The organism is Dactylosporangium maewongense (assembly GCF_039531485.1).
In the GTDB taxonomy this organism is placed as follows: domain Bacteria; phylum Actinomycetota; class Actinomycetes; order Mycobacteriales; family Micromonosporaceae; genus Dactylosporangium; species Dactylosporangium maewongense.
This window is the reverse complement of record NZ_BAAAQD010000037.1, coordinates 55,910-97,657: the sequence shown is the minus strand read 5'-3', so window position 1 is coordinate 97,657 and position 41,748 is coordinate 55,910. Positions and strand designations below refer to the sequence as shown.

The following is a 41,748-nucleotide window of genomic DNA, read 5'->3' as shown; positions in this document are numbered from 1 at the left end:
ATAGAGTTACGGCGGCCATAGCGGAGGGGAAACGCCCGGTCCCATTCCGAACCCGGAAGCTAAGCCCTCCAGCGCCGATGGTACTGCACCCGAGAGAGTGTGGGAGAGTAGGACGCCGCCGGACAAATTTTCGATTAAGGGCCGCCCTTTCCTGGGGCGGCCCTTAATTCGTTTACCGGGTCGAGCGCATGCGGTGCACCCCGGTCGGGAAGGATGAAGTCGTGACTGCAGGACCCCACGACCGCGACAACAGCGGGCAGGACCGGGGCGAGCGCCCCGCTTCCGGCGACCGCAAACCACGTTGGACCGGCGCCGACCGCGACCGCGGGTCGGCCTCGAGCTCCCGTACGCCCCGCGACGGCGGACCCCGCGCAGGTCAGGACCGCTCCGGCGGCTTCCGCGACCGTGACGGCGGGCCGCGTGGCGGTGGCTTCCGCGACCGCGACGGTGGCTCCGGTGGCGGCGGATACCGCTCCGGTGACCGTACCGGCGGATCCCGTGACGGCAATCGCGCCGGCTCCGGCGGATCGGGTGGTTACCGCTCCGGTGACCGTCCGGCCGGCGGCGAGCGCTCCGGCGGCGGCTACCGTTCCGGCGGCGAGGGCGGCTCCGGCGGCTCCGGCGGCTTCCGCGGCGGTGACCGGCCCGGGTACCGCGACGGTGAGCGCTCCGGTGGCTTCCGGCCGCGCGAGGGCGGCGACCGCTCCGGCGGGTTCCGCGACCGGGAAGGCGGCGGTGGGCCCCGTGGCGACCGGCAGGGCGGGTTCCGCTCGGGTGGTCCCGGCGGCTATCGCTCCGGTGGTGACCGGCCGGGATTCCGTGACGGTGAGCGTTCCGGTGGGTTCCGCGACCGCGACGGTGGACAGGGCGGCTTCCGCGACGGTGGTCCCCGTGGCGACCGTGCCGGCGGGTCCGGCGGCTTCCGGGACCGTGACGGCGGACCGCGCGGCGACCGGCCGGGCGGGTTCCGCGACCGTGACGGCGGACCGCGCGGTGACCGTGGTGACCGGCCGGGGTTCCGCGACGGTGCGTCGCGTGGGGACAGGCCCGGTGGGTTCCGTGACCGTGACGGCGGACCGCGGGGCGACCGCGGTGACCGGCCGGGCGGCTTCCGCGACGGTGGTCCTCGTGGCGACCGTGCCGGCGGGTCCGGCGGCTTCCGGGACCGTGACGGCGGGCCGCGCGGCGACCGGCCGGGCGGGTTCCGTGACCGTGACGGTGGTCCTCGTGGCGACCGTGCTGGCGGGTCCGGCGGCTTCCGGGACCGTGACGGCGGGCCGCGCGGCGACCGGCCGGGCGGGTTCCGTGACCGTGACGGTGGTCCTCGTGGCGATCGCGCCGGTGGCTTCCGCGACCGTGACGGTGGTCCTCGTGGCGATCGCGCCGGTGGCTTCCGTGACCGTGATGGTGGTCCTCGTGGCGACCGGCCCGGGTTCCGTGACGGCGACCGGCAGGGTGGCTTCCGCGACCGGGACGGTTCGCGTGACGGCGGGCCGCGTGGCGGTGGGTTCCGTGACCGTGACGGTGGTCCTCGTGGCGACCGGCCGGGCGGGTTCCGTGACCGCGAGGGTGGACCCCGCGGCGACCGGCCGCCGTTCCGGGACAACGCCGCGCGAGGGGACCGTCCGTCGTTCCGCGACGGTGGACCGCGTGACGGTGGTCCTCGTGGTGGGTTCAGGGATCGTGACGGCGACCGGCCGGCGTACCGCGACCGCGGTGACCGCCCCGGTGGGTTCCGCGACCGGGACGACCGCGGTGAGCGGCCCGGTGGCTTCCGTGACCGCGACGGTGGTGCCCCCCGCGGCGACCGGCCCGGCGGGTTCCGCGACCGCGACGGTGCTCCCCGCGGTGACCGGCCGAGTGGGTTCCGCGATCGGGACGGTGGGCCGCGTGGCGACCGTGCCGGCGGGTTCCGTGACCGCGACGGTGGTCCTCGTGGCGGTGGGTCCCGGGACGACCGTGGCACCGGTGGGTTCCGCGACCGGGGTGACCGCCCTGCGGGTTCCGGTGGGTTCCGGGACCGTGACGGGCAGCGTTCCGGTGGCCACGGCGACCGGCCCGGGAACTTCCGGGACGACCGGGGCGGCCCGCGGCGCGAGGGTGGCCCCCGCGGCGACCGGCCCGGGCAGCGCGACGGTGGTCCGCGTGGCGGTGGGTTCCGCGACCGGGACTCCGGCGGGCGTGGTGCCGGCTTCCAGCGGCCCGAGGGGCTGCGGCGCGACGACGCAGGCGGCTACCGGCCGCGGCAGAGCGACCCGGGCTTCGTCGCCGAGGAGATCGAGGGCGAGGAGACCGTCAGCCGCGTCGCGGACCCGGTGCTCGCCGACGACATCGACCCGGCGGAGCTGGACCGTGAGGTGCGCAGCGAGCTGAGCTCGCTGGCCCGGCCCGTCGCGGAGGAGGTGGCCCGCCGGCTCATCGCGACGGGGCAGCTGCTCGACGACGACCCGGAGCTGGCGCTCGCCCACGCGCTCGTCGCACGGCGGAAGGCGTCGCGCATCGCCGTGGTACGTGAGGCCGCCGGTCTCGCCGCGTACCACGCCGGGGAGTGGCAGACGGCGCTCGGTGAGTTGCGGACGTACCACCGGATGACCGGCCGGCAGACCCACATCGCGGTCATCGCCGACTGCGAGCGGGCGCTGGGGCGGCCGGAGAAGGCGATCGACCTGTTCCGGACCGCGGACCGGGAGAAGCTCACCGCCGAGGAGATCGTCGAGCTGCTGATCGTCGCCGCCGGTGCGCGCGGCGACATGGGGCAGCATGACGCCGCCGTGGCGATGCTGCAGGTGCGTGAGCTGACGTCGGCACCCGAGGCGGTGTGGGCGGCTCGGCTGCGGTACGCGTACGCCGACGCCCTCCTGCGTGCCGGTCGCCGGGAAGAGGCCCGCGAGTGGTTCGCGCGCGCCGCCGACCTCGACGAGGACCTCGCCACCGACGCGGCCGAGCGGCTCCTGGAGCTCGACGGCATCGTCCTGGACGGCGACGAGGACGACGACGAGGACGACGAGCGCGCCCTCGCCGACGACAGCGCCGAGGACGAGGACGACGCGGACGACCGCGACGAGGACGACGACCGCGACGACGAAGACGACCGCGACGAAGACGACTACGACGACGAAGACGAAGACGACGAAGACGACTACGACGACGACGATGACGACGAGGACGACGACGAAGACGCGGACCGCGACGACGAAGACGACCGCGACGACCGCGACGACGAAGACGACTACGACGATGACGACGACGAGGACGACGACCGCGACGGCGACTACGAGGACGAGGACGACGTAGACGCCGAGGACCAGGACCCGGACGACGTGGACGACGACGTCGACGGCGACGGGGAGCCGGACGACGAGGACGACCGCGACACCGACGGACCCACGGTCGACGACCGCGGGACCGAGACGGGCGCCGGCCGTACCGACGCCGACAACGACGACAGTGGGACGACTCGTGGCTGAGCAGGCGAGCGAAGACCTCGTCAGCCACTACGACCTGGTCATCTTCGACCTCGACGGCGTCCTGTACCTCGTCGACCAGGTCATCCCGGGCGCCGCGGAGGCGTGTGCGAGGCTGCGTGAGCGGGGGATTCCCAGCGCGTACGCCACGAACAACGCCTCGCGGCTGCCCGGCGACGTCGCGGCGTTGCTGACGCGCATCGGCATCCCCGCCGACGTGCGGGAGGTCGTCACGTCCGCGCACGCGACGGCGCTGCTGCTCGCCGAGCGGTTCGCGGCCGGGACACCGGTGCTGATCCTCGGGGCGCCGGCGCTGCAGGAGGAGGTCAGGGCCGTCGGGCTCCGGCCGGTCACCGACCCTTACGAGGCCAAGGTGGTCGTGCAGGGGTACGGGCCGGACGTCGCCATGCGGGACCTCGCCGACGCGTCGGTCGCCATCCGGGCCGGCGCGACGTGGATCGCGACGAACGCCGACAAGACGCTGCCGTCGCCGCGCGGGCCGCTGCCCGGGAACGGCTCGCTGGTCGTGGCGCTCGCCACGGCGCTCGGGCGGCAGCCGGACACGATCGTCGGCAAGCCCGACCCGACGCTGTTCCTGGAGGCGGCGCGGGAGCGGGCGGCGGCACACCCGATCGTCGTCGGCGACCGGCTCGACACCGACATCGAGGGCGCGTACCGGGCGGGCATGGACAGCCTGCTCGTCCTCACCGGGGTCAGCGACGCCGCCGAGCTGCTCGCGGCGCCGGTCGAGCGGCGGCCCACGTTCGTCGCGGAGGACCTGGCGGGGCTGTTCGAGACGCCGCCGGAGGCCGGGACGAACCAGTGGCGCGTCGACGACCTCGGCGACCGCTGGGTGCTGGCCGGCGACGGGCGGCGGGTGGACGCGCTGATGGCGCTGTGCGCGGTCGCGTGGGCGGCTGGTGAGGTCCGGCCCGTCACGGCGAAGGGCGAGGCCGCCTCGGCGGCGCTGGAGTGGATGAGGCTCTGACCGCGAGCGGATGAGGCTCTGGCGGGTGGATGACGCTCCGGCCGCGCGCTAGAGCAGCTTCCGCAGCTTCAGCAGGTCGAACACGCCCGCGTCGATCTTGATGCGGCCGCTGGTCCAGGCCTGCATGACGTTGAGCTCACCGTTGACGAGGGCGACCAGGTCGTCGCTCGTCGCGGTGAGCTTGATCTTCGCGCGGGGGTCGTCGCCGTCGGTCAGGCCGGTGATCTGCCCGTCCTTCAGCTGTCCGTGAAACGCCACGTTCAGGTCCGTGACACGGCAGGCGAGGGAGCGGTCGAAGTCCAGCTTCTCGCGGGCCTCGGCGGCGTTCGCGGCGAGCTTCGCCCCGAGCTTCTGCAACGCGGCGCGGCATTCCTCGACCGTGGCCATGTTTCCCCCCGTTTCCGTGCATCTAAATGTCCAATGCGGACACTTGGATTGTGACCGTACCGTACGGCGTCACGGACCGCCCGGTAGCGTGAACAGCGGTACACCACTTGGAGGAGAGGCGCAACCATGGCTCAGGAAGCCTGGCGGGCATATCTGGAACTGGCCTACGGCATGACCGAGGCGACGACCAAGAAGGCGACCAAGACGGTCCGCAGGCTGGTCGGCAGGAGCGGCGCGACCGCGGAGCAGCTGCAGGTGATGGCGGAGGACCTGCTGAAGGCCGGCACGGCCAACCGTGAGGCGATGACCAAGCTCGTCCGGTACGAGCTGGACCGCGCCCTGGGCGCCGTCGGCCTCGCCACGGCGGAAGAGGTCTCGGCGCTGACGAACCGCGTGCACGAGCTGGAGGCGAAGCTGAAGGCGGCCGCCGTGAAGCCGGCACCCGCGGCGCCTGCCGCGCCGGCCACCACCTCGCCGATCGAGCTGTCGCCGGTCGAGCCGGAGCCGGCGCTGCCGGTCGGTGCCGAGGCCGTCGAGCCGGAGGCCGCCGCACCGGCGGCGAAGAAGACGGTCGCGAAGCGGGTCGTCGCCAAGAAGACGGCCGCCGCGCCGGCCAAGACCGCGCCGGCCAAGACCGCGCCGGCGAAGACCGCCCCGGCGAAGACGGCCCCGGCGCGCAGGACGGCGGCCACGAAGGCCGCTCCCGCGCAGGCTGAGGCGCCGGCGGCGCCCGTCAAGAAGTCGGCCCCGGCGAAGAAGGCGGCGGCGAAGGCCGCGGTCGAGAAGATCGCCGAAGCGTCGGATGTGGCGCCTGTGAAGAAGACCTCTCCCCGGAAGCGGGCGTCGTCCTCGTGAGCATCACTCCTGGTCCAGCCCCCGTTCCCGGTCCAGGCCCGATGCCGGGTCCGCCCGGTGCCGCGGCGCTCGGGCGGGTCGAGGCGGCGGTCGAGGCACTCAACGGGGTAGCGTCGCTGCCGTTGCAGCGTCAGGTCGCGGTGTACGCCGACGCCCACCGCACGCTGCAGGAGACGTTGGGCACGATCGAGGAACGGTGATGGCGCGGCGGACACGACTCGATGCCGAGCTGGTGCGCCGCGGCCTGGCCCGGTCGAGGGAGCAGGCGGCCGCGTTGATCGCCGAGGGGCGCGTCGAGGTGCGCGGCGTCGTGGCCGGCAAGGCGGCCGCCCAGGTCGACCCGGCCGACCCCGTCAACGTCCTCGCCTCGCCCGTCGGCGACGAGTACGTGTCGCGGGGCGGCCACAAGCTGGCCGGGGCGCTCACGGCGTTCGAGGCACTCCCGGTACAAGGGCGGCGGTGTCTTGACGCCGGAGCGTCCACCGGTGGCTTCACCGACGTGCTGCTGCGCCGGGGCGCGGCCTCCGTCGCGGCCGTGGACGTCGGATACGGCCAGATCGCCTGGTCCCTGCGCACCGACGAGCGGGTGACGGTGATCGAACGCACGAACGTGCGCACCCTCACACCGGACGTCATCGGCGGGCCCGTCGACCTGACCGTGGCCGACCTGTCGTTCATCTCGCTGCGGCTCGTCCTCGCCGCCCTCGCCGCCTGCACGTCGGCCGACGGGGATCTGGTACCGATGGTGAAACCGCAGTTCGAGGTCGGCAAGGAACGGGTCGGGGAGGGCGGCGTCGTGCGGGACCCTGCGCTGCGCGCGGAGGCGGTGCTGGACGTGGCCGCCGTCGCCGCGGAGCTCGGCCTCGGCGTCGCGGGGGTGACGGTCAGCCCGCTGCCCGGACCGTCCGGCAATGTCGAGTTCTTTCTCTGGCTGCGCCGCGACGCTCCCGCCGTGTCCCGTGCCGCGGTGTACGAGGCGGCCTCCGCCTCCCTGGAAGGATTGGTTCCGTGAGCGGTCCGGAGCGTAGCGGAGGGCTGCGAACCAGAGGCGCAGTGGTTTGGCTCAGGCTGGTGCCGGAGCGCAGCGGAGGCGGTGGCCTGAGCGGTCTGGAGCGCAGGCACGGTGTCGGCCCAGGCCGGCACCGCGGCGCCGCAGGGGTGGCGGCGTGACGCCACGGGAGGCGCTGCTCGTCACCCACACGGGGAAACGCAGCAACAACGAGCACGCCCGGACGGTGGCCGCGGACCTGCTCGACAACGGGTTCACGGTCCGTGTCCTCGCCGAGGAGGCCGGCGAGCTCGACATCCCGCGCGCCGTCCCGGTCAGCGGCGAGGCCGCCGCGCAGGGCGTGGAGATCGTGTTCGCGCTCGGCGGCGACGGCACCCTGCTCCGCGCCGCCGAGCTGGCCCGGCCGGCGAAGGCGCCCCTGCTCGGCATCAACCTGGGCAAGGTCGGGTTCCTCGCCGAGGCCGAGATCGGTGACGTCGACAAGGCTGTCCGGGAGGTCGTCGAGCGGACGTACACCGTCGACGAACGCCTCACGATCGACGTCTTCGCCGAGCACGACGGGCGGCCGGTCGGCTCCTCGTGGGCGCTCAACGAGGTGACGGTCGAGAAGGGCGCGCGCGAGAAGATGCTGGAGCTGCTCGTCGAGGTCGACGGCCGGCCCCTGTCCCGCTACGGCTGCGACGGCGTGGTGTGCGCCACGCCGACGGGCTCGACGGCGTACGCGTTCTCCGCCGGCGGCCCGGTCGTGTGGCCGGAGCTGGAGGCGCTGCTGCTGGTGCCGATCAGCGCGCACGCCCTCTTCAGCCGGCCGCTCGTCATCGCGCCGACCTCGACGATCACCGTGAACGTCGAACCGTTCACCAGCTTCGCCCTTCTGTCCTGCGACGGCCGGCGGGTCATGGACCTCGCGCCGGGATCGACGGTCACCGTGCGGCGCGGCGCGCTCCCCGTCCGGGTGGTCCGGCTGCGTGAGCGACCGTTCACCGACCGCCTCGTGGCGAAGTTCGCCCTGCCGGTCGACGGTTGGAGACACAACAAACGGCACGGCTGAGTGGAGAAGTGTCGTACCCCGCGGCTAGTGTCTCTGCTTGTGCTGGAGGAACTCCGCATTACCGGACTCGGCGTTATCGAAGACGCCACACTGCCCCTTGGCCCGGGCCTGACCGTCATCACCGGCGAGACAGGCGCGGGAAAGACCATGGTCGTGACGAGCCTCGGCCTGCTGTTCGGCGGACGCGCCGACGCGGGCCGGGTCCGCGCCGACCCTGGCCGTGCCACCGTCGACGGCCGGCTCACGCTGCCCGTGCACCTGCGCGCGGCGGTCGAGAGCCGCATCGTCGACGCCGGCGCCGAGGTTGACGACGACGGCACCCTGCTGATGAGCCGCACCCTGACGGCCGAGGGCCGCTCGCGTGCGCACGTCGGCGGGCGCACCGTGCCCGTCGCGGTCCTCGGCGAGGTGGGCGAGCGCGTGTTCGCCCTGCACGGCCAGTCCGACCAGCTGCGCCTGCTGCGACCGTCCGAGCAGCGCGCCGCCCTGGACCGCTACGCGGGGGCTGAGCACGAGAAGCTGCTGGGGCGCTTCGCCGAGCTGTACACGCGCTGGCGCGCGGTCGAGGACGACCTCGCCGACCGCCGGGCCAACGCGAGGCAGCGCAGCCAGGAAGCGGACCTGCTCCGGCTCGGCCTCGACGAGATCAGCCGGGTCGACCCGCAGCCCGGCGAGGACGAGCTGCTGCGCGAGGAGGCCCAGCGGCTCGAGCACGTCGAGGGCCTGCGCAGCGCCGCCCAGCTCGCCCACGTCTCCCTGACCGGCACCGGCGACGGTGACGACGTCGTCGACGTGCTGAGCCTGCTGTCCACGGCCCGGCGCACCCTCGAGGCGCAGACCGGCGTCGACCGGGTCCTCGGCGAGCTCGCCGCCCGCCTCGACGAGGTCGCCACCCTCGCGGGTGACGTGACGACGGAGCTCGGCAGCTATCTCGCCTCCCTGGACGCCGACCCCGGCCGCCTCCAGGAGGTCTACGAGCGCCGCGCGGCGCTGCGCGCCCTCACCCGCAAGTACGCGGAGGACGTCGACGGCGTCGTCGCCTGGGCCGACCGCGCCCGCACCAAGCTCGGCGAGCTCGATACGTCCGACGAGCTGCTCGAGGAGCTCGACCGGGAGCGCCGCCGGCTGCACGGTGAGGTCGCCGACCTCGCCGCGACCCTGTCCGCGGCCCGCCAGGAGGCGGCCGGCAGGTTCGCCGCCGACGTCACCGTCGAGCTGGCCGGCCTCGCCATGCCGCACGCCCGCATCCACGTCGTCGTCGCCCCCAAGCCCGCTGGCGGCGGGGCGACCGTCCCCACCGCCGACGGCACCGAGGCCGGCGTCGGCCCCGACGGCGCCGACGACATCGAGCTGCGTCTCCTGCCGCACCCCGGCGCCCCCGCCCAGCCGCTGCAGAAGGGCGCCTCCGGCGGCGAGCTCTCCCGCGTCATGCTGGCCATCGAGGTCGTCTTCGCCGGCGTCGGCGGCCCGCCCACCCTGGTCTTCGACGAGGTCGACGCGGGCGTCGGCGGCACCGCGGCGGTCGAGATCGGCAAGCGCCTCGCCCGCCTCGCCCGCGACCACCAGGTCCTCGTCGTGACCCACCTGCCGCAGGTGGCCGCGTTCGCCGACCGGCACCTCGTCGTCGCCAAGGACACCGGCGGCGCCGTCACCACCAGCGGCGTCCGCGTCGTCGAGCACACCGACCGGGCTCGGGAGCTCGCCCGCATGCTGGCCGGCCTGCCCGACTCCGACCTGGGCATCGCACACGCGGAGGAGCTCCTGTCGGTCGCCGACCGCGAGAAGTCCAACCCCTGACCGCACCCCGACCCTGCCGTCACCGCCCGCCGGCCACCCAGCCCGCGGGCGGTGACGCTGCCCCACCGCTCGGCCTCCGGCCCGGCTCCGATCCGGAGGTCCGGTCGCAGCTCAGCGTCAGGCCGCCTCCCGTGATCCGGAAGACTTGTGGTCGCCCTGGCGACATTTTCTCTTCCGGATCATGTGGTTGGTGCCGGTGTCCGCCGGTCTGAGGAGTGCCTCGGGCGCCGCTGTCTGCGGGTGGTGTGGCTGTCCCTGGTTGTGGTTCGGCGGTCGGGCTGGTTTCCGTGATCCGGAAGACTTGTCGTCGCTCTGGCGACAGTTTCTCTTCCGGATCATGTGGCTGGTTCGGGTGCTGGCCGATCCGGTCTGCGGCCGTTGGGGTGCGCGTGCTGTGGCGCGTTGGCTCGCTGTTCGGCGGGTTGTGGTTCGGTGGTTGGGCGGGTTTCTGTGATCCGGAAGAGTTGTGGTTGCTCTGGCGACATTTTCTCTTCCGGATCATGTGGTTGGTGCCGGTGTCTGCCGGTCTGAGGAGTGCCTCGGGCGCCGCTGTCTGCGGGTGGTGTGGCTGTCGCTGGTTGTGGTTCGGTGGTCGGGCTGGTTTCTGTGATCCGGAAGACTTGTGGTTGCTCTGGCGACATTTTCTCTTCCGGATCATGTGGTTGGTGCCGGTGTCTGCCGGTCTGAGGAGTGCCTCGGGCGCCGCTGTCTGCGGGTGGTGAGGTTGTCCCTGGTTGTGGTTCGGTGGTCGGGCGGGTTTCTGTGATCCGGAAGAGTTGTGGTTGCTCTGGCGGCAAATTCTTTACCGGATCATGAGGGTTCGCCTGGCGATCGTTGGATTGGCGGCGGGGTGTGGCTCGTGATCCTGTGTGGTTCGGTGGTCAGGGAGCCTGTTGTGAACTGGCGGCGGATGGGCGGCTGCGGATAGATATTGCGCGATCTGCCTACCAAACAGAGATCATTTTGGGGGTGGATCGCGCAGCGTCGATGGCGCAAAAGGTGCATAGGGGGGCATTGACCAATGTCTGTGCGCGGGGAGCCGGGAGTCGTCTGGATTGACGGGGAGGGTGGGGTCGGATGGGTGGGGTTCGGGTGGTGGAGGTTTGGCGGTACGCGATGAAGTCGGCGGGAGGGGAGCGGGTCGGCGCGGTTGAGGTTGGGGCTCACGGAATGGTCGGGGATCGGCGGTGGGCTTGCGTTGACCGGGACGGGGTGGTGGTCAGTGCGAAGCAGCCCCGGCTCTGGGGGCGGCTGTTGCAGGTCCGGGCCGCGGGCGGCCGGGTGTATCTGCCCGGCGGGGAGTCGGTGGTGCTGAACGAGGCAGCCGGTGGGCTGCTGTCGGCGTGGCTGGGGCGGGCGGTGACGGTGACCGATGTGGTGCCCGAGGGGGCGGTGCTTCGGCGGTACTGGCCGCAGGAGCGGGACATGATCCCGTCCTGGGCGGCGGCCGGCGGGGCGACGGGCGGCACCGAGGTGCTCAGCGGGATCGGCAGCGGGAGGTTTCACGACTTCGGGGCGGTGCACGCCGTGACGACGGGGGCGCTGCGCCGGCTCGCGGAGGTGCACGGTTCGGTGGTCGACCATCGGCGGTTCCGGCCGAACCTGGTGCTGGACCTGCCGGAGGACCCCGCGCCAGGAGAACTGGTGACGATCGGGGGCGTGCGGCTGCGGGTACAGCTGCCGACGCCGCGATGCGTGGTGCCCGCGCTCGATCCGGAGGCGCCGGGGAGCCTGGACCGCGGGGTGTTGCGGACCCTTGCGGGGCACTACCGGACGGCGGTCGGGCAGCTCGGCACGGCGGCGTGTTTCGGCTGGTACGCGACGGTGGAGCAGACGGGACGTATCGAAACCGACGGGTGATGGTCGTCCGCGCGACGGTCGATGTTCGGCGCGTCAGGGGACAGTCGGGCGATGCGGGACCTCGTTGAGTCGTTCGCGGCGACGCCGTGGGTGGTGCTGGTCGTGTTCGTGGTGGCCGCGCTGGACGCCGTGGTGCCGTTGTCGCCGAGCGAGTCGACGCTGATCGCGGTCGCGGTGCTGTCCGCGCAGACGGGGCGGCCGGCGATCTGGCTGGTCATCGTCGCGGCGGCGGCCGGCGCGTTCGCGGGGGACGTGGTGTCGTTCCGGATCGGGGTCAGGGCGGGGGCCGGGGTGCTGCGGCGGCTGCGGACGAAGCGTCGCGGGCTGCAGGTGTACGGATGGGCGCACCGCACCCTGACCGAGCGGGGCGGCCAGGTGCTCGTGTTCGCCAGGTACCTGCCGGGTGGCCGGTCCGCGTCGGCCCTCGCCGCCGGGGTGGTCGGCTACCCGGCGGGGCGGTTCCAGGCGTGGACGGCCGCCGGGGTGAGCGTGTGGGCCGCGATGGCCGGCTCCATCGGGTACATGTCCGGGCGGTTCCTCGACGGGCGGCCCTGGCAGGCGCTGCTGCTCGCCTACGCCGGCGCCGCCGCGCTCCTGCTGGTCGCCGAGGCGCTCCGGCGGGCCACCCCACCGGCCGCGACCGGCCAGGGCGCCGATGAGCGGGACGCCGGGCAACGGGACGGGGACGCGGGCGACGAGGGTCTACGGGAGGCCGACGAGCAGGTTGACCCGGGTGCCGCGCGGGGCGACGGTGAGCGGCAGGGTCGACTGCTCCAGGACGATCATGGTGCCGCTGGGGCCGACCTCGCGGATCACACCCAGCTCGAGGCCGGCGGCCCGCAGCTCGGTGGCGGCCTCGGTGGGTGACTTTCCGGTGAGGTTGGGGACCAGGGTGAGGCTGATCGACGAGAGGTTCACTGCGGCTCCTTCCGATGCTTCACGGACTAGAGGAGCCCAGAGGGGTCGTGAATACGCGGAAAATGTGTCGCCTGGCTGACAGTCGGGAAGAGTGATGGGCATCACCCCACGCGCGAAAGGCCCCCTTCCACCTGGTAGTGGACATGTCGCGCGCGGCTTTTGTCAGAGGTCCATGCCAGGATGGTTGAGATGCGACTTCCAACCTTGCGCCGCACCCGGCCCGCCGAGCCGGGTGTCATCGGTGGCGTCGTGCGGCTGGATCGGCGGACCAAACGCTTGGTGGGCCGGCTGCGCCCCGGTGAGATCGCGGTCATCGACCACGTCGACCTCGACCGTGTCGCCGCCGACTCGCTCGTCGCGGCAGGGGTCGCGGCGGTGCTCAACGCGAAGCCGTCGGTGTCGGGCCGCTATCCCAACCTGGGCCCAGAGGGGCTGATCAAGGCCGGGATCCCGCTCGTCGACGACCTCGGCGAGGAGCTGTTCGAGCGGCTGCGGGAGGGCGGGACCGTCCGCATCGACGGCGACACCGTGTATGTCGGTGAGGACGCGGTCGCGAAGGGGCAGCGGCAGGACGCGGAGACGGTCGCGCTGTCGATGGCCGACGCCCGCGAGGGCCTGTCGGTGCAGCTGGAGGCGTTCGCCGCCAACACGATGGAGTATCTGAAGCAGGAGCGCGCGCTGCTGCTCGACGGCGTCGGCGTGCCCGAGATCCAGACGGAGATCGCCGGGCGGCACTGCCTGATCGTGGTCCGCGGCTATGACTACAAGGCCGACATCGACGTGCTGCGGCCGTACATCCGCGAATACAAGCCCGTGCTGATCGGGGTCGACGGCGGCGCCGACGCGCTCGTCGAGGCCGGCTACACGCCGGACATGATCATCGGGGACATGGACTCGGTCTCCGACGACGTGCTGCGCTGCGGCGCCGAGGTCGTCGTGCATGCCTACCCCGACGGGCGGGCGCCCGGGCTGGCGCGCGTGCAGCGGCTGGGTGTGGAGGCGATCACGTTCCCGGCGGCGGCGACGAGCGAGGACATCGCCATGCTGCTCGCCGACGAGAAGGGCGCCTCGCTGCTCGTGGCGGTCGGCACCCACAACACCCTGATCGAGTTCCTCGACAAGGGTCGCGGCGGCATGGCCTCCACCTTCCTCACCCGGCTGAAGCTCGGTGGCAAACTGGTCGACGCCAAGGGCGTCAGCAGGCTCTACCGGCAGAGCCTGTCGGGCTCGTCGCTGATCCTGCTGCTGGCCTCGGCGATCGCCGCGATGGCGGCGGCGCTCGCGGTCACCACGATCGGCCGGGCGTATCTGAGCGTCATCGCCGAGTGGTGGGACAACCTGATCTTCACGCTGTTCTCCTAGCGCCGCTCGACCGGGCGCTGCTTCTTTCTGGACGGGACCGTTTCCTGTGATCAACTTCCGGTACCACGTGGTGTCGCTGGCCGCCGTGTTCCTGGCGCTCGCCATCGGCCTCGTCGTCGGGACCGCGGCGGCGAACGGGCCGCTCGCCGACCAGCTCAACGACCAGGTGAACAAGATCACCGACGAGAAGCAGCAGCTGCGCGACGATCTGGACCAGTCCCGGGCGGAGCTGAAGAAGAACGCGGACTTCGCGACCGAGGTCGCCCCGATGCTGCTCAACGGCAAGCTGCCCGGGCGCAACGTGCTGCTGGTCAAGATCGAGGGCAGTGACAAGGACGTCGACACCGCCGCCGACGGGATCGGCAACATGCTGCACACCGCCGGCGCCAAGGTCACCGGCACCGTCACGATCAAGGAGAAGTTCACCGCCGCGTCCAGCGACTACAACCTGCTCGACCTCGCCGAGACCTCGGCGCCGCCGGCGATCAGCGGCGCGCTGCCCAACAACGGCAAGGGTCAGGAGACGTCGGCCGCGCTGCTCGCCGCGGTCCTCGTCGCCGACAAGCCCGGCGCGCCGCAGATCGACGGCACCCGGAGGGTCCTGTCGGCGTACGAGGCGGGCGGCTGGATCAGTCTCGACGGCGACCTGAAGACCTCGGCGGACGCGGTCATCGTCATCTCCGGCGCGCCCGCCAGCGGCAAGGACGCGAAGGAGCGCAACGCGGTCGCGCTCACCGTCGTGAGCCGCTTCGCCCTCGCGCTGTCCAACGACATGGTGGTCGCCGGCCTGTCCGCCAACGGCCTGGTGTCCGCGGTCCGCGACGACGCGTCGATCGCCAAGAGCGTGTCGACGGTCGACAACGCCGTCACCGCCTACGGCCAGGTCGCCGCGGTGCTCGCCCTCGTCGAGCGGATCGGCGGCAAGACCGGCCACTACGGCATCGGCAGCGGCGCCAACAGCCTGCTGCCCAAGACCGCGGGTGTGGTCAGTGGTTCGTAAGCTGCTCGCCGCCGCCGCGGGGGCGGCCGCCGCCAGGGCCGCGCTGCGTGAGCTGCGTGGCCTTCCGGCCCTCGACCGCACCAACTTCCGCGGCCGCACCGTCTCCCTCGCCGGTGGCCCGGCCCTCGCCCTCGGCGCCGCCGCGGGCGCGGTCCTCGGCGCCGCCGGCCGCAGCACCCCGGGACGCGGCGCCACCGGAGGCGCCACCGGGCGCGGCGCCGGCGGGCACGCGACCGGCCGCGGTGCCGGAAGCGACACCAACCGCGCGACCGGCCGCGACACGGGACGCGCGACCGGCCGCGGTGCCGGGGGCGCTGCCGCACGCACCGCCCGTCACGGAGCCGGAAGCGGCGAGACCGGCCGCGGCGCGGGCAGCGACACCAACGGCGCCGTGGAGCGTGGCCTGAAGCTGGGGGAGCCGGCCGATGTGCGGTCCTCCGGGCGCGGTGCGACACCCCCTCGGCAGCGCCGGGGCGCCGGAGCGCCGCTGACCGGGCGCGGACCGGCCGTCATGGGCGCCGCGGCGGTCGCCGGGCTCGGCGCGGGCGCGGTCGGGCTCTACGACGACCTCGTCGGCGGGCGGCCCGAGCACTCGGCCAAGGGGTTCCGTGGCCACCTCGGGGCGTTGAAGGAAGGCCGGGTGACCAGCGGCCTGGTGAAGATCGCCGGGGTCGGCGCGGCGGGACTGGTGGCGGCGGCGCTGCTGCCCCGACGGCGGGCCGTCGACGTGCTGCTCGGCGCGGGCGTCATCGCCGGCACGGCGAACCTGTTCAACCTGCTCGACCTGCGCCCCGGGCGGGCGATCAAGGCCGGCATGCTGGTCGGCGCGCCGCTCGCGGCCGGCAAGGGCGGCGGCGTCGCGGCCGGGGCGCTCGGGGCCGCCGGGGCGCTGATCGCCGACGACCTCGGCGAGGAGATCATGCTCGGCGACGCCGGGGCCAACGCGCTCGGCGCCGTGCTCGGCACCGCGTACGTGGCCCGCACCGGCACGTTCGGCCGGCTCGCCGCGCTCGCGGGGCTGGTCGCGCTGACGGCGGCGAGCGAGAAGGTCAGCTTCACGCAGGTCATCGAGAGGACCCCGGCGCTGCGCGCGCTCGACCACCTCGGCCGGCTGAAGCCCACCGTCCCGCCCGCCATGGCCACCCCACCCGCCGCGCCCGACGTCGAGGAGCCCGAGGGGGGCGAAGGGGCCGAGGAAGCCGCCCGGATGGCCGTACCGGAGAAGCAGCAGAAGCCGAAGCCTTCGCCGAGACCGCGTCGCGACGGGTGACGGGGAAGCGGCTGGTCGGAGCCGCGGCGTTGGTCGCGGGTCTCACCATGCTGAGCCGGATTGCCGGATTTGCACGCATTCTGGTGTTCAACTGGTCCGTCGGGCCGACGTACCTCGGCAACGCGTACACCGCGGCGAACACCATCCCGAACATCATCTTCGAGCTCGTCGCCGGCGGTGCCCTCGCCAGTCTCGTGGTGCCGCTGCTCGCGGGGTCGGTGGCCCGCCAGGACCGGCAGGCGGTGGCCCGGACCGTGTCGGCGCTGCTCGGCTGGGTGCTGCTGCTGCTCGTGCCGATGTCGGTCCTCGTCGCGCTCCTCGCCCGGCCGCTCGTCGGGCTGCTGATGCCCGGGCAGCCGGCCGGGGCCGTCGACGCCGGGACGGACATGCTGCGGGTGTTCGCGCCGCAGCTGCCGCTGTACGGGATCGGCATCGTGCTGACGGGCACCCTGCAGACCTACCGGCGGTTCGCGTGGCCGGTCATCGCGCCGCTGCTGTCCAGCGTGACGGTGATGACGGTGTACGTGACGTTCGGGCGGCTCGCCGGGCGCGGCGCGGATCTCGGCCAGGTGGACACCGGCGACCTGTGGCTGCTGTCCGGCGGCACCACCCTCGCGGTCGCAGTCCTGACGCTCAGCCTGCTCGTCCCGCTGCGCCGGCTCGATCTGAGGCTCCGCCCGACGCTGCGGTTCGACGTCGGCGAGGTGCGCACCCTGAAGCCGCTCGTCGTCGCCGGGATCGTCACCGTCGGCAGCCAGCAGCTGGTGCTCGGGCTCGCGATCGCGCTCAGCGGCTACGCCGGCAAGGGCGCCGTCGTCGTCTACAGCCTCGCCCAGACGATCTACCTGTTGCCGTGGGCGGTGCTCGCCGTGCCGGTGGCGACGACCGCGTACCCGGGGCTGGCGGAGGCCGGCGAGGCGAAGGACCGGCGCGGGTTCGCGGAGGCGCTCGCGCCGGCCCTGCGGACCGTGGTCGTCGTCACGTTCCTCGGCGCGGCCGCGCTGGTCGTGCTCGCCGAGCCGGTCGCGGTCGTGCTCGCCGAGCTGTCGTCGAAGCCGCCGGACATCGGCCAGCTCGCCGGCGGCATCACCTGGTTCGCCCCCGGGCTGGTCGGCTACGGGCTGTTCGCGCTGCTGTCGAGGGCCCTGTACGCGGGCGGGAACGCGTACCCCGCCGCCTGGGCGACCGGCGTCGGCTGGGCCGTCGTCGCCGCCACCGCCGTGCCGCTCGCGGTGGCGCTGCCGCTCGACCGGCGCGTCGCCGCCCTCGCGGCGGCCAACTCGATCGGCATGCTCGTGCTCGCGGCCGCGCTCTGGCTGGCCGTCCGCGCCCGGGCCGGCGCCGGAGCGGTCGCGGGCGCCGGCCGCACGGCCGCCGCCGCAGCCACGTCGGCGGCCGCCGCCGCGACCGTGGCATTGATGCTCAGAAATGCCGTCTGGGGTGGCGAGACCCCAGGTGTGCCCGCCGCCGTCGCACAGGGCATGCTGTGCGGAGTCGCGGTGGCGGTGGTGTTCCTCGCCGGGGTGGCGGTCATGGACCGGCGGACCCTGCAGCGACTCAGACACAGAAGGGGCTGAGGGTGGGAGCCGCCCGCATCGCGTTGGTCCTGGCGTCGAGCACCGGTGGCGTCGGGCGACACGTCGGCATGCTCGTCGACGGGCTCGCCGGGCGCGGCGCCGACGTCAGCGTGCACGGCCCGGCCGCCACCGACGAGCAGTTCGGGTTCGCCGGGCGCGGCGCGCGGTTCGTGCCCGTCGAGATCCCCGCCAGCCCCCAGCCGGGCGACGTCCTCGCCGTCCGGGCGCTGCGCCGGGCGCTGAAGAACGTCGACGTCATCCACGCGCACGGGCTGCGTGCCGGGTTCGTCGCCGCGCTCGCCAGGCCGGCCGGCACCCCGCTCGTCGTCACCTGGCACAACCTCGTCCTCGCCCGCGGCCTCCGGGCGAGGCTCTACGGCCCCCTCGAGCGGCGGGTCGCCCGCAGCGCCGACGTCGGCCTCGGCGTCTCCACCGACCTCGTCGAGCGGATCCGGGAGCTCGGCGGCCGCGACGTCCGGCTCGCGCTCGTGCCCGCGCCCGTCCTGCCGCCGCCCGCGCGCACCCGCGACGAGGTCCGCGAGGAGCTCGGCGTCGAGGAGGGCCGGCCGCTCGTCCTCGCCGTCGGCCGCCTGCACCCGCAGAAGGGCTTCGAGAACCTGGTCGCCGCGCGCTGGTCGGAGCCGCAGCCGTACGTGGCGATCGCCGGCAGCGGCCCGTCCTACATGACGCTCGCGCAGCGGATCTCCGCCGAGCACGCGCCCGTGCACCTGCTCGGCTACCGCGAGGACGTCCCGGACCTGCTCGCCGCCGCCGACCTGGTCGTGGTCACCAGCGTGTGGGAGGGGCAGCCGCTGTTCGTCCAGGAGACCCTCGCCGCCGGTGTGCCGCTGCTCGCGACCTCCGTCGGCGGCATCCCGGAGGTCGTCGGCGACGGCGCCCGGCTGGTCGAGCCGCACGACGTCGAAGGCTTCACCGCCGCCGCCGAGGCGCTGCTCGCCGACCCGCAGGAGCTGGCGGCGCTCGGCAAGCGCGGCCAGGCCCGCGCCGCCACCTGGCCGACCGAGCGCGACACCCTGGACCAGGTCGAGGCGGTGTACGCACAGGTACGCGCCAGCGGGGACCGTTGATGCGGCACCGGCTGCACCGTTTCACCCCGGCGCTGCTGTCGCTGCTCGTCGGGTTCGTCGCGCTGCTCGCCCTCATCCCGCGGCCCGCCGCCGAGGCCGTCCCGCCGTCCGCCGACTACGTGATCATCGTCGGGGTCGCCGGGCTGCGCTGGGACGACGTCAACCCGACCGACACCCCCACCATGTGGCAGCTGGCCGAGAACGGCGCCATCGGCGCGCTGTCCGTGCGCTCCGCGCGGCGGGTCACCTGCGCCGGCGACGGCTGGCTCACGCTCGGCGCCGGCAACTACGCCACGTTCACCACCGGCCCCATCACGTCCACGTGCCCGCCGCTGCAGGTGTCGATCTCCGCCGACCAGACCAGGACCGGCGCGTCGCTGCCCGACCTCGGCGGGGTCGTCGCCAAGAACCGCGCCCTGCACTGGGGTGCCCAGCCGGGCGCGCTCGCCGAAGGCGTCCGCTGCACCACCGCCGTCGGCCCGGGCGCCGCCGTCGCCGCCGCCAGGCCGTACGGGCGGGTCGACCGCTACGCCGACGCCGTCGACGAGAACCTCCTGTCCGCGTGCGCGCTGTCCATCGTCGACCTCGGCCAGATCGCCGGCACCGACGCCGCCTCCCGCGCCTCCGACGCCCGCCGCGCCGACGCCGGGCTCGCCGCCGTCATCGCCAACCGCCCCGACCGTGCCGTCGTCGTGCTCGCCGGCCTCTCCGACCTCGACGCCAGCAGCCGCCTGCACGTCGCGATCGCGCAGGGCCCCGGCTACACCGGCGGCTGGCTCACCTCGCCGTCCACGTCCCGGCCCGGGTACGTGCAGGTCGTCGACCTCGCCCCGACCGCCCTCTCGGCGCTGGACCGGCCGATCCCCGGCAAGCTCTTCGCCGGCGGCGCCGCCACCAGGAGCGACGGCCGGCCCGCGTCCGTCGATCGGGCCGTCGAACGCCTCGCCGACGCCGACCGTGAAGCCAGCGTCCAGCAACGGGTCGGCTCCAACTTCTTCCTGCTCCTCGTCATCGCCGAGCTGGCCCTGTTCCTGCTCGTCGTGCCGCTGCTGCGGTGGGCCCGCCGGCCGGCCGGGCCGGTCGCCCACCCGCCCGCCCCGCGGGTCGTCGTGCGCGCCGCCGAGGTGTTGCTCATCGCCGCGTCGCTCGCCGTGCCCGCCGCGCTCGTCGCCGACCTGCTGCCCTGGTGGCGGTGGTCGTCGCCCGGCCTCGGGTTCGGCGGCGTGACCCTCGCCGCGCTCGCCGTCGCCACCGCCGTCATCGCGCTCACCTCCTCGCGCAGCCGCGCCAACGCCCCGCTCGGCGGGGTCGCCGCCGTCGGCGCGCTCGCCGTCGCCCTCGACGTGCTCACCGGGGCGCGGCTGCAGCTCAACGGTGTCGCCGGCTACTCCGCCGCGGCCGGCGGGCGCTACGCGGGCGTCGGCGTCATCGGCCTCGGGCTGCTCGTCACCGGCGTGCTGCTCGGCGGCGCCAGCCTCGCGCAGCGGTTCGAGCGGCGGTGGCGCCCGTTCGTCATGGCCGTCGTCGGCGGTGCCGGGCTGGTCGTCATCGGCAGCCCGTACCTCGGCGCCGACGCCTCGGGAGCGGTCGCGCTGACCGCCGGGGTGTGCGCGGCCGCCGCCCTCGCCGTCGGCGGCTGGCTCACGATGACCCGCCTGGTCTGGGCGGCCGTCGCCGCGCTCACCGTCACCGCCGGCATCGGCGTCCTCGACCTCTTCCGCCCCGAGGCGCAGCGCAGCAGCGTCGGGCGGCTCCTCCTGCGCACCCAGGACGGCACCGTCGGTTACATCGCCCGGCGCATCGGCGAGGCCAACGTGGTGACAACCGTCACCAGCCCGCTCACCATCCTCGTCATCGGCACCGTTCTCTATGTGACGTTCGTGCTGCTGCGCGACTGGGGCGGGTTCCGCCGGCTGCTCGGCGTGTTCCCGCCGGTCCGGGGCGCTCTGGCCGGGTTGGTGCTGGCCAGCCTGCTCGCCGGGGTCATCGAAGGGGTGTCGCTCAACGTCCTCGGGGCCGCCCTCGCCACCGCCGCGCCATTGACCGTCCTCGCGTGCCTGCGCGTCCTCGACCACGCCGACGACCGCACCCGATGATTTTCCCGCAGGCTGGGCGGCCCGGAGTGTCCGAAGCGGCCCCGTTCACCTGCTGTTAGGCTGAACTCCCGTGGATCGCTCTTCGACACGGACCGGTGCGAGCCGGCAGGCTAAGCACATCTTCGTCACCGGGGGCGTCGCCTCCTCACTCGGCAAGGGTCTGACCGGCTCCAGCCTCGGCAGTCTCCTCAGCGCCCGCGGTCTGCGGGTCGTCATGCAGAAGCTGGACCCCTACCTCAACGTCGACCCCGGCACCATGAACCCGTTCCAGCACGGTGAGGTGTTCGTCACCGAGGACGGCGCCGAGACCGACCTCGACATCGGTCACTACGAGCGGTTCCTGGACCAGGACCTGTCCCGCAACGCCAACGTCACGACCGGCCAGATCTACTCGGCGGTCATCGCCAAGGAGCGGCGCGGCGAGTACCTCGGCGACACCGTCCAGGTCATCCCGCACGTCACCAACGAGATCAAGGCCCGCATCCGGGCGATGTCGGCGCCCGACGCCGACGGCGTCGCCCCCGACGTCGTCATCACCGAGGTCGGCGGCACCGTCGGCGACATCGAGTCGCTGCCGTTCCTCGAGGCGATCCGCCAGGTCCGCCACGACATCGGCCGCGACAACTGCTTCTTCCTGCACGTGTCGCTGGTGCCGTACCTCGCGCCGAGCGGCGAGCTGAAGACCAAGCCGACCCAGCACTCCGTCGCCGCGCTGCGCAGCATCGGCATCCAGCCCGACGCGCTCGTCTGCCGCTCCGACCGGCAGATCCCGGAGAAGACGAAGAACAAGCTCGCCCTGTACTGCGACGTCGACGCCGAGGCGGTCGTGTCCGCGCCCGACGCGCCGAGCATCTACGACATCCCCCGGGTCCTGCACGAGGAGGGCCTCGACGCGTACGTCGTGCGCCGCCTCGGCCTGTCCTTCCGCGACGTGGCGTGGAAGAAGTGGGACGACCTCCTCGAGCGGGTCCACCACCCGCGGCAGACCGTCACCGTCGCGATCGTCGGCAAGTACGTCGACCTGCCCGACGCGTACCTGTCGGTCACCGAGGCCGTCCGCGCCGCCGGCTTCGCGCACCGCGCCCGGGTCGAGATCCGCTGGGTGCCCAGCGACACCTGCACCACCCCGGCCGGTGCCGCCCAGGCCCTCGCCGGCGTCGACGGCGTCGTCATCCCCGGCGGCTTCGGCGTCCGCGGCATCGAGGGCAAGATCGGCGCCGCGCAGTACACCCGCGAGCACGGCATCCCGACCCTCGGCCTGTGCCTCGGCCTGCAGTGCATGACGATCGAGGTCCTGCGCAACGTCGGCGGCATCGCCGGCGCCAACTCCGTCGAGTTCGACGGCGACGCCGCCGACCCGGTCATCTCGACCATGGCGGACCAGGCGGACATCGTCGCCGGCAAGGGCGACCTGGGTGGCACGATGCGCCTCGGCGCCTACCCGGCGGTCCTCACCCCCGGCACGCTCACCGCCGACGCGTACAGCGCGTCCGAGGTGTCGGAGCGGCACCGCCACCGGTACGAGGTGAACAACGCCTACCGCGACGCCATGACCTCCGCCGGGCTGCGCATCTCCGGCACGTCGCCGGACGGCCGGCTGGTCGAGTTCGTCGAGCTGGACCGGGAGCGGCACCCGTTCTTCGTCGCCACCCAGGCCCACCCGGAGCTCAAGAGCCGCCCGACCCGCGCGCACCCGCTGTTCGCCGCGTTCGTCGGCGCGGCGGTCACGTACAACGCCGCCGACCGCCTTCCCGTCGAGCTGGAAACGGTCGACGCATGACCTATGAGGTGCTGTCGCACACGGAGCGGCTGCGCAACAAGGTCTTCGCGATCTTCACCGACGACGTGGCCATGCCCGGCGGCGGCTCGGCGCTGCGCGACTACATGGTCCACGTCGGCGCCGTAGGGGTCGTCGCCGTGGACACCGACGGGCGGGTGGCGCTGGTCCGGCAGTACCGGCCGGCCGTGCGGCAGGTCCTGTGGGAGCTGCCCGCAGGCCTCGTCGACGTGGAGGGCGAGCCCCTCGTGGACGCGGCGGCCCGGGAGCTCGCCGAGGAGGTCGACCTCGCCGCCGCGACGTGGGACCTCCTCGCCGAGGTGCACCCGTCACCCGGCTGCTCCAACGAGAAGATCAGGCTCTTCCTCGCCCGGGACATCTCGCCGGTACCGGAGACCTCCCGCCACACCCGCACCCACGAGGAGGCCGAGCTGGAGCTGCACTGGGTCGACCTCGACACGGCGGTGGGGATGGCCCTGAGCGGCGAGGTCACCAACGCCGCCTGCATGGTGGGCATCCTCGGCGCCGCCCACGCCCGCGACCGCGACTGGAAGCCGCTGCGCCCGGCCTCGACCGCCACCTGACCCGCTTCTCATGATCCGGAAGAGTTTTCGTCGCCCTGGCGACCAGAAGTCTTCCGGATCATGGGGACGGGCGGTCAGTGCTTCAGGAGGGCGATCGCCAGGGTCAGCAGGGCGCCGGCGGAGGAGACCGTGCGGACCGTGTTCCAGCGGTTCCACGAGGCCTCGAAGGCGGCCCGGGCCGAGGTGGGGTCAGTCAGGCCGGCCGCGTCCAGCTGGTCGTTGAGCGGCACGTTGACCGCCGCCGTGACGATGAAGACCACGGCGTACAGCAGGGTGGCCGCGATCAGCCACGGCAGCATCGGGCGGTGCGGGCCGCCGAGGTGGAGCAGCACGGCGGCGATCGCGGCGAGCAGGGCACCGACGTAGGCGGTCAGGAACCAGCCGTTGAGGATCGCGGTGTTGATCTTCTGCATGACCTCGACGAACGTGCGGTCCTCGACGCGGCCGAGGGCGAGCATGACCGACGTGGAGTAGGCGAAGAAGACGCCCGCGGACAGGCCGACGAGCAGGGTGGCGGTGGCGAGGACGACGCTGCGCAACTGTTCCATGCGGATCAGTCAATCCGGTGTACCCGCAGACGCGCCATGGCCGAGCATCGCCGATGCATGTGTCATCGTCTACGGTGTGGACGCGTTGACGGCACTGCTCGACGGGCCGAGGGCCCGCGGGGCGTTCCTGCTGCGGTCGGTGCTGACGCCGCCGTGGTCGCTGCGGGTCCGGGACGAGGCGCCCCTCGCCCTGGTCGCGATGGTGCGCGGCGAGGCAACGTACATCCCCGACGACGGAACTCCGCGGACGATCGGGCCGGGGGACGTGATGGTCATCCGCGGGCCGGGGCACTACACCGTCGCCGACCCGCCCGGCACCGACCCGCAGATCGTCATCCACCCGGGGCAGCGGTGCACCACCCCCGACGGCCGGGACCTCGCCGACGTCATGCACCTGGGGGTGCGCACCTGGGGTACCGACGCCGACGGCCCGACGCTCGTCATCACCGGCGCCTACGAGCTGGCCGGCGAGGTCGGCCGGCGGCTGCTCGGCGCTCTGCCGGACGCCATCGTGGTGCGCGAGGAGGGGCCGCTCGTCGAGCTGCTGGCGCAGGAGATCGCCAAGGACCGGGCCGGGCAGGAGGCGGTCCTGGACCGGCTGCTGGACCTGATGCTCATCTCGGCGCTGCGCGGCTGGCTGGACCGGGCCGGGGAGGGCGCGCCGGGGTGGTACCGGGCGCAGGCCGACCCGGTCGTCGGGCCCGCCCTGACGCTGCTGCACCACAACCCGGCGCACCCTTGGACCGTCGCGGTCCTCGCGGAGAAGGTGGGCGTGTCGCGGGCGCTGCTCGCGCGGCGGTTCACGGAGGTCGTGGGGGAGCCGCCGATGGCGTACCTGACCGGGTGGCGCCTGGCGCTCGCCGCCGACCTGCTCCTGGAGCCCGGCGCGACCCTCGGCGCCGTGGCGAGGAGGGTGGGCTACGGGGGTGCTTTCGCGTTGAGCGCCGCGTTCAAGCGTGTCCGCGGCGTGAGCCCGCAGCAGCATCGTGGACAATCTTGACATGTCACTCTGTCCGTGTGGGCTCGGCGAGCCTTACGACGACTGCTGCGGCCGCTTCCACCGGGGCACCGACGCACCGCCGAGCGCCGAGCTGCTCATGCGCGCCCGGTACAGCGCGTACGTCGTCGGCGACCGCGACTTCCTGCTGCGCACCTGGCACGAGAAGACCCGGCCGCGGCTGCTGACGGTCGAGGACGGGCAGCACTGGAAGGGCCTGTACATCCTGAACCGCACCGGCGGCGGGCTCTTCGACACCGAGGGCACGGTCGAGTTCAAGGCGCGGTACGAGGCCGACGGCAAGCCCGGCGTGATGCACGACACCAGCCGGTTCGTGAAGACCGCCGACGGGACGTGGGTCTACGTCGACGAGGTCTGACGCTCAGGTCCGGCGGGCCCGCCACTCGCGGTCGAGCATGGCGTAGACGTACTGGTCGCCGAACTCGCCCTTGAACAGCTCGTCCTCGACGAAGTGTGCCTCGCGGCGCATCCCGAGCCGCGAGAGCAGCTGCCACGACGGCACGTTGCGGGTGTCGCACTTGCCGCAGATGCGGTGCAGTCCGAGCTCCTCGAAGCCGAGCCGCAGCATCGCCTCGGACGCCTCACGGGCGTAGCCGCGGCCCTGGTAGTCGGGGTGCAGCACGAAGCCGAGCTCGCCCTGGCGGCTCAGCGCGCTCTCCCACTTGAGCACCACCTGGCCGATCACGCGCCCGTCGAGGTCCATCGCGAGGACCAGCCACTGGCCCTCCTCGGTGAGCGCGTCCTGGGCCATCCGGTTCTTCAGCGAGGCCCGGGTCATCTCCTCGTCGTGGACGTCCCAGTACAGGTACCGCACGACGTCCGGGTCGCCGGTGAGGGCGTGCAGGTCGGCGAAGTCACGTTCGGCGAACGGGCGCAGGGCCAGCCGCTCGGTCCGGATGGGGTAGGAGGGGCGGAGCACGATCAGGATGCTAACCCGCCAGAGCGCTGCGAAGCGTGACAATTGTGCCCGCCGGCGTCGACAGGACCGTGACCTCGTCGACGAGATGCCTGGCCAGCCACAGGCCGCGGCCGCTGATCGCGTTGCTCGGCGGGAGCGTCTGACCGTCCAGCCGCTCCGCGGGGATGCCGGAGCCCTTGTCGGTGACCTCGCACAGCAGGATGCCGTTGAGCGTCCACAGCCGCACCGCGCCGCGGCCGCCGGCGTGGCGCACGGCATTGGTGACGATCTCGTTGACGGCCAGGACGAAGTCCTCCAGGCGCTGCCCGAGCAGGCCGACGGCGGCGGCCGACCGGCTCACGGCGTGCCGCACCGGGGTGATCTGTTCAGCGTCGAACTCCTCGACCAGCAGCGCCGTCTCGACGGCATCAGCCACAGTGTCACCTTTCCGCTGCGTCCCCGCTGCGAGCCGAGAGTACCCCGAGCCGATCCTAAACAACCGCCGAAGTCACCCTGGAGTGCAAGATGCAGTCCGGAACCCGCATTCTTGACGGCGTGGACGACGACTTGCGGGTCACCGACGACATTGCACTGCCGCGCGCCGAGCTGGCGTGGCGGTTCAGCCGCTCCGGCGGGCCGGGCGGGCAGTCGGTGAACACCACCGACTCCCGGGTCGAGCTCAGGTTCGACCTGGCGGGGACCCAGGCGCTGCCCGAGCCGCTGAAGGAGCGCGCACTGCTGCGGCTCGCCGGCCGGCTCGTCGACGGGGTGCTGTCGATCGTCGCCTCGGAGCACCGTTCGCAGCTGCAGAACCGGCGCGCGGCCGAGGAGCGCCTGGTGACGGTGATCGCGCAGGCCATCGCGCCCCCGCCTCGGCCGCGCAAACGGACAAAGCCCTCGAAGGGCGCGATCGAGCGGCGGCTGACCGACAAGCGCTTCACCTCGCTGCGGAAACAGGAGCGGCGCCGCCCTCAGGATTAGAAGATCAGGATGTGGTCCGGGTCAACGCGCTGTTGCTGTGTGTGCTGGCGCTGGCGGCGTGCTCGTCCGGCGACGCCCCTGTGGCATCCGTCTCCGAGACGCCCGGACACCCGCCGCAGACCGGGGCGCTACCCGGAATCTCCGACATGTCGGCTATGCCGACTCTTGCTGCTGGCGCGAGCCCGGTGACCTCGGCGGGCTGGGAGGTCACCGTGTACTACACGGCCGTCGCGACCCTGCACGGCGGCGCGTCGCAGCGGGTCACCGGCTGCCCCACGATCGACTGCCGGAAGGGGCACGACCAGCGGGACCTGGGCACGTTCCCGGCGTCGTTCGTGAAGGCCGTCAAGGACGAGGGGACCGGCCGCACCGCCGACGGGCGGTACCTCAACTGGTCCTACGACACCGGGTACTGGATGGACACCGCCCCGCGGGACACCGCCGGCCGCCCGCTCGTCCCGTGGGTGTCGGCGGGCGCCGACGGTGACGTGCTGCGCGCCGGCGCCCGCTTCAGCGTGCTGCGCTGCGGCACCGCCGAGGTCACCGCCGACGTGTGCGCGAAGCTCAAGTCGCCGACGTGGACGATCGTCGACGAGTTCACGCCCGGCATGGGCGGCTCGAAGCACGTCGACGTCTACATCGGCGAGGAGACCGGCCCGGACTTCACCGACTCCGACCTGTACACCACGCTGAAGGGCGCCACGCTGTCCGTCCTGCGGGCATGAGGGGGATGATGTCGGTATGAAGGTCATCGTCTTCGGCGCCACCGGCATGGTCGGCAAGGGCGTGCTCCGCGAGTGCCTCCTCGCCGACGACGTCACCGAGGTCCTGGTCGTCGGCCGCACCCTGACCGGCCAGCGCCACCCGAAGCTGCGGGAGACCCTGCACACCGACTTCACCGACTTCACCGGCGTCCCCCTCGCCGGCTACGACGCCTGCTTCTTCTGCCTCGGCGTCTCCTCCGTCGGCATGTCCGAGGAGGTGTACCGGCGGATCACCGTCGACTACACCCTCGCCGCCGCCAGGGCGGTGTCACCGGGCTCCACGTTCGTCTACGTGTCCGGCGCCGGCACGGGCGGCGACCGCCGCGCGAAGTGGGCGCAGGTGAAGGGCACCGCCGAGCAGGCGCTGCTCGCCATGGACCTGCGGGCCTACATGTTCCGGCCCGGGTTCATCCGGCCGATGCACGGCGCGGTGTCCAAGGTCCGCCTGTTCCGCGTGATCTACACGGTCCTGACCCCGCTGAGCGCGGCCCTGGTCCGCTTCGCCCCGGGCATCGCCACCAGCACCCAGCAGATCGGCCGGGCGATGCTGCACGTCGCCCGGTCCGGCGCGCCCAAGCAGATCCTGGAGTCCCGCGACATCGCGGCGCTGTAACGGCGTCAGGTCGGCAGCTGCCAGCGCTGGTTGGGGGAGTTGTCGCAGTCCCACTGGCGGACGGCGGCGCCCGGGGCGGGGCTGCCGGAGTCGACGCCGATGCAGCGGCCGCTGTTGAGGCTGACGAACCGGAAGCCGTCGCCGTCGCGCTGCAGGCGCCATTGCTGGTTGGGGCCGCCGTGGCAGTCCCACTGCAGGATCTGCGCGCCGTTGTCCTTGGAGCCGCCGTTGACGTCGAGGCAGCGGTTGTCCTTCGTGTTGACGAACGCGAACACGTCCCGCGTGCCGGCGACCGACTGCGGCATCCAGACCTGCGTCGGGTTGTTGTCGCAGGGCATCTGGGTGGCGACGCCGCCGTTGCCCTCCTGGGCCTGCATGCACAGGCTGGAGTGCGACGCGCGCAGCAGGGTCGGCTTCGCCGGGATCAGCGCCTGCGGCGGGGTCGGCGACGGGGCGGCGCTCGACGGCGGCGGGGGCGGCGCGGAGGCCGGCCCGGCCTGCGACGAAGCCTGCTCGGCGGGCGCGCCGGAGGCCCGCTCGGCGGCGCTCGGCTCACCGCCGCCGCCACCACCGCCCTGGAACGCGAGGACCAGCCCGACGATGACGGCCACGACCAGGAAGCCGAACGCGCCGAACAGCAGCGGGTCCGGCTTGACACGCGGCGGCCCGCCAGAGCCACCGGGCGCCGCGGGCGAGGTCGGGCGGGGCCCGCCGTAGACGGTCATGGCCGCACAGCATAGATCAGCCTCCCGGGTGCGTTTCGGCGGTGGCAGTACCGGAGAAGGCGACACTGTGTCAATCCGTTCGCGGAGGAGTTCACACTGTGCTGCCTTCGCGGACGGTCAGCGCGCCATAGACTGCCGCTGGTACACGCAGCGTCACCGTCGTCGCTGGTGGAGAGGGGTCACGAGACGTGAAGGTCGCAGTCCCACGCGAGGTCAAGAACCACGAGTACCGGGTGGCGATCACCCCGGCAGGAGTCCACGAACTCACCGCGAACGGGCACGAGGTCTTCATCGAGGCCGGTGCCGGCGACGGCTCCTCGATCACCGACCAGGAGTTCCGCGAGGCGGGCGCGCAGATCCTGCCGACCGCGGACGACACCTGGGCCGCCGGCGACCTCGTCCTGAAGGTCAAGGAGCCGATCGCCGAGGAGTACCACCGCATGCGCGAGGGGCAGGTCCTCTTCACCTACCTGCACCTGGCCGCGTCCAAGGCGTGCACGGACGCGCTGGTCGACCGGAAGGTCACCGGCATCGCGTACGAGACCGTCGAGCTCACCGATCGTTCGCTGCCGCTGCTCGCCCCCATGTCGGAGGTCGCCGGGCGGCTGGCGCCGCAGGTCGGGGCGTACCACCTGATGCGCGCCGGCGGCGGGCGCGGCGTGCTGCTCGGCGGGGTGTCCGGCGTGTACGCGGCGAAGGTCGTCGTCATCGGCGCGGGCGTCTCCGGCCTCAACGCGGCCGCGATCGCGCTCGGCATGCAGGCCGAGGTCCTGCTGCTGGACAAGAACATCTCCCGCCTGCGCGGCGCCGACGCGATCTACCAGGGGCACCTGCAGACCGTCGCGTCCAACAGCTACGAGATCGAGCGGGCCGTCCTCGACGCGGACCTCGTCATCGGCGCGGTCCTTGTGCCGGGCGCGAAGGCCCCGAAGCTCATCACCAACGACCTCGTGAAGCGGATGAAGCCCGGCAGCGTCCTCGTCGACATCTCGATCGACCAGGGTGGCTGCTTCGAGGACTCCCGCCCGACCACGCACGCCGAGCCGACCTACCGGGTCCACGACTCGATCTTCTACTGCGTCGCGAACATGCCCGGCGCGGTGCCGCACACCAGCACGTACGCGCTGACGAACGTGACCCTCCCGTACGCGCTGGAGCTGGCGAACCGGGGCTGGCGGGACGCGCTGCGCCGCGACCCGGCCCTGGCGCTCGGGCTGAACACGCACGACGGCCACGTGACCTACGGACCGGTCGCCGACGCGCACGGGATGGACCACCTCGCGCTGGCGGAAGCGCTGGCCTAGACGGTGACGCTCGAGCCGGCGGACGCCGCCGCGACCCATTCCCCGGTCGCGGCGGCCGCCGGCGTGCCCGCGTCCACTTCTCCTGTCGGCGGGCCCGCGTCCACCGACGCGTCCGTGCTGCGCAAGGCCGTCGACGTGTACCTGGACCACCTCACGGTCGAGCGGGCGCTCGCGGAGAACACCCTGGCGTCGTACCGGCGCGACCTCGACCGGTACGTGGACTGGCTCGCCGCGTGCGGGATCGGCGACCTCGCCGACGTCGGGGCGCGGGACATCGCCGGGCACGTCGCGGCGCTGCGGACCGGCGACCTCCAGGAAGGCGGCGAGCACCCGCCGCTGTCGGCGTCGTCGGCGGCGCGGGCCGCGAGCGCGGTGCGGGGGCTGCACCGGTTCCTGCTGCTGGAGGGGCTCGCACCGACCGACCCGTCGCGGGACGTGAAGCCGCCGTCGCTGCCGAAGCGGCTGCCGAAGGCCCTGGACGTCGACCAGGTGTCGCGGCTGCTCGCCACCGCCGCCGACGCCGGGCCGCTCGGGCTGCGCGACCAGGCGCTGCTGGAGTTCCTGTACGGCACCGGCGCCCGCATCTCCGAGGCCGTCGGCATCGCCGTCGACGACCTCGACCTGACCGGCAAGCACGGCCTCGTGACGCTGCGCGGCAAGGGAGGCAAGACCCGCCTCGTGCCGATGGGCAGCTACGCGCGGACCGCCATGGACGTGTACCTGGTCCGCGCCCGGCCGTCGCTCGTCGCCAACGGCACCGGCACGCCCACCGTCTTCCTCAACGCCCGCGGCGGCGCCCTGTCGCGGCAGAGCGCGTGGACGATCCTGCGCAAGGCCGCCGTCCGGGCGGGGCTGCCGGTCGACGGGCCGCACGGGGTGTCGCCGCACACGCTGCGCCACTCGTTCGCCACGCACCTGCTCGACGGCGGCGCCGACATCCGCGTGGTGCAGGAGCTGCTCGGGCACGCCTCGGTGACCACGACGCAGGTGTACACGCTGGTCACCGTCGACAAGCTCCGCGAGGTCTACGCGACCGCCCACCCCCGGGCGCGCTGAACCAGCATCCGCGGGACGCTCCTGCGGAACGTCCTCACCGGCACGGTGCCCGCGAACACCCCGAGGAACTGCTCCGTGCTCGCCTCCCGTCGCGCGATGGCCTTGAGCAGCACCGCGTTGAGACCCCTCGCGGGCCGCAGCGCGGCCAGCCCCGTGGTCAGGCCGAAGATCGGCAACCGCGCCGCGTCGCGCCGGCGCTGGTAGTCCGTCCGGCCCCCGGCGATCGTCTCGGCGAGCAGCTCCGCGTCGGCGAGGGCGTTGCCGATGCCCTGCGCGGTCACCGGGTCCATGACGAGCCCCGCGTCGCCGGCGAGGAACCAGCCGGGGCCCTGCGCCCGGCGCACCACGTTGGGCAGGTCGACGGTGGTCCGCAGGCGCTCGACCCGCCGGCCGGCCCGGACCCGCTCGCCCAGGTCGCCGCATTGGTCCAGCGTCGCCAGGAGGTGCCCCTCGACGTCGGTGCGCCAGGTGCCGAACTCGTCGATCGGCGCGGCGGCGTACACCATGGTGAGGCCGTCGTTGGTCGGGAACGCGGCGACCGCCCGGCCGGGGCGGTGGTAGAGCTCGCCGTGCCGCTGCTCGCCGCCCGCCCAGTGCTCGACGCCTTCCCAGTAGGCGTAGCTGGCGACCGTCCTGGGGGCCACGTTGCGCTGTACCGGCGCGGCGACCTCCTTCGCGACGAGCGAGTGCTTGCCGTCGGCGCCGACGACGACCGGCGCGCGGAGCTCGGTGCCGTCGCGTCCCCGGATGCCCGCGACGCCTCTGTCGTCCCAGACCAGGCCGGCGACGTGGAACCCCTCCCGCACCTCGGCCCCCGCCTCCCTGGCCGCGTCGACCAGGATCGCGTCGAGGACGGTGCGCCGCGGGCTGTACAGGACGCCCTCCGGGAACCTGCCCTGCAGGACGGTGCCGCCGAGGTCGAACCGCACGCGTTCGGTCGCCGGTGTACCGGCGGCGAGCAGCCGGTCGAGCAGCCCCCAGCGCCGCAGCCGTTCGGTCCCGGACGGCTGGACCTGGTGCGTCGACAGCGTGTCGCTGGGGAACCTGGCCCGGTCGACCGCGAGCACCCTGAGCCCGCGCCGGGCCAGCAGCATGGCGGTCGCCGCTCCGGCCGGCCTCGCGCCGACCACGATGACGTCGTACACCAGCCAATGCCAACACGTGTTGACTTTCCTGTCAACGCTTGTTGGCCTACGGTTGTAGGCATGCAGCCCGAGCGCAGATCCGACGCCACCCGCGCGGCGATCCTCCGCGCGGCCAGGGAACGGTTCGCCGCCGACGGCTACCAGCGGGCCACCATCCGGGCGATCGCCGCCGACGCCGCCATCGACCCCTCGATGGTCATGCGCTACTACGGCAACAAGGCCCAGCTCTTCGCCGCCGCCGTCGACGTGCGCCTGCGGCTGCCCGACGTGGCCGGCATCCCGCGCGACCGGCTCGGCGAGACGCTCGTCGCGCACTTCATCAAGCGCTGGGAGGGCGACCCGTCCGACGACGCGCTGCTGACCCTGCTGCGCTCCGCCGCCACCGACGAGGCGGCCGCCTCGCGGCTGCGGGACATCTTCGCCTCGCAGGTCGCTCCGGTGGCGCTCGCCGTCTGCCCCGACCCCGCCGAGGCCACGGTCCGGGCCGGCCTGGTCGCCACCCAGATGCTGGGCCTCGCCTTCTGCCGGCAGATCCTGCGCCTGCCGCCCGTCGTCGCCGCCACCCCTTCGTCACTGGTGGTCCAGGTGGGTGCGACCGTGCAGCGGTACCTCACCGGGGAGCTTGGAGCCGTGTTACCGTAGGCGCATGCGTTTCTGAGCCCACTGACGCCGCGCGTGCCGCCGCGACCTGTTGTGACTGGTCTGCCTTGGCGGCCCCCGTTGTGGGTTCTCGCACGACCCCCGCTGTTGTGGTGGGGTTTCGCTCGGCTCCCGCTTCGTCTGCTGCGCGGCTGACGCCTGTCCACGTCCCCGTTCACCTTCCCGCGGAAGGTACTTCCGCGTCAGTCATCCGCGAAGGAGACGCCATGCCTGCCGGTACCGCAGACAACCAGCCCGACAACACCACGACCACCGCTGCCGCCACCGCTGCTGCCGCCGAGTCCGAGGAAGCGCCCCCGCGCAACCCGCTCGAAGCGATCCGCCGCGCCCAGGCCAGCCGCTCCCTCCCGCCCGGCGTCCAGCAGCACGGCGGCGGCAAGGGCTCCGGCGGCAAGGGCGCCAAGTCGAAGTCCCCCCGCATGTACAACCGCCACAAGTAACCCACTCCCCGGCGTCGGGTCCGGGCAGGCAGCGTGCGTTTCCCTGCCTGCCCGGGGCATGCTCCCGGCCCACCTTAGACATTGGTCAATGCCCGCGTTCGCGGCTTTCGTTCCATAGACCCTGCGCGATCCACCCCCAAGTTGATCTCTGATACGGGGGTGGATCGCGCATCGTCTATCGGGTAGGGCGGCTGTGCCCGGCGGCCCGACGATCGAAGGACGGCTCCGGCCGTGATCGCAGCCAGCCCCGTCCTTCGATCAAGTCGTGAGCACGGAGTGTTGCGGCTCGCGTGGGCCAAGTGTTCCGCCGCGCTACGTCTAGCGGGTGGGGCTGCCGTGTCCGGCCGCCCGATGATCGAAGGACGGCTGCGGTCGTGATCGCGGCCGGGACTGTCCTTCGATCAAGTCATGGGCGCGAAGTGCTGCGCTCGCGTGGGCCAAGTGTTCCGCTGTGCCAGGCCGGCGCGGTGCGTCCGGTTCCGTCCGGGGCGGCGGTGTGTTCGTGCCCTGTTCGTGGCGGTGCGGCGCGTTCCCGTCCGCCGTAGACGTTGGTCGATGCCCTGGTTTGCGCCTTATGCGACAGACGGTGCGTGATCCACCCGTAAACGGTCTTCTGAGGCGGGGGTAGGTCGCGCGCCGTCGATCGGGTGGGTCGGCCGCCCGATGAGCGAAGGACGGCTGCGGTCGTGATGGTGGCCGCGGCTGTCCTTCGATCAAGTCGTGGGCGCGAAGTGTTGCGGGGCGCGTGGGTCGAGCGGGCCGAGTTTGCCGCCGTGTCGGGCCGGCGCGGTGCGTCCGGTTCTGTCTGGGGCGGCGGTGTGTTCGCGCCTTGTCCGGGGCGGTGCGTTACCGGGCTGTCGTAAACGTTAGTCGATGCCCGGGTTCGTGGCTTTTGCGCATTGGCGGTGCGCGGGCCGCCCGTAAACGATCTTCTGAGGCGGAGGTGGATCGCGCGCCGTCTATCGGGTGGGTCGGCGGCGCGATGATCGGAGGACGGCTGTGGTCGTGATGGTGGCCGGGGCTGTCCTTCGATCAAGTCGTGGGCGCGAAGTGTTGCGGGGCGCGGGGGTCGAGTGTGCCGCCGTGCTGAGCCGGCTCTGTGGTGGCTGTGCGGGAGTGGGGCTCGAAGCTCGTGGGCGTCGCGGGGTGGGTTGTCGGGTCGTGGCGGTCCTGTGATCGGTGGGCGTCTGTCGAGCGGGGGCGCGGCATGCTGAAAAGCGACGTCCGTGCCGGCTCCGGTCTGCGGCTTCGTGGGATGGAGGGCTCGGAGCGTTGGATGAGATGTTGGTCAATGGCCGGTATGCGGGTTGGTTGGTGAGAAGCCTGAATGCGACCCGGGTGCAAGGAGCTGTGAAGATCGCGCGGTGTTGATCTGGCTGGGTGGCCCGGTGTGGGTTGTGATCCGGTGAAGCGGGAGCGTCCACCGGATCGCGCGGGCGGCGACGGGTCAGGAGGCGTACGCCGCGGTGGCGGCAGGCCAGGAGGTGGGGTCGAACGGGTCCTCGGCGGTCATCGTCTTCAGGATCTGCGACAGCTCGCTGGTGCTCATCGCGCGGTCGCCCAGGGTCTCCGCCTGCAGGAAGAACTGGCCGTCCTCGATGAGGATGGCGCAGCGGTTGGTGGCGGGCGGGCAGGTGGTCTTGTTGATCGCCTCGCCGGTCACGTGGTCGGCGATGCCGAGGGTGAGGATGAGCGATGAGTACGCGTCGAGGTCGGTGGCGCCGGTGAGCGGGGGCGCCATGGGTTTCAGGCCCAGGCGGACCACCGACAGGTTGGTGTTGTCGTAGGAGGACGTGCGGGTGCCGGCGGCGATGAGGCGGTACCCCTTCGGCAGGTCGCGGACCTGGATGCCGACGGGGAAGGGGGCCGGGACGGCGGCGGGCAGGGCCTCGGCGAGGGCGACCAGCTCGTCGCGGGTCGGCATGGTCTCGGCCCGGGACCAGTAGACGGCCGCCCAGGCGCCCGGCAGGTACTGCCAGGCCATGGCCGGGATGACCGGGTCGGTGCAGCAGCCGTACTTGTCGGCGACGGTCGGCGAGACCGACCCGCCGGCGTGCATCAGCAGGGCCTGCCGGCCGCCGATGCTGAGCTTGGCGCCGCCGTTGAACTCGCGGGGCTCGAAGGCGCCGGTGCCGAAGACGACGAGACGGCCCTCGCGGGGCACGATGCTGCCCGATGACCCGGTGCGGGCCGGTTTGCCGTTGACGGTCGGGGAGGGCGAGACGGTCGGCGCGGCGGACGGGGCGGCGTTGAGGTCGATCGTGGACAGCTGGTAGTGGGCGGTGACCAGGTAGGGGTCGCTGACGGCATACCGCCCGGAGGTGTAGCCGCTGTAGTTGGTCTGGAACGGGCCGGCGGACGTGAAGCCGGCCGGGCGGGCGGGGGACTGGGTGGCGTCGACGACCAGCCCGGGCGTGCCGTTGGGGTCCGCGGTGGGGGCGGTGACCGGCGGGTTGAAGAGCGCGATCGCGGCGGTGGCGCCGGTGACCACCGCGGCCAGGCCGCCGGCGACGGAGGCGAGGAGGGTGCGGCGGCGGCGACGCCGGGCGAGCCGGCGGCCGGCGGTGGTGATGTCGTCAATGCTGAGTCGCGGTGGCGGCGCGTCGTCCCTGGCCGCTGCCAGCAGACTGTGCAGGTCGTGCTCCATGCCCTTCCCTCCTGTTCTCCATCTCGTGAGTGGGTGTCGCCTGCGGTGGGGGAGCGGACGCTCGCGCGCCGGGGGGCCGGACACCGGGGTCGTCACGAGGCTCCGCGTCGAGCAGTGCGCGGAGGGCGGTGAGCCCGCGGGCGGTCTGGCTCTTGACGGTCCCCGGCTGGCGGCCGAGCACCTCGGCGGTCTCCTCAACGCTCAGCCCCTCGTAGTACCGCAGGACCAGCACGGCGCGCTGGCCGGGGGCCATCCGGGCGAGTGCGGCGCGGATCCGGATCCGCTCGTCGACCTGCTCGGCGTGGTCGGGGCCGGGCAGCTCGGGCAGGCTGTAGCCCACCGAGCGCTCCCTGCGCCGCCACGGCCGGCGGCTCTCGTCCACCAGGGCGTGCACGACCGCCCTGCGCACATAGGCGAGGGGCGTGTCGACGCGGTGCCAGTGCACGTAGAGCTTCGCCAGGGACGAGGCGACGGCGTCCTCCGCCGTGTGCCAGTCCCCGCACGTCAGGTAGGCGAGCGAACGCAGGCCGTCGAACCGTGCGGCGACGAACTCCCGGAACTGCGCTTCGTCGTCTTCGTTCACCCGTTCGGGCTCCCTTCGTCGCGGGGTAGACGAAGCCCCGCCACGAAGGGTTGCACGAAGGTACGACAGAAAATCCCGGCCGCCCCAGATCTGGCCGACCGGCTACGCGGGCGGGACCGAGCCGTCGACAGGAGGTGTCGTGCCGCCGGTCGTCGGCTGGGGCTGCGTCGTCGTGGCGGGCGGCGGCGGGGGCTCGCTCGTCGCCGGCGGGGGAGCGGCGCTGCTGGTGGCGGGGGTCGGCGAGGCGGACGCCGGTGCGCTGGTGGGTGGTGCCGCCGAGGTACGGGTGGCGCCGCCCCCACCGGGTGCCGGACCCGACGTGGCGACGACGGCGGACTGCGACATGCCGGGCACGCCGCTGGGGGCGTCGCCCTTCTTGTCGCCCTGGCTGAGCGCGATCGCGGCGAGGACCACGCCGCCGGCCATGACGAGCAGCGCCAGGCCGATGGCGACCGGGATCCAGGCGGGCCGGTCCGGCTTCGCGCCGGACGATCCCGGACGGCCGTTCGCGGCCACCCGCGGTGACGCCACCGTCGCGGACCGTCGGGTGGCCGCCGCCGGTACGAACGCCAGATCTTGATCCTGAAGGGTCGCCACCTGCGCGTCGCGGGCGGCGGCGGCGAGGGCGGCCGCGGTCGGGAAGCGGTCCTCGGGGTCCTTCGCCATGGCGCGCTCGACCACGGCCCGGACGCCGGCCGGCACGGTCTCCGGCAGCGGCGCCGGATCGTCCTGCAGGTGCTTGATCGCGATCTCGAGCGGCGAGTTGCCGGTGAACGGCGGCGCGCCCGTCAGGCAGTGGTACGCGACCGCGCCGAGCGCGTAGATGTCCGTCGCGGGGGAGATCGGCTTCCCGGATGCCTGTTCGGGCGACATGTACAGCGCAGTGCCGATCACCGCGTTCACCTTGGTGACGGACGTCACGTCTGCCGAGCGGGCCACGCCGAAATCGACGAGGGTCACCGCCCCGTTGTGGCCGACCAGGAGATTGTTGGGCTTCACGTCGCGGTGGATGATGCCGTTGCTGTGCGCGGCGTGCAGCGCGTCGGCCGCCTGCGCCACGATCGCCATGGTCTCGTCGGCCGGGAGTGCACCCTCGCGGGTGATCCGCTCGCCGAGGGGGCGGCCCTCGACGAACGCCATGACGAGGAACATCGTGCCTTCGGGCGTCTCGCCGTAGTCATAGACGCCGACCACGCCCTTGTGTCCGACGGAGGCCATGATCCGCGCCTCGGCCCGGAACCGGACGCCGAACTCGGCGTCCCTGGTCAGGCCCGGCAGCAGCACCTTTACGGCGACCGTCCGGTTCAGCGTCTTGTCGGTCGCGCGGAACACCTGCCCCATGCCGCCGCTGGCGACGAACTCATCGAGGCGGTACCTGTCGCCGAGCACGTCTCCTGGTCCCAACACGTCGATGACCGTACCCAACGAAGCCGGCCGCGACACGCCGGGCGCGCGGAGTGGGGTATGTACCCTGCAGTGACGTAGAGTCGGGCAACGGCCGTCCCGCTTCCCCAGATCGCCGACGACGAATCGGCCCCGGGTGGAGATGAGCCGCCGGGAGGGGCGAAGAGGTTCGATGACAGGCATGGGTGACCAAGCGGAGTCTTGGACGACGCAGATGCGCGCCGAGCAGGCATCGCTTGACCTCGGCGCCGAGCTCGGGCCGGCGGATCCGACGGCGTACACGATGCGCAAGCCGATCCCCGAGCCGATGCCGATGGATCGGCACGGCCCGGCGCGGATCATCGCGATGGCCAACCAGAAGGGCGGCGTGGGCAAGACCACGTCGACCATCAACCTGGGCGCGGCGCTCGCCGAGTACGGGCGGCGGGTCCTGCTCGTCGACTTCGACCCGCAGGGTGCCCTGTCGGTCGGCCTCGGCGTCAACCCGCACAACCTCGACCTGACGATCTACAACATCCTGATGGACTCCGACGTGACCGTCGAGGACATCCGGATCAAGACCGACATCGCCGGCCTGCACCTGCTGCCGGCCAACATCGACCTGTCGGCGGCGGAGATCCAGCTGGTCACCGAGGTCGCCCGCGAGATGGCCCTGGCCCGGGTGCTGCGTCCGGTCCTGAAGGAGTACGACTACATCCTGATCGACTGCCAGCCGTCGCTGGGCCTGCTCGCGATCAACGCGCTGACCGTCGCGCACGGCGTCATGATCCCGCTGGAATGTGAGTTCTTCTCACTTCGCGGTGTGGCGCTGCTGCTCGACACGATCGACAAGGTCCGCGAGCGGCTCAACTTCGACCTGGAGCTCGAAGGCATCCTCGCCACCATGTACGACAGCCGCACCACCCACTGCCGCCAGGTGCTGCAGCGGGTCGTGGAGGCGTTCGGCGACAAGGTGTACCAGACGGTCATCACCAAGACCGTCAAGTTCCCCGAGTCGACGGTCGCCGGCGCGCCCATCACCACGCTCGATCCGTCGTCCTCGGGTGCCCGCAACTACCGGCAGCTCGCCCGCGAGGTCATCGCCCAGCAGGCCGAGCGGCGGTTGTAACGGTTTTCGCGACCCTTTGCGCTACGGTCTTCCGGTGACCGACCCCGCCACCGTGGACTCCGCGAATCCCTCGCCGGATCCCTCCACCGTGGACGCGCTTTCCGATGCCGCCGTGGCGGACGTCGTGGCCGTTGCGGCTCCTGTACCGGATGTGCCCGCGCTGCCGGGTGCCGACGCCGCCCCCTCGGGCTTCCAGGTGCGCCTGGCGAACTTCACCGGTCCGTTCGACCTGCTGCTCCAGCTCATCGGCAAGCACAAGCTCGACGTCACCGAAGTGGCGCTGCACACCGTCACCGACGACTTCATCGCGTACATCCGCGGCATGGGCGACGACTGGGACCTCGACGAGGCGTCGGAGTTCCTGGTCGTCGCCGCCACCCTGCTCGACCTGAAGGCCGCCCGCCTCCTGCCGTCGGCCACCGTCGAGAACGAGGAGGACCTGGCGCTGCTGGAGGCGCGCGACCTGCTCTTCGCGCGGCTGCTGCAGTACAAGGCGTTCAAGGAGGCGGCGGCGCACATCGCGGGCCTGGAGGCCATCGGGTCCCGCCGCTACCCGCGCTCGGTGTCCCTGGAGCCGCAGTACGCCGAGGCGCTGCCCGACCTCGTCCTCGGCGTCGGCCCGGCGAGGCTGCTGAAGCTGGCACTGAAGGCGTTCACCCCGAAGGCGGGCCCTCCGGTCGTCTCGATCGCGCACATCCACATGGTCCGCGTCAGCGTCCGCGAACACGCCAACATCGTCCGCGACCGTCTCATCGCACAACGCGAGGCCACGTTCAGCGCGCTGTGCATCGACTGTGAGTCGACCCTGGAGGTCGTCGCCCGCTTCCTGGCGCTGCTGGAGCTGTACCGCGAGGAACTCGTCTCCTTCGAACAGCTCCAGGCCCTGGGGGAGTTGCTCGTCCGCTGGACGGGGCCGGACGATGCGGCGGCCGCCACGATCGAGGTCGAGGAGTACGAGGGCAGCCCCGCCCCGCCCGAAACCCCACCGGCCGAAGGCCCGGATGAGGGTCCGACAGGGGGCCCGGCAGGGGACCCGACAGGGGACCCGGCAGCGGACCCGGCAGAGGACGAACCAGCGGCGGATGATGCGGAAGCAGTGGACAGCGAGGTGGACCAGTGAGCCAGGACGACCAGTCGAGGTCGCTCGCCGACCAGGCGGCGAACTGGGTCCCGCCCTGGGCTCGCCCCCAGCCCCCCGCCGAGCAGCTGCCCGCCGAGGAGCCCGCCGCCGAAGAGGTCGCCGAAGAGCCCGCCGCTGAAGAGGTCGCGGAGGAGCCCGCCGCCGTAGAGGCCACGGAGGAGCCCGCCGCCGGGGACGCGGTGTCCGGCGAAGCGCCGGTCGAGGAGGCCGCCGCCGAGCCCGAACCCGAGCCCGAGGTCGTCGAAGAGCCGCCCGCGGAGGAAGCGCCTGTCGCCGAGACTGAGGTCGCGGTCGTCGAGGAGGCCGCTCCCGAGGAGGTGATCGAGTCCCTCGTCGAGGAGCCGGCTGCCGAGGAAGCGCCTGTCGCCGAGTCGGAGGCCGTGGTCGTCGAGGAGCCCGCCGCCGAGGAAGCGCCTGTCGTCGAGCCTGAGGTCGCGGTCGTTGAGGAGGCCGCCGCCGAGGAGGTGGTCGAGGCCGCAGCCGAGGACGCGCCCGCCGGGGAAGCCGACGAGCCCGCGGTCGACAGCGGCGCCCTGTTCGAGGTGCCCGCTGCCGCCGTACCAGAGCCGAAACCGGAACCCGAGCCGGAGCCGGTGCCGGTCATGTCGGAGAGCGAGCTGCGCGGCGCGGTCGAGGCGATCCTCCTCATCGTCGACGAGCCCGCCACCGAGATCACCCTCGCGCAGGTGCTCGACCAGCCCGTCGACCGGATCCGTGGGGTCCTGGAGGACATCGCCCGGCAATATACCCAGCTCGGCCTCGGCTTCGACCTGCGGCGCGTCGCGGGTGGGTGGCGGTTGTACACGCGGGCGGAGTTCGCGCCCTACGTGGAGAAGTTCGTGCTCGACGGGCAGCAGATCCGGCTCACCCAGGCCGCCCTGGAGACACTCGCTGTGGTCGCCTACAAGCAGCCTGTCACCAGGTCGCGTATCTCGGCCATCCGCGGTGTGAACTGCGACGGCGTTGTCCGTACGCTGGTGACGCGGGGTCTGATCGAGGAGACCGGCAGTGAGCCCGAAAGCGGGGCGTTCCTGTACCGGACGACGTCGCTGTTCCTGGAGAAACTCGGCCTGGACAGCGTCGACCAGCTGCCGCCGCTCGCCCCGTTCCTTCCCGACGACATTGATGAGATCGCCGATGCCCAGCGCTGACAAGTCCACAGAAGCCGACTTCGAGGGTTCCGCGTTCGACGCGCCACCGGACGCCGAGCTGCCGCGCAACGAGGAGCGGCTGCAGAAGATCCTGGCCGCCGCCGGCCTCGGGTCCCGCCGGAACTGCGAGCGGATGATCGACGAGGGCCGCGTCACCGTCAACGGCAAGGAGGCGACCCTCGGCGACAAGGCCGACGCGACGCGGGACGCCATCCACGTCGACGGTTCGCGCCTGATCACCGACACGCGGCTGGTGTACCTCGCGCTGAACAAGCCGCGCGGCGTGGTGTCCACGATGGACGACGAGAAGGGCCGCGAGGCGCTCGCCGACTACGTGCCCAACCTCACGACCCGCGTCTTCCACGTCGGGAGGCTGGACCTCGACAGCGAGGGCCTGCTGCTGCTGATGAACGACGGCGGGCTCGCCCACAAGCTGATGCACCCGTCGTACGAGGTGGCGAAGACCTACCAGGTGGAGA

At 72.9% G+C, this 41,748-nt stretch carries 40 protein-coding genes, 1 rRNA gene and 1 pseudogene (1 of these 42 running past the window's edge); 31 read left to right on the top strand and 11 right to left on the bottom strand.

The annotated features are described in order from the left end of the window. Positions 1-7 precede the first annotated feature (7 nt). Positions 8-124: ribosomal RNA gene (gene rrf, locus ABD332_RS52425) — 5S ribosomal RNA — on the top strand. Positions 125-134: 10 nt separating this feature from the next. On the opposite strand, the gene ABD332_RS52420 is transcribed toward rrf, so the two are convergent. After that, on the bottom strand, positions 135-2,468 hold the full coding sequence (locus ABD332_RS52420; protein WP_344513317.1) for a hypothetical protein: 2,334 nt from the start codon (positions 2,466-2,468) through the stop codon (positions 135-137). Positions 2,469-2,588: 120 nt separating this feature from the next. Here ABD332_RS52420 and ABD332_RS52415 point away from each other — a divergent pair, with 120 nt between their 5' ends. Next, the gene (locus ABD332_RS52415; protein ID WP_425552429.1) at positions 2,589-3,467 is read left to right on the top strand and encodes a Replicase polyprotein 1ab; all 879 of its coding nucleotides are present in this window, start codon (positions 2,589-2,591) and stop codon (positions 3,465-3,467) included. Then, positions 3,460-4,452, top strand: coding sequence for an HAD-IIA family hydrolase (locus ABD332_RS52410; RefSeq protein ID WP_344513316.1), 993 nt, complete (start codon positions 3,460-3,462; stop codon positions 4,450-4,452). Before ABD332_RS52415 ends, ABD332_RS52410 begins: the two co-directional genes overlap by 8 nt. 48 nt (positions 4,453-4,500) lie before the next feature. On the opposite strand, the gene ABD332_RS52405 is transcribed toward ABD332_RS52410, so the two are convergent. Then, the gene (locus tag ABD332_RS52405) at positions 4,501-4,839 is read right to left on the bottom strand and encodes an SCP2 sterol-binding domain-containing protein (protein ID WP_344513314.1); all 339 of its coding nucleotides are present in this window, start codon (positions 4,837-4,839) and stop codon (positions 4,501-4,503) included. A gap of 126 nt (positions 4,840-4,965) precedes the next feature. Here ABD332_RS52405 and ABD332_RS52400 point away from each other — a divergent pair, with 126 nt between their 5' ends. From ABD332_RS52400 to ABD332_RS52370, 7 genes are all read left to right on the top strand, one after another. After that, positions 4,966-5,694 carry a phasin family protein gene (locus ABD332_RS52400; RefSeq protein WP_344513312.1) on the top strand — a complete coding sequence of 243 codons (729 nt, stop codon included), beginning with the start codon at positions 4,966-4,968 and terminating at the stop codon, positions 5,692-5,694. 41 nt (positions 5,695-5,735) lie between these two features. Continuing rightward, positions 5,736-5,894 carry a hypothetical protein gene (locus tag ABD332_RS52395; RefSeq protein ID WP_344513310.1) on the top strand — a complete coding sequence of 53 codons (159 nt, stop codon included), beginning with the start codon at positions 5,736-5,738 and terminating at the stop codon, positions 5,892-5,894. Continuing rightward, on the top strand, positions 5,894-6,706 hold the full coding sequence (locus tag ABD332_RS52390; protein ID WP_344513308.1) for a TlyA family RNA methyltransferase: 813 nt from the start codon (positions 5,894-5,896) through the stop codon (positions 6,704-6,706). Before ABD332_RS52395 ends, ABD332_RS52390 begins: the two co-directional genes overlap by 1 nt. A gap of 154 nt (positions 6,707-6,860) precedes the next feature. Beyond that, a complete protein-coding gene (locus ABD332_RS52385) occupies positions 6,861-7,754 on the top strand; it encodes an NAD kinase (protein ID WP_344513306.1) in 894 nt (297 codons plus the stop codon). 39 nt (positions 7,755-7,793) lie between these two features. Beyond that, positions 7,794-9,551, top strand: coding sequence for a DNA repair protein RecN (gene recN / locus ABD332_RS52380; RefSeq protein ID WP_344513327.1), 1,758 nt, complete (start codon positions 7,794-7,796; stop codon positions 9,549-9,551). A gap of 1,077 nt (positions 9,552-10,628) precedes the next feature. Continuing rightward, positions 10,629-11,411: an MOSC domain-containing protein gene (locus tag ABD332_RS52375; RefSeq protein ID WP_344513305.1), complete on the top strand. Its 783-nt coding sequence runs from the start codon at positions 10,629-10,631 to the stop codon at positions 11,409-11,411. A 21-nt stretch (positions 11,412-11,432) separates the two neighbouring features. Further along, entirely contained in the window at positions 11,433-12,278 is an 846-nt protein-coding gene (locus ABD332_RS52370) for a DedA family protein (RefSeq protein ID WP_425552428.1), read from the top strand. Here ABD332_RS52370 and ABD332_RS60315 read toward each other — a convergent pair. Next, a pseudogene (locus tag ABD332_RS60315) lies at positions 12,183-12,431 on the bottom strand (PASTA domain-containing protein); the annotation flags it as partial. The gene ABD332_RS52370 and the pseudogene ABD332_RS60315 overlap by 96 nt on opposite strands. 87 nt (positions 12,432-12,518) lie before the next feature. Here ABD332_RS60315 and steA point away from each other — a divergent pair. The 8 genes from steA to ABD332_RS52330 all read left to right on the top strand — a co-directional run bounded on the left by steA (position 12,519) and on the right by ABD332_RS52330 (position 23,083). Further along, on the top strand, positions 12,519-13,691 hold the full coding sequence (gene steA, locus ABD332_RS52365; protein ID WP_344513301.1) for a putative cytokinetic ring protein SteA: 1,173 nt from the start codon (positions 12,519-12,521) through the stop codon (positions 13,689-13,691). Between the two features lie 46 nt (positions 13,692-13,737). Further along, positions 13,738-14,691 carry a copper transporter gene (locus tag ABD332_RS52360; RefSeq protein WP_344513299.1) on the top strand — a complete coding sequence of 318 codons (954 nt, stop codon included), beginning with the start codon at positions 13,738-13,740 and terminating at the stop codon, positions 14,689-14,691. 391 nt (positions 14,692-15,082) lie between these two features. Further along, positions 15,083-15,961 (top strand): hypothetical protein, encoded by an 879-nt coding sequence (locus ABD332_RS52355; RefSeq protein WP_425552432.1) that lies wholly within the window; start codon positions 15,083-15,085, stop codon positions 15,959-15,961. 47 nt (positions 15,962-16,008) lie between these two features. After that, positions 16,009-17,538 (top strand): murein biosynthesis integral membrane protein MurJ, encoded by a 1,530-nt coding sequence (gene murJ / locus ABD332_RS52350; RefSeq protein ID WP_344513297.1) that lies wholly within the window; start codon positions 16,009-16,011, stop codon positions 17,536-17,538. Positions 17,539-17,540: 2 nt separating this feature from the next. Then, positions 17,541-18,626, top strand: a complete 1,086-nt coding sequence (locus ABD332_RS52345) for a glycosyltransferase family 4 protein (RefSeq protein ID WP_344513295.1) — start codon at positions 17,541-17,543, stop codon at positions 18,624-18,626. Beyond that, positions 18,626-20,722, top strand: a complete 2,097-nt coding sequence (locus tag ABD332_RS52340; RefSeq protein ID WP_344513293.1) for a hypothetical protein — start codon at positions 18,626-18,628, stop codon at positions 20,720-20,722. The genes ABD332_RS52345 and ABD332_RS52340 overlap by 1 nt, the downstream gene beginning before the upstream one ends. A 70-nt stretch (positions 20,723-20,792) precedes the next feature. Then, the gene (gene pyrG / locus ABD332_RS52335; protein WP_344513291.1) at positions 20,793-22,502 is read left to right on the top strand and encodes a CTP synthase; all 1,710 of its coding nucleotides are present in this window, start codon (positions 20,793-20,795) and stop codon (positions 22,500-22,502) included. Then, positions 22,499-23,083: an NUDIX domain-containing protein gene (locus ABD332_RS52330; protein WP_344513290.1), complete on the top strand. Its 585-nt coding sequence runs from the start codon at positions 22,499-22,501 to the stop codon at positions 23,081-23,083. The genes pyrG and ABD332_RS52330 overlap by 4 nt, the downstream gene beginning before the upstream one ends. A 74-nt stretch (positions 23,084-23,157) precedes the next feature. Here the strand turns inward: ABD332_RS52330 and ABD332_RS52325 are convergent, their stop codons facing one another. Continuing rightward, positions 23,158-23,631, bottom strand: coding sequence for an anthrone oxygenase family protein (locus ABD332_RS52325; RefSeq protein WP_344513289.1), 474 nt, complete (start codon positions 23,629-23,631; stop codon positions 23,158-23,160). Between the two features lie 76 nt (positions 23,632-23,707). On the opposite strand from ABD332_RS52325, the gene ABD332_RS52320 reads away from it, so the two are divergent. Both ABD332_RS52320 and ABD332_RS52315 read left to right on the top strand, forming a co-directional pair. Beyond that, positions 23,708-24,631 carry an AraC family transcriptional regulator gene (locus ABD332_RS52320; protein WP_344513287.1) on the top strand — a complete coding sequence of 308 codons (924 nt, stop codon included), beginning with the start codon at positions 23,708-23,710 and terminating at the stop codon, positions 24,629-24,631. 1 nt (position 24,632) lies between these two features. Beyond that, positions 24,633-25,007, top strand: a complete 375-nt coding sequence (locus ABD332_RS52315) for a YchJ family protein (protein WP_344513285.1) — start codon at positions 24,633-24,635, stop codon at positions 25,005-25,007. A 3-nt stretch (positions 25,008-25,010) separates the two neighbouring features. On the opposite strand, the gene ABD332_RS52310 is transcribed toward ABD332_RS52315, so the two are convergent. Together ABD332_RS52310 and ABD332_RS52305 are read right to left on the bottom strand one after the other, a co-directional pair. Then, entirely contained in the window at positions 25,011-25,568 is a 558-nt protein-coding gene (locus ABD332_RS52310; RefSeq protein ID WP_344513283.1) for a GNAT family N-acetyltransferase, read from the bottom strand. A gap of 10 nt (positions 25,569-25,578) precedes the next feature. Continuing rightward, positions 25,579-25,983, bottom strand: coding sequence for an ATP-binding protein (locus tag ABD332_RS52305; RefSeq protein ID WP_344513282.1), 405 nt, complete (start codon positions 25,981-25,983; stop codon positions 25,579-25,581). Positions 25,984-26,102: 119 nt separating this feature from the next. Here ABD332_RS52305 and arfB point away from each other — a divergent pair, with 119 nt between their 5' ends. The 3 genes from arfB (at position 26,103) to ABD332_RS52290 (ending at position 27,905) form a co-directional block, all read left to right on the top strand. Next, positions 26,103-26,528 carry an alternative ribosome rescue aminoacyl-tRNA hydrolase ArfB gene (arfB, locus tag ABD332_RS52300; protein ID WP_344513280.1) on the top strand — a complete coding sequence of 142 codons (426 nt, stop codon included), beginning with the start codon at positions 26,103-26,105 and terminating at the stop codon, positions 26,526-26,528. Between the two features lie 155 nt (positions 26,529-26,683). After that, positions 26,684-27,253: a hypothetical protein gene (locus tag ABD332_RS52295; RefSeq protein WP_344513278.1), complete on the top strand. Its 570-nt coding sequence runs from the start codon at positions 26,684-26,686 to the stop codon at positions 27,251-27,253. Positions 27,254-27,269: 16 nt separating this feature from the next. Then, positions 27,270-27,905 carry a Rossmann-fold NAD(P)-binding domain-containing protein gene (locus ABD332_RS52290; RefSeq protein WP_344513276.1) on the top strand — a complete coding sequence of 212 codons (636 nt, stop codon included), beginning with the start codon at positions 27,270-27,272 and terminating at the stop codon, positions 27,903-27,905. Positions 27,906-27,910: 5 nt separating this feature from the next. On the opposite strand, the gene ABD332_RS52285 is transcribed toward ABD332_RS52290, so the two are convergent. Next, positions 27,911-28,630: an RICIN domain-containing protein gene (locus ABD332_RS52285; RefSeq protein WP_344513275.1), complete on the bottom strand. Its 720-nt coding sequence runs from the start codon at positions 28,628-28,630 to the stop codon at positions 27,911-27,913. A gap of 188 nt (positions 28,631-28,818) precedes the next feature. Here ABD332_RS52285 and ald point away from each other — a divergent pair, with 188 nt between their 5' ends. Then, complete coding sequence (ald, locus tag ABD332_RS52280; protein WP_344513273.1) at positions 28,819-29,934, top strand: alanine dehydrogenase; 1,116 nt, start codon at positions 28,819-28,821, stop codon at positions 29,932-29,934. A gap of 63 nt (positions 29,935-29,997) precedes the next feature. Next, positions 29,998-30,990, top strand: a complete 993-nt coding sequence (locus ABD332_RS52275) for a site-specific tyrosine recombinase XerD (protein ID WP_425552431.1) — start codon at positions 29,998-30,000, stop codon at positions 30,988-30,990. Here the strand turns inward: ABD332_RS52275 and ABD332_RS52270 are convergent. Further along, complete coding sequence (locus ABD332_RS52270) at positions 30,960-32,135, bottom strand: NAD(P)/FAD-dependent oxidoreductase (protein WP_344513271.1); 1,176 nt, start codon at positions 32,133-32,135, stop codon at positions 30,960-30,962. The two genes, ABD332_RS52275 and ABD332_RS52270, sit on opposite strands and share 31 nt — an antisense overlap. Before the next feature lie 60 nt (positions 32,136-32,195). Here ABD332_RS52270 and ABD332_RS52265 point away from each other — a divergent pair, with 60 nt between their 5' ends. Further along, complete coding sequence (locus tag ABD332_RS52265) at positions 32,196-32,777, top strand: TetR/AcrR family transcriptional regulator (RefSeq protein WP_344513269.1); 582 nt, start codon at positions 32,196-32,198, stop codon at positions 32,775-32,777. 224 nt (positions 32,778-33,001) lie between these two features. Next, the gene (locus ABD332_RS52260; RefSeq protein WP_344513267.1) at positions 33,002-33,235 is read left to right on the top strand and encodes a hypothetical protein; all 234 of its coding nucleotides are present in this window, start codon (positions 33,002-33,004) and stop codon (positions 33,233-33,235) included. Between the two features lie 1,447 nt (positions 33,236-34,682). Here ABD332_RS52260 and ABD332_RS52255 read toward each other — a convergent pair. From ABD332_RS52255 to ABD332_RS52245, 3 genes are all read right to left on the bottom strand, one after another. Continuing rightward, a complete protein-coding gene (locus ABD332_RS52255; RefSeq protein ID WP_344513266.1) occupies positions 34,683-35,882 on the bottom strand; it encodes a hypothetical protein in 1,200 nt (399 codons plus the stop codon). After that, positions 35,812-36,465, bottom strand: a complete 654-nt coding sequence (locus ABD332_RS52250) for a SigE family RNA polymerase sigma factor (RefSeq protein ID WP_344513264.1) — start codon at positions 36,463-36,465, stop codon at positions 35,812-35,814. Before ABD332_RS52250 ends, ABD332_RS52255 begins: the two co-directional genes overlap by 71 nt. A 102-nt stretch (positions 36,466-36,567) precedes the next feature. Then, positions 36,568-37,872 carry a serine/threonine-protein kinase gene (locus tag ABD332_RS52245; protein ID WP_344513262.1) on the bottom strand — a complete coding sequence of 435 codons (1,305 nt, stop codon included), beginning with the start codon at positions 37,870-37,872 and terminating at the stop codon, positions 36,568-36,570. A gap of 169 nt (positions 37,873-38,041) precedes the next feature. Here ABD332_RS52245 and ABD332_RS52240 point away from each other — a divergent pair, with 169 nt between their 5' ends. The 4 genes from ABD332_RS52240 to ABD332_RS52225 all read left to right on the top strand — a co-directional run. Further along, entirely contained in the window at positions 38,042-38,977 is a 936-nt protein-coding gene (locus ABD332_RS52240) for a ParA family protein (RefSeq protein ID WP_203853951.1), read from the top strand. 16 nt (positions 38,978-38,993) lie between these two features. Beyond that, positions 38,994-40,097, top strand: coding sequence for a segregation and condensation protein A (locus ABD332_RS52235; protein WP_425552427.1), 1,104 nt, complete (start codon positions 38,994-38,996; stop codon positions 40,095-40,097). Positions 40,098-40,435: 338 nt separating this feature from the next. Then, positions 40,436-41,269 carry an SMC-Scp complex subunit ScpB gene (gene scpB, locus ABD332_RS52230; protein ID WP_344513321.1) on the top strand — a complete coding sequence of 278 codons (834 nt, stop codon included), beginning with the start codon at positions 40,436-40,438 and terminating at the stop codon, positions 41,267-41,269. Then, a protein-coding gene (locus ABD332_RS52225; RefSeq protein WP_344513244.1) for a pseudouridine synthase crosses the window boundary here: on the top strand, positions 41,256-41,748 show its 5' portion. It continues 308 nt past the right edge of the window; the window shows 493 of its 801 coding nt (coding positions 1-493); the start codon lies at positions 41,256-41,258; the stop codon falls past the right edge of the window. The genes scpB and ABD332_RS52225 overlap by 14 nt, the downstream gene beginning before the upstream one ends.

What these genes read in the sequence shown, in the direction of transcription:
- ABD332_RS52415 (WP_425552429.1), top strand. Translation starts at nt 2,589, where the DNA reads ATGACCGGCCGGCAGACCCACATCGCGGTCATCGCCGACTGCGAGCGG.
- ABD332_RS52405 (WP_344513314.1), bottom strand. Translation starts at nt 4,839, where the DNA reads ATGGCCACGGTCGAGGAATGCCGCGCCGCGTTGCAGAAGCTCGGGGCG.
- ABD332_RS52400 (WP_344513312.1), top strand. Translation starts at nt 4,966, where the DNA reads ATGGCTCAGGAAGCCTGGCGGGCATATCTGGAACTGGCCTACGGCATG.
- ABD332_RS52395 (WP_344513310.1), top strand. Translation starts at nt 5,736, where the DNA reads ATGCCGGGTCCGCCCGGTGCCGCGGCGCTCGGGCGGGTCGAGGCGGCG.
- ABD332_RS52390 (WP_344513308.1), top strand. Translation starts at nt 5,894, where the DNA reads ATGGCGCGGCGGACACGACTCGATGCCGAGCTGGTGCGCCGCGGCCTG.
- ABD332_RS52375 (WP_344513305.1), top strand. Translation starts at nt 10,629, where the DNA reads ATGGGTGGGGTTCGGGTGGTGGAGGTTTGGCGGTACGCGATGAAGTCG.
- ABD332_RS52370 (WP_425552428.1), top strand. Translation starts at nt 11,433, where the DNA reads ATGTTCGGCGCGTCAGGGGACAGTCGGGCGATGCGGGACCTCGTTGAG.
- steA (WP_344513301.1), top strand. Translation starts at nt 12,519, where the DNA reads ATGCGACTTCCAACCTTGCGCCGCACCCGGCCCGCCGAGCCGGGTGTC.
- murJ (WP_344513297.1), top strand. Translation starts at nt 16,009, where the DNA reads ATGCTGAGCCGGATTGCCGGATTTGCACGCATTCTGGTGTTCAACTGG.
- ABD332_RS52340 (WP_344513293.1), top strand. Translation starts at nt 18,626, where the DNA reads ATGCGGCACCGGCTGCACCGTTTCACCCCGGCGCTGCTGTCGCTGCTC.
- ABD332_RS52330 (WP_344513290.1), top strand. Translation starts at nt 22,499, where the DNA reads ATGACCTATGAGGTGCTGTCGCACACGGAGCGGCTGCGCAACAAGGTC.
- ABD332_RS52325 (WP_344513289.1), bottom strand. Translation starts at nt 23,631, where the DNA reads ATGGAACAGTTGCGCAGCGTCGTCCTCGCCACCGCCACCCTGCTCGTC.
- ABD332_RS52315 (WP_344513285.1), top strand. Translation starts at nt 24,633, where the DNA reads ATGTCACTCTGTCCGTGTGGGCTCGGCGAGCCTTACGACGACTGCTGC.
- ABD332_RS52295 (WP_344513278.1), top strand. Translation starts at nt 26,684, where the DNA reads ATGCCGACTCTTGCTGCTGGCGCGAGCCCGGTGACCTCGGCGGGCTGG.
- ABD332_RS52290 (WP_344513276.1), top strand. Translation starts at nt 27,270, where the DNA reads ATGAAGGTCATCGTCTTCGGCGCCACCGGCATGGTCGGCAAGGGCGTG.
- ABD332_RS52285 (WP_344513275.1), bottom strand. Translation starts at nt 28,630, where the DNA reads ATGACCGTCTACGGCGGGCCCCGCCCGACCTCGCCCGCGGCGCCCGGT.
- ABD332_RS52265 (WP_344513269.1), top strand. Translation starts at nt 32,196, where the DNA reads ATGCAGCCCGAGCGCAGATCCGACGCCACCCGCGCGGCGATCCTCCGC.
- ABD332_RS52260 (WP_344513267.1), top strand. Translation starts at nt 33,002, where the DNA reads ATGCCTGCCGGTACCGCAGACAACCAGCCCGACAACACCACGACCACC.
- ABD332_RS52255 (WP_344513266.1), bottom strand. Translation starts at nt 35,882, where the DNA reads ATGGAGCACGACCTGCACAGTCTGCTGGCAGCGGCCAGGGACGACGCG.
- ABD332_RS52240 (WP_203853951.1), top strand. Translation starts at nt 38,042, where the DNA reads ATGACAGGCATGGGTGACCAAGCGGAGTCTTGGACGACGCAGATGCGC.